This is a genomic window from Kitasatospora sp. CB01950, from assembly GCF_001905465.1.
GTDB lineage: Bacteria > Actinomycetota > Actinomycetes > Streptomycetales > Streptomycetaceae > Kitasatospora.
Genome location: NZ_LISX01000023.1, coordinates 1 through 54,789, shown reverse-complemented (window position 1 = coordinate 54,789; position 54,789 = coordinate 1). Strand labels below are relative to the sequence as shown.

Here is a 54,789-nt window from a genome sequence, read left to right as displayed (position 1 = left end):
GGCGCCCGCCGGGGCGGCACGGTGCGGGTGGACGGCCGCGACCCCGGGAAGGTCTCCGCCGCCGAGGCCCGCCGCCTGGTCGGACTCGTCCCGCAGACCCCGACCGACCTGCTCTACCTGGAGACGGTGGACGCCGAAATCGCCCAGGCCGACCGGGAGTCCGCGACCGGGCTCGCCGCCCGCGGACTGCTGGACGCCCTCGCCCCCGGCATCCCCGGCGGCCTCCACCCCCGCGACCTCTCCGAGGGCCAGCAGCTCGCCCTCGTCCTGGCCGTCCAACTCGCCGCCGCCCCACCGGTCGTCCTCCTCGACGAACCCACCCGCGGCCTCGACTACCCCGCCAAGGACTCCCTGGTCGGCGTCGTCGACCGGCTCGCCGCCGAGGGCCGCACCGTCGTCGTCGCCACCCACGACGTCGAGTTCGCCGCCGCGGCGGCCGACCGGGTCGTCGTCATGGCCGAGGGCGAGATCGTCGCCGACGGTCCCACCCCCGCCGTCATCACCGCCTCCCCCACCTTCGCCCCCCAGACCGCCAAAATCCTCGCCCCCCATCCCTACCTGACCGTCCCCCAGCTCACCCGGGCCCTCCCGAATCCCGCCCCCACCCGGCCGGAGGCCACCCCATGACCCCCGCCGCCCCGACCCCCACCACCCCGGCCCCCGCTGTCCGCGTCCCGCTCCGGGCCCGGGCTGTGATCGCGGCGGCGGCGTTCGCCGGGCTGGTCGCATTCCTGTGGCCGTTCGTCGTCGCGCCCGGGAAGTTCGGCTCCAGCTACGCGCCGCCGCTGATCTTCGGTGCGCTGCTGGTGCTGATCCTGGCCGTCGTCGTCTCCGAGATCGCGTCCGGCGGCATCGACGCCAAGGCCCTCGCGATGCTCGGCGTGCTGTCCGCCGTCAACGCGGGCCTGCGTCCGCTCGGCGCGGGCACCGCCGGCGTCGAGACGGTGTTCTTCCTCCTGGTCCTCGCGGGGCGCGTCTTCGGGCCGGGCTTCGGTTTCACTCTCGGCTGCACCTCGCTGTTCGCGTCCGCGCTGCTCACCGGCGGCGTCGGCCCGTGGATGCCGTACCAGATGTTCGGCTGCGCGTTCGTCGGGCTGATCGCCGGACTGCTGCCGCGCCTCCGGGGCCGGCCCGAGGTGGTGATGCTCGCCGGCTACGGAGCCGCGTCCGGCTACCTGTTCGGGTTCCTCCTCAACCTCTCCTTCTGGCCGTTCGCCACCGACCCGCACAGTTCGATCGCCTACCTGCCGGGTCTGCCGTTCACCGAGCAGTGGCACCGCTACCTGCTGTTCGACCTGGCGACCTCGCTCGGCTGGGACACCGGGCGGGCCGTCACCACCGGCCTGTGCGTGCTGATCGTCGGCCCGGCCGTCCTCGCGGTCTTCCGCCGGGCGGCCCGCCGCGCCGCCTTCGAGGCGCCGACGCGGTTCGTCCCGGCGCCCGCGTCGCCCTCACTCACCTACTCGAAAGAGTGATGGTGCGTCAGCTCTCCTCACACACAAAGCCGTTGCTGCTCTGCACCCGTCCGGAGCGTCTGCGCGTTGCGGGGCGCGCAACACCCTCGCGATCCGGCATGCTGCTGTCCACCCCGGCGCAGTGGCGGCCGGGGTTGGCGCGACCGGACGATGACGTCCGGCGGGTACGGGTGGAGGATTCGGGTGCGGCGTACATGGCGACCCGGCGGACCGATGGACGGCCGTCGGGGGTGCGGAGCGTGAGGGCGGAGCCTGTCCGGGACGGCGGGCTCCAGCCGCTGGACCGTGAACTGAACAGGGAGTGCCGGGAGTTCGCCGAGGCCTTGCGGGGGCTGTTCCTGGAGCTGGGCATCTCGGTGCGGCGGTACGCGACCCGCTGCTACCTCAACCCGGGCACGCTGTCCCGGTACTTGGCGGGGTCGCGGATCGCGCCGTGGCCGTTCGTCGAGGAGATGCTGCACCACCTGGACGAGGACTGCGGCGCCCGGCTGGAGCCGGCGGACCTGGACCGGCTGCGTGCGCAGCACCGGGCGGCGCTGCGCACGGCGGCGTCGATCGGCCGGGCGGTGCAGCAGTTGGAGGGCCAGTTGCAGGCGGCGGACCGGGAGGCCCGCCGGGCGGGGGCGCGGGAGGAGCAGCTCGACCACGCGCTGGACGACACCCGGCAGTCGATCGCCGACCTGGACGCCCGGCTGGTCCGCCTGGAGTCCCGCCCGCCGGTGCCGAAACCACCGGCCCCGGACCCGGCGCCGCCCCCGCAGGGCCGGCCCGCACCGCAGGACCGCTCCGCGCTGCTCGCGGAGCGCGACGCGCTGGCCAACGAGGTGGACCGGCTCGCCGAGGAGCTGGACCGGGCGCGGGACCGGGCGACCTGCGCGGAGACCCGCTGCGACCTGTTCGAGCGTCAACTCGCCCTGGTGGAGCAGCAGCAGGGCCTCTCGGAGACCCCGTTTCCGCCGGCCCGTCCGCTGGAGGAGGGCCCGCCGCCGAAGGTGCTGCTGGTGGATGACCGGCCGGACAACCTGATGGTGCTGGAGGAGGTCCTCGGGCCGCACGGGCACCGGCTGGTGCGGGCCGCGTCGGGTCCGGACGCGTTGCGGGCGCTGCTGGAGCCGGACGAGGTCGCGGTGATCCTGCTGGACGTGCAGATGCCGGGGATGGACGGCTACGAGACGGCCGCGCACATCAAGCGCCGGGCCCGTACCCGGGACATTCCGATCATCTTCGTCACGGCGATCGGCACGGACCCGGACCACTCGATGCGCGGGTACGCGGCGGGCGCGGTCGACTTCATCCCGAAGCCGGTCGACCCGTGGGCGCTGCGCGCGAAGGTCGCCGTCCACGTCGAGCTGCACCGCGAGCGCCGCCGTCACGCCACGCTCCCGGCGCCGGCCCGCCGCACCGTCGCGAACGCCGTCGCGAGCACCCCGGCGAGCACCCCGGTGAGCACCGTCGCCGGCCCGGCCACGAGCCCGGCCGACCACCGGACGGCGGCGGCGGCGAGCGCCCGTCAGTGATCCGCCGGCCCGCCGGGTACCCAGTTGCCGTGCAGGCCGAGCGGTACCCGGACGGGCAGGTGGATGCGGGCGACGGGTTCGCCGGCGAAGTCCTGTGCGGCGAGGATCACCAGGTCGGCCGCGCCGCGTTCGGGGTTGTGGGCGTAGGCCATCAGGTAGCCGTCGTCCTCGGCGGCGGGTGTCTCGGCGGGGACGAACACGGCCTCGCCGATGGCCCCGAACCGGCCGAACTCGTGGGCCTCGACGGTGCCGCGCAGCAGGTCGTGCTTGAGCAGGGCGCTGCTGAACCCCTCGTCGGGGCGCGGGTCGTCGGGGCCGGTGGGTGCGGCGTACAGTTCGGCGGCGGCGGCGTACCCGTAGCGGTGCGGGCGGCCGACCCGGCGGGGGTCGACGCGCGGGAACTCCTGGGTGCGGTCGTCGAGCCGTTCCTCGCGGATCGTCCCGGCCGCCAGGTCGATGCGCCAGCGGTCGAGGGTGGGGCGGCTGCCGCCGAAGTCCCGGATGGCGAAGCCCTCGGGGTGGCGGACCACGTCGACGACCACCTCGTGGCCGTCGTCGTAGGCGTTGAGGGTGTGGCCGACCAGGCACGGCGCGACGTCGAACCAGCGCACCGGCCCGCCGTGGCGCGACATCACGCCGACGCGTGCCTGGTGGGTGTCGTCCCAGGTGAACGGCACGCCGGTGGGCAGGTGGGCGGGGCTGAAGACGACGGGGGCGTCGTACAGCACGACGTGGTGCTCGGTCAGCGCGAAGTCGTGCATGTACGGGTTGCCGGGGGTGTGGATCAGCGTGGTGTGCCGGACGGCGCCGGTGCGGTCCATCACGATGTGCTGGACGTGTTCGGAGCCGTACCGGAACGCGAGCGAGTGCAGTTCCCGGGTGTGCGGGTCGAGGACGGAGTGCGCGTTGGCGCTGTAGCCCTCGGGGGTGGCGCCGAGGTTGCAGGGGCCCAGGGTGTCGAGTTCGTAGGTGAGTTCGTAGGGGCGGATGCCGCCCTCGATCAGCGCGAACGTCCGGCCCGCGAGGCCCGCGACCTGGACGTTGGGGGCGAAGTCCAGCCGCGGGTCGGCGGGGGTGCCGCGGCGCGGCTCGCCGAGGTGGTCGGCGACGGCGGCCGAGCGCACCCAACGGTTGCGGTACCACTCGGCGCGGCCGTCGCGGATGCGGACGCCGTGCACCATGCCGGGGCCGAGGGTCCAGATGTGCGCGGCGGGGTCCTCGATGCCCAGTGCGTTGGGGCCGTTGCGCAGGTAGCGGCCGTTCAGGTGGGCCGGTATGCGGCCGGTGACGGGCAGGTCGTGGGCGGTGACCTCTTCGGCGACGGGGGCGAAGCTGCCGGTCAGGTAGCGGTTGGTCGTCATGCGCGGTGTCCTTGTCCGTGGGTCGGTTCGGCGAGGAACGCCTGTCCGACGGCCGTCATCAGGGCGTCGAAGCGGTCGGCGGCGGTCTGCGGCGGGAAGTGGCCGGCGAGTTCGAGGCTCACCGCGCCGTGGGCGGCGGCCCAGAGCAGCTTGGAGATCTCGTGCGCGTCGCCGGGCGCGAACACGCCCGCGTCGATGCAGGCCCGGACGGCGGTGACGGAGGCGTCGAAGGCGTGGTCGGCGGCGGCCAGCGCCTCCGGTCCGGGCCGGTAGCCGGGCACGGCCTGTTCGAACATCACCCGGTAGTAGGCGGGTTCGGCGAGGGCGTGCGCCCGGTAGGCGGTGCCGAGGTCGTTCAGGGCGGTCAACGGGTCGGCGGCGCGCGGGACTTGCTGCTGGGCGCGGCGCAGCCGGGCGAATCCCTCCCGGTAGAGGGCGTCGGCCAGGCCCTCCTTGCCGCCGAACATGGTGTACAGGACCTTGGTCGAGGCGCCGATGCCGGTGGCGATGCGGCGCATCGTCAGGGCGGCGGGCCCCTCGGTGACCAGGAGGTCGATGGCGTGGTCGAGGATCGCGGTCCGCACGGCGTGCTGGCCGGCGCGTTGCGCGTCCTGGTAGGGCGTGCTGAGCTCGTTCACGGGTAACACCGTAGCCTACCGGTAACAGCGTTACCCACACTTTCCGACAATCCGTTGCCACGTCAGCCTCCCGTTCCCGCACGGAAGTTCGTGGTGGCGATCTGCTCGTGACTTACTGGTAGGAAACTTTCCTTTCAACTAATCTCCGGGGAACCGTCCTGCCCGAAGGGAACCCTCATGACGACCGACACCACACCAGCGGACGTGTTCGAGGCAGCCCTGGAACCCGTCCCCTCACCGGACTTCACGGAGGAGCGTCCGGCGCCCGCGGCCCGCCTGGTGGTCCTGCTGGTGGTCGTGGTCACGCTGCTCGGCTCGGCCGTCGGGTTCGCCCTGCACACCTGCCAACGGGACGGCCCGCACCGGATCGTCCGGGCGGACGCGACGTTCACCCTCGACGAGCCCGGCCTGTACTACCGCGACGCCGCCTCCGGCCGGATCGCCCGCGCCCCGCACCGCGACGGCGGGTCGGCGGTGGCCGGCGGCCCGTCCTGCGAGCGCTTCTACGCGGCGGGCGACCGGGCGCTGTGCCTGCGCACCAAGCCGGGCCGGCCCCCCTGCACCGAGGCGGTGGTCTACGACCGGCACTTCCACCGGCTGCACACCTTCGTCCTGCCGGGCACTCCGAGCCTGGCCCGGGTCTCCCCGTCCGGGCAGGTGCTGTCCTGGACGACCTTCGCGACCGGGCGCTCCTACGCCGCCACCGGGTTCGGGACCCGCACGTCGGTCCTCGACCTGCGCACCGGCTCGCTGGTCCGGTCGATCGAGACCATCCCGCTGACCATCGACGGCGACCGCCCGGGCGACAGCGACCCGCGGAACTTCTGGAGCGTCAGCTTCGCCGCCGACGACAACCGCTTCTACGCCACCGTCTCGGTCGGCGGCCGCACCCACCTCGTCGAGGGCGACCTGCGGGCCTGGTCGGCGCACGCGCTGCGGGAGAACGTCGAGTGCCCGGCGCTGTCGCCCGACGGGACCCGGATCGCCTTCAAGAAGCGGGTCTCCCCCGGGACTGCCGACCCCTGGCGGCTGTACGTCCTCGACCTCGCCGACCTGCACGAACACGCCGTCGCCGAGACCCGCTCCGTCGACGACCAGGCGGCCTGGCTGGACGCCGGGACGCTCGCCTACGCCCTCCCCGCGCAGGACGGCCGTGCCACCGACCTCTGGTCCGTCCCCGCGGACGGCACCGGCCGGCCCCACCTGCTGGCGGCCGGTGCCTCCTCCCCCGCGAACCTCGCCTGACGGTCGGCCAGGACGCCGCCGCTCAGGGCACCGCCGCCGGCCCCGCGAACCTCGCCGACCTCGTCGGACGACTGCTCAGGACGCCGCCGCCTGTCGCCGGCACGCCTCGTCCAGCGCCTTGGTGTCCTCGAACACCTCGTCCGTGGTCATCCGGCCCCAGCGCAGCGTCAGCCACTGCACCGCCTCGTTGCGGTAGGCCGTGCCGTCGGCGAGCGTGGCCTCGACGTCCAGCCGCACCACCACGGTGGTCCGCCAGGGCCAGCCCCGGACCACCACGTCGCGGAGTGTCAGCCGCAGGCCGGGGAAGCGTGCGAACAGCGCCCGGAACCAGTCCTCGAACGCGTCGCGCCCGGTCAGCTCCGCGCTCACCGGCGTGTCGCCGACGAACCGGAACCGCACGTCCGGCGCGGCCGTCTCCACCGCCGCCAGGTAGTCCCCGGCCCCGATCCGCCGCCACAGCGAGCGGACCTTCGCCCGGGTGATCGCGTGATACATCACTGCCTCCGCCGTCCCGCCCGCGCCCCCGCGGCGCGCAGGCGTCTCACCGTACCTCCAGGTTCGCCATCATCCCCATGTCCTCGTGCTCCGCGTTGTGGCAGTGGAACAGGTACCGGCCCCGGTAGCCGTCGAAGCCGGTGATGATCTCGGCGGCCTCACCGGGCCGCAACGAGACGGTGTCCTTCAGTCCGGCGTCGTGCGGCAGCGGCGCGCGGCCGCCCCGGCTCAGGATTCGGAAGCCCACCAGGTGCAGGTGGACGGGGTGGTGGACGTCCGCGATCAGCCGCCACACCTCGACGTCGCCGAGCCGGACGCTCACGTCCTCGCGCGCCGGGTCGAACGGGCGGCCGCCGATCAGCCAGCCGTGGCCCTCGCCCATCTTGCCCGCCCGGAACGCGAACTCCCTTGTCCGCACGGCGTCTTCGCGCCGCCACGGCGGCAGGTCGGTGGCCGGCGCCGACGGCACCCGGGTGTCCTCGCGCTGAGCCCGCACCACCCGGAACGCCATCACCTCCCGGGTCCGCCCGCTGCCCAGGCGGTTGCGCAGCCGGACCGTTCCGCCCACCGGCACCGTCCCGAAGTCGACCAGCAGGTCGTAGCGTTCGGCCGGCGCGAGCGGCAGCCGGCGGTGCGTCACGGGCGCGGCCAGCAGGCCCTGGTCGGCGCCGATCTGCACCAGTTCCAGCGCCCGCCCGTCCTGGTCGACCGCCTCCAGCTCGTAGTGCCGGGCGTTGGACGCGTTCAGCACCCGCAGCCGGTGCCGCACCGCCGCCACCTCGTGCACCGGCCACGGCGCGCCGTTGACCAGGATCACATCGCCCAACACCCCTGCCATGTAAGGCTCCTGGACGCCCGGGCGGTCGCGCAGCCCGGGGTCCAGCGACGGGTAGTCCAGGCTCCCGTCGGCACGGAACGCCCGGTCGGTGATCACCAGCGGCAACTCCCGCTCGCCGTCGGGGAGTTCCAGCTCCTTCTCGCGGTCGTCGCGGATGATGTGCAGCCCGGCCAGGCCGCGCCAGATCGCGGGCGCGGTGAAGTCCATCCGGTGGTCGTGGTACCAGAGCATGGTGGCGCGCTGCTCGTTGGGGAAGGTGTACTCGCGCACCACCCGGCTCTGCACGGCCCGCGGGTCCGCCATCCCGCCGCCGTGGTGGTGGCCGCCCGACTCCGTCCAACTCCCGGGCAGTACAAGGTCGGTGGGGTATCCGTCGGATTCGGCGGGGGTGCGTCCGCCGTGCAGGTGGACGACGGTGGGGACGGGCAGCTCGTTGCGGTGCGTCACCACGGTGGGGCGGCCGCGCCGGGCCTCGATCGTCGGGCCGGGGAAGCTGCCGCCGTACGTCCACACCGGGGTGCGCACGCCGGGCAGGATCTCGGCGACCGCCTCCCGCTGGGTGATCTCGTACCGGTCCACGCCGCCCGCGGTGGACACCGGCGCCAGCACCTGCGGTCGCGGCAGCGGCACCTGGAACGCGGGCGGCAGCGCGATCGCGCTGCGCAGCAGGGCGCCGGTGCCGGCCGGCCGGTGCGCGAGCGCCGCGGCCGAGGCCAGGCCGCCCGCCGTCAGCAGCCCGAACGCGCCGCCGAACGCGAGCACCTGCCGCCTGCTGAAGCCGAGTTGACGCTCACTCACCGCGCGCCTCCCGCACCCGGCCGGGCAGCGGGACGCGCAGCACGGCGATGGTGAGGACGGTGATCCCCACGACGGTCGCCACGCCGAGCGGCAGGTGCAGCCAGAGCACGCCGTCGAGTCCGGCGAAGTACTGCACGGTCTCGGCGACCACCACCAGGGCGGTGCCGATCAGCGGCCAGCTGATCCGGCTGCGGAACCACAGCACCATGACGGCGATCAGCTGGAGGTAACCGAGGCTGGTGACGGCGTTCGCCCCGGCCAGGTGCCAGCCGAGGCCGTCGTAGGACCCGCTCAGGTACACGCCGGCGAACACCGGCTGCCCAAAAACCGCCACCGTGTGCACGGCCGCCAGCACGCGCACCACCTGCCCGGCGGGGCCGGTCCTGGCCCGACGTTCGGGGACGATTGACACAGCCATGCCGGGAACTCCCTCAACTCTTCTACTGCAGACGGAACTTGTCGCCCTCCCGACGTTATGCCCCGACTGCTGTCCCGTCTAAGATCAATATTGCTATGGGGTTATGCCACTGCGGGCATGGCCGGGCGGCACCGGACGGGGAGCAGCGATGGACCTGCACGCACTGACCCAGTTCCTGGTGGTGGCGCGGTTGGAGCACCTGAGCCGGGCCGCCGAGGAACTCCGCGTCGCCCAGCCCTCGTTGAGCCGCACCATCGCCCGGCTGGAGGACGAACTCGGCACCCCGCTGTTCGACCGCGTCGGCCGGCTGCGCCTGAACGAGGCGGGCCGACTCTTCCGCGGCTACGCGGAGCGCTGCCTCGGCGAGTTGGAGGCCGGACGGCGGGCCGTGGCGGAGGCGGCGGGCGACGGCTTCGGGACGGTCCGGCTGGCGTCCGAGACCTTCCTGACGTTCACCGCGCCGCTCGCCGCGTTCAAGCGCGCCCACCCGGCCGCCGAGGTCGAACTGCGGCAGCTCTCGGTCGATCTGATGGTCCGTCAGCTCAGGGCCCAGGAGGTCGACCTGTGCGTCGCCTCGCAGCCGATCCGCACCGACGGCCTGCACAGCGCCCGACTCCTCGACGAGCCGGTCTTCCTGGCCGTCCCCGACGGGCACCCGCTGGCCGACCGCGAATCCGTCGACCTCGCCGACCTCGCCGCGCTCCCGTTCATCACCGCTCGCCCCGGCCACTGGAACCGCCGTCTCCTCGACCACCTCTTCACCGCCCTCGGCCACCCGCCGCGCATCGTCTGCGAGAGCGACGAACTCGCCGCCGTCGCCGACCTGATCGCCGCCGACCTGGGCGTCGGCCTGATCCCCGCCGTCGGCCGCCGCACCGCGGCCCGGCTCCCCCTCGCCCTCCTCCCCGTCACCACCCCCGCCTGCCGCCGCACCCTCACCCTCCACTGGTCCACCACCGCCCGCCTGTCGCCCGCGGCGGCCCTGATGCGCGAGATGCTCGTCAACTGGTCCTGGACACCGCCTTCTTGACCACCGCCCGGCACCAATACCCCTGCCGGGAGAGCCCCTCCACCGCCACCGACCGCCAAGGCTCCGGCCCCGCCACGGTGTTCGGCTCCACCGGCCTTCGGCCGCGCGGACAGCGCGCGCGAGGCCCTGCGCAGGTCATCGACCCGCACCGCATCGCACACCGCACCGACGCCCGCGGAACCGACCGCACCACCCCGCGACCATCCGCCGTCGACCCACGCGCCCCCACCCGCCGCCGGACCGCCATCCGCCCGCGCGACCCGTACCCCCATTCCGCTACACGCGTTGCGCAATCGCCGCCGCCCCCACTAGCCTCATCCCGTTACGAAACACGCGTAGCGGAATCGGGAGGTGGACCCATGGCCAGGCCCCGCGACACCGGCGTCGACGCCAAGGTGCTGGACGCGGCTCGCGGACTGCTGCGCGAACGCGGCTACGCGGGCTTCGCGCTGGACGAGGCCGCCGCCCGGGCCGAGGTGGCCCGGACCACCGTGTACCGGCGCTGGCCGACCAAGGACCATCTGGTGGTGGCCGCCTTCGCCACCATGTTCGAGACCGCGCCGATCCGGGAGACCGGCGACCTCCGGGCCGATCTGGCCGACACTCTCGCCGCGATCGCCACTGGCCTGCGACGGCCCGAAACCCGTTCCCTGGTAGCCGAGTTGGTCGCCGCCGGCACCCGCCACCCGGAACTCGGCGACGCCCTGCACGCCCTGTGGGCGCAGCGTCGCACCGCCGCCGCCGAGCTGCTCGACCGGGCCGCCGCCCGCGGCGACCTCCCGGCGGACGCCGATCCCGCGCTGATCCTCGATCAGTTGGTCGGCCCGCTCTACTACCGGGTGCTGATCACCGGCGACCCGGTCGACGCCCACTACGCCCGCGCCGTGGTCGACGCCACGCTGGCGCGCCACCGTTGAAGATCCGACGATTCACCAGGGGGAGACCGTCATGAGCCTGTTCAGCTGCGAGGTTCGCGCCGAGGCCGAGTTCCGGGGCACCCCGGAGGCCGTCTGGCGGCTGCTGACCGACCACGCCCGCTTTCCGCAGTGGCACCCGGTGGTGGTGCGGGTCGAGGGCGAACTCGCCGTCGGCGCCCGCCAGACCGAGGTGATCCGCACCGCCTCCGGCCGCGAGCTGACCTTCCACCCGGTGCTGACCGTCGTCGCCGCGGGCCGTGAACTCACCCGCGCCGGCCGTCTCCTGCTGCCCGGTCTGCTCGACAACACGCACTCCTACCTGATCGCCGATCTCGGCGACGGCCGCGTCCGGGTCGTCCAGCGCGAACGTTTCACCGGCCTGCTCGCGCTGTTCCTGCATGGCCGAACGGCCCGCGACACCGAGGCCCGCTTCACCACCGCGCTCGCCAACCTCGCAGGCCAGGCCGCTCTCGCGGGGTAACGTGGCCCGGTGAGCGGCACGGAGATCGACGACGACGGCATGGTGCGGGTGCGCGGCGCGCGGGTGCACAACCTGCGGGACGTGGCGGTGGCGGTGCCGCGCGGGGCGGTGGTGGCGTTCACGGGCGTGTCGGGGTCGGGGAAGTCCTCGCTGGCGTTCGGGACGCTGTTCGCGGAGGCGCAGCACCGCTACCTGGAGTCCGTCTCGCCGTACGCGCGGCGGCTGTTGCGGCAGGTCGAGGCGCCGCGGGTGGACGCGGTGACGGGCATGCCTCCGGCGGTGGCGTTGGAGCAGCGCCGTTCGGCGCCGTCCTCGCGTTCCTCGGTGGGCACCATCTCCACCATGTCGAACCTGCTGCGGATGCTGCTGTCGCGGTGCGGCGACTACCCGCCGGGCGCCGCGCGGCTCGATTCGGACGCGTTCTCGCCGAACACCCCGGCCGGTGCCTGCCCGGAGTGCCACGGGCAGGGCGTGCTGCACCGGGCCACCGAACGCTCCCTGGTCCCCGACCCGTCGCTGTCCGTCCGCGAGGGCGCGATCGCGTCCTGGCCGGGCGCGTGGCAGGGCAAGAACCTGCGGGACATCCTCGGCGTGCTCGGCCACGATCTCGACCGGCCGTGGCGGGAGCTGCCCGCCGCCGAGCGCGAGTGGATCCTGTTCACGGACGAACAGCCGGTGGTGACGGTCCACCCGGAGCGCGAGCCGGGCCGGATCCAGCGGCCGTACCAGGGCAAGTACAGCAGTGCGCGCCGGCTGGTGCTGAAGGCGTTCTCCGAGTCCCGCAGCGAGTCGACGCGCGCCAAGGCCGCCGCGTTCCTGGAGCAGTCGCCCTGCCCGCTGTGCCACGGCCACCGGCTGCGCCCCGAGGCGCTGGCGGTGACGTTCGCGGGCCTGCCGATCACCGGTCTGGCCGCTCTGCCGGCCGACCGTCTCGCCGCGCTGCTGCAGCCGTTCACCGCCGACGAGGGCCCGGCCGGCCTGATCACCGCCGACCTGGCGGAGCGCCTGTCCGCGCTGCGCCGCCTCGGCCTCGGTTACCTCTCGCTCGACCGCGCCGCCCCGACCCTGTCCACCGGCGAGTTCCAACGCCTGCGCCTGGCAACGCAGTTGCGCTCGGGCCTGTTCGGCGTGGTGTACGTGCTGGACGAGCCCTCGGCGGGCCTGCACCCGGCGGACACCGAGGCGCTGCGCGAGGTTCTCGCCGAGCTGCGTGCCGCGGGCAACTCGGTGTTCGTGGTGGAGCACGACATGGCGGTCGTCCGCGGCGCGGACTGGCTGGTCGACGTCGGTCCGGGCGCGGGCGCGGGCGGCGGAGAGGTCCTGTACAGCGGGCCGGTGGACGGCCTGCGTTCCGTCTCCTCCTCCGCCACCCGCCGTTTCCTCTTCGCTCCCCCGCCCCCGCCCGCGTCCCGGGGCCGCACCCCGTCGGGCGTGCTGCGCCTGCGCGGCGTCACCCGGCACAACCTCCGGGGTGTCGACGTGGACGTGCCGCTGGGCGTGCTGACGGCGGTGACGGGCGTCTCGGGCGCGGGCAAGTCGACGCTGCTGGGCGCGGCGGCCGAGGCGGCGGCCGCCGACCCGTCCGTCGGCCGGGTGGTGACGGTCGACCAGACGCCGCTGGGCCGTACCCCGCGCTCCAACCTGGCGACGTACACGGGCCTGCTGGACGTCGTCCGCAAGCTGTTCGCGGCCACCGAGGAGGCCCGCCGGCGCGGCTACGACGCGGGGCGGTTCTCGTTCAACGTGGCGTCGGGTCGCTGCCCGACCTGCGAGGGCGCGGGCTCGATCGAGGTCGAACTGCTGTTCCTGCCCACCGCGTGGAACCCGTGCCCGGACTGCCACGGCAGCCGCTACAACCCACAGACGCTGGAGATCGCCTACCGGGGCGCCACCATCGCCGACGTCCTGGCGATGACCGTCGACGACGCCGCCCCGTTCCTCGCCGACGTCCCTGCCGCGGCGCGCATCCTGACCGTCCTCCAGCAGGTCGGCCTCGGCTACCTGCGGCTCGGCCAGCCCGCGCCCGAGCTCTCCGGCGGCGAGGCCCAACGCGTCAAACTGGCAGCCGAGTTGCACGCCGCGCGGCGACAGCACACGCTCTACCTGCTGGACGAGCCCACCACCGGCCTGCACCCGGCCGACAGCGAGGTCCTCGCCGCCCAGCTCCACCGCCTGGTGGACTCCGGCGGCACCGTCCTGCTCGCCGAGCACCACCTCCCCCTCGTCGCCACCGCCGACCACCTCATCGACCTCGGCCCCGCCGGCGGCACCGGTGGCGGCCGCGTCCTCGCCACCGGCGTCCCCGCCTCCCTCACCGCCACCCCGGGCAGCCCGACGGCCCGCTACCTCGCGTCGTACCTCGGCTCGGACTGACCCAACGTGCGGTAGCTTGAGGCGACTTGACGCAACCGCACCACGGTTGTCCGGCCCACGCTCTACGCTCGGCCTCGGGACACTCCGAGCCGTGGGGGACGACTGATGGACCGTGACGACATCGAACTGGCCGACGCGATCGAGGCGATCCGCCTGGGACTGCTGGACGCCTCCGAGCGCGGCCGCGGCCAGGCCATCCAGTTCGAGGTCGGCCCGGTCACTCTCGACTTCACCGTCGAGCTCAAGCGCGACGCCCGCGCCAAGGGCCGCATCAAGGCCTGGGTCGTCTCCGCCGACGCCGAAGCAGGCGTCGCACAGACCCGCACCCAGAAGGTGTCGGTGACGCTGACGCCGAAGGACGCGGCCACCGGCGGCAGCGTCGACATCTCCAACGACGACCTGGGCAGCCGGGACGGATTCTGACCGTGGCTCTCCTCGCCCACCACGTGGCGGCGGTCCGGGGCGAGACCCAGGGCAGCGGCTTCCTGCTCAGCCCGCGGCTGATCCTCACCGCGGCCCATGTCGGCGGGTCGGTGGTGGAGGCCGCTGTCCTCGACGGAGCCGGCTGGACGATCTGCATCGCCCTGTGGCGCTCCGACGATTTCGACGCCACCCTGCTGCTCGCCATCAACGACCTGGTTCCCGCCGCGTCCTTCGAACCGCTCGGCTGGGGCGCGGTCGAGACGCTCGACCCCGTCGAGGGCTGCCACCTGACGGGTTTTCCTCGGGTGGGGCGCGACCGGCACGAGCGCCTCGACACGGTCCAGGTGCCGGCCACCCTCGCTCCGGCCTCCGGTCGCCGGGCCGGGCGCCCGGCCCTGCTCCTCCAGCAGCACCCACCCCGTTCCCCGGCCGACGCCGCCTCGCCGTGGTCGGGCATGTCGGGCGCCGCCGTGGTGTGGCAGGACCGCCTGCTCGGCATCGCCGTCCAGGACCGGCAGCCGGACAGCTGGCAGCACTCGCAGCTCGCCATGGTCCCGATGACGGCGCTGCTCGGCGACCCCGAACTCCGCGCCACCCTCATCAAGCACCTCGGCCGGCTCCCGCACCTGGAAAGCGTTTCCCCCGCCGGTCTCGCCGACCGCACCTTCGAACGCGAGTACGCGCGGGACATCGAGGCGGACTACGGCCGGATCCGGATCTTCGGCCTGCGCCAGTCCGCCGGCCACGACCGCCGCGGCTGGCACCTCACCACCTCCTACCTGAGCCTGGAGATCCGCTCCACCGGCACCGTCACCGGCTCCGGCACCGGCTCCGGTACCGTCACCGTCACCGACCTCGGCCCGCAGCGCGCCGAGCGCGTCCTCGCACACCGCCGCCGGGTCCTGGTCCGAGGCCAGGCCGGCTCCGGCAAGACCACCCTGGTGCAGTGGCTGGCCGTCGGCGCGATGAACGGCACCCTCGGCGAGGACCTGGCCGCGTTCAACCACCGCGTCCCGTTGGTCCTCCAACTCCGCAAGCTGCACCGCAAGGGCGTCATGCAGCCCCGCCCCGAGCAGTTCCTGACCCTCGACGACCGGATGTGCGCCGACCGCCAACCCCCCGGCTGGGCGCACCGCCTGCTCGGCAGCGGCCGCGCGCTGCTGCTGGTGGACGGCCTGGACGAGGTGCCGAACGAGCAGCGCGACGAAGCCCTCGACTGGCTGGAACGCCTCCTCGACCACTACCCCGACACCCTGACGGTGGCCACCGTCCGCCCGTCCGCCGTCCCCCACGACTGGCTCGCCCACCTCGGCTTCGACGAACTGCTGCTCTGCCCGATGAACAGCGAGGACCGCCGCCGACTCATCGCCCGCTGGCACCGCGCCGCCCTGCGCAACCTCCTCGACACCCCGCACGACGACGCGCAGGAACGGCGCTGGCAGCAGGAGATCGAACAGGACCAGGCCGACCTGCTGCGCACCCTGGAGTCCGTCCCTGAGCTGTCCCTGCTCACCGACAGCCCGTTGCTCTGCGCGATGATCTGCGCCCTCAACCGGGAGTCGGACGGCGCACTGCCGCGCAACCGGATGGCGCTGTACCGAGACGCGATGGCGATGATGCTGGTCAAGCGCGACGAGGGCCGCAAGGTGCAGGGCGCGGAGCAGCTCCGGGCGTCCGAGGAGGAGCAGTCGGCGATGCTCCGCCGGATCGCCCACTGGCTGGTGCGCAACAACCAGTCCGAGGGCCACCGTCGCGATGCGGTCGCCCAACTCGCCAAGGCACTGCGCGACTTGCCCGGGGTGGCCCGCCACACCGACGCCGAGCAGGCCTGGGTCCACCTGCTCAACCGCACCGGCCTGATCACCGAAACCGGCCCCGACACCTTCCAGTTCATCCACCGCACCTTCCAGGACTACCTGGCCGCCATGGAGTTCCGTGAGGAACGCGACTTCGGCCTGCTCGCCGGCCACGCCGCCGACGAACAGTGGGGCGACGTCATCCGGATGACCGTCGGCCACTGCGGCCGGCGCGAACGCGCCGAACTCCTCACCGCCGTCCTCGCCGAGGGCGACGCCGCCCCGCCCGAACTCCGGCCCGACATCCACCTGCTGGCCGCGACCTGCCTCCCGAGCGCTCCAGAACTCGACGGCGAGGTCCGCGCGGCGATCCTCGCCCGGCTCCGCGACCATCTCCCCGCGCTTCTCCGACCCCAGGCCTCCGCCCTCCGGTTGGCCGCCGTCGGGGAGGACCTCGTTCCCCTGCTGAGCGAGATCGTGGAGAGTGAGCCGGAACTCGTACGCAAGGCATACCAGTTGGTGCCGAACGTCCTGGGGTTCATCGGCGGCGGCGATGCGCTCGCTCTGCTGGCGACGCTGGCCGAGCAGGACGACCCACTGCCGAGCGTCGTCCGCCAGTGGCCGCACTTCGAGTTCGACGACTTCGCCCGACGGGTGGTCCGCCGCGCCGATCTCTCCGCTATCTCGGTGCGGCTCTGCTCCCTCGCCGAGATCGACGCACTGGCCGACCATCCGACGCTGCGCCACGTCGAACTCAGCGGGCCGGCCATGCCGGTCGACCCGCTCCGATGGAGTCAACTTGCGCCCGCAGTAGAGACGTTGACCATCAATTCCCTCCCCGGATTGCGGGACCTCTCCTTCCTCCTCGGATGGAAGCACCTCAGCAGCCTCGGCCTCCACCAGTGCCCGAACCTGGACGACCTGACCGCACTGATCCACCTGCCGCTCGGCTCCCTCTCCATCCGATCCGTCCTGACCGGGCAGCAGTTCCACGAGCTGTGGGCCATCCTGGGGAGCATGCCGAAACTACAGGCCCTCACACTGCCGGCACCGAGTGCCGCAGTGTGGCCGGCCCTGGCGCCGATGACCGGCATTCAGGACCTGGGCCTGGTCGACGTTCCTCCCCACTACCCGCTGGCCCACGTCCACCCGACGTTTCCCGGCCTCAAGAGCCTGGCCCTACGGCTCGCCCACGACTGCACCTCGCTCGACCTGACGCAGCTTCCCGACCACCTTCGACTGGCCCTGGACATTCCGGAGTCGATCTCGGTTTCTCACCTGATCGGCCGGGAACGCTTTCCGGCGGATCGCCTGACCATCTTTCGACTCGGCGGTTCCGCTCCGCCACGCTGAATGGAGTGCCCGCCCTACCGCTCCGCCCCGCCACGCCCGCCGACCTGCCCCTGCTGCCCGGGCTCCAACTCGCCGCCGGCGCAGCCTTCCGCGCCATCGGCATGCCGGAGATCGCCGACCACCCGCCGCCCTCCGCCGCGGACTTCGCGCCGCACCAACAGCTCGGCCACCTCTGGGTCGGCGCGGACCCCGCCGACCGACCGCAGGGCTTCCTGCTGGCCCGTCCCCTCGACGGCTGCGCGCACATCGAGCAGGTCAGTGTCCACCCGTCCGCCGCCGGGCGGGGGTTGGGACGGGAGCTGATCGACCACGTCGAGGGCTGGGCGGCCGGGCGCGGGCTCGCCGCGCTGACGCTGTCGACGTTCCGCAGCGTCCCGTGGAACGCGCCCTACTACCGTCGGCTCGGCTTCCGCGAGCTCGCGGACGACCGACTCACCGCCGCGCTGCGGCAGGTGCTCGCCGAGGAGGCCGCCTTCGGACTCGACCTCGCCGACCGGGTCTGCATGCGGCGCCCGGTCACGCTCCCCCGTCCGTCCGCAGCAGCGAGTAGATCACCTGGTCGTGCCACCGCCCGTCCCGCCACTGGGCCGACCGCAGCACGCCCTCGCGCGTGAAACCCGCCTTCTCCAGGGCGCGTTGCTCCGCGACGTTCGCGCAGTCCGTCCAGGCCTGGAGGCGTTCGGCGCGGGTGTGGGCGAACAGGTAGTCGGCGAGGAGGCGTTGGGCGCGGGTGCCGGTGCCGCGGCCCTGCGCGGTGGGGATCAGGCCTATGGCGAGGGTCCAGCAGGCGGAGGTCTCGGGGCGGCCCCAGCTGCCGGGGAACCACTCGACACGGCCGACGGTGCGGCCGGACTCGGCGACGGCGAGGACGCCGCCGTCCGCGCCGAGCAGCCCGTTCTCGGCGAATCGGCGGCGCACGCCGTCCGTCGAGCGGTAGCCGAACCACTGGTAGGGGCCGACGCCGTCCGGGCCGCCGAACTCGCGCTCGAAGAGGTCGAGGTCGTCGGCGGTGACGGGTCGCAGCGTGATCTCGGCCGGCATGGCGGGCAGCTCCTTGATCGTCTCGGGTTCGGCCCCACCCTACGACGTCGCGTCAAGCAGAGTCTCCACAGCGGAAGTTCATGAGTTCTTCTGCTCGCCGCAGCCGAACAGAAGCCCAACCACGGGGCGCGCGAAAACGGTTCCGCAAATCGCGGCGAGCACGGCGTGGAACGGCCCCGACGGGGTAGCCGCGCCGGGACCAGCCAGCACACGCCGCCGCACGCCGTCGATCAGGTGAGGTTCCGCCGCATGCCCGTCGCCACGTCCCGGTCCACCGCCGTCACCCTCCCCGAGGGGCCGTTCCCCCACGTCGCGCTGAGTGCGCAGCTGCGCTTCGAGGCCTCGCTGCCGTACGGGGTGTGCCTCGCGTTCCCCTCGCGCGGGCCGCAGGGCGAAACCCTCGAGTGGTACTTCGGACGGGATCTGCTGGCCGAGGGACGCCTCGCGTCGGCCGGCGACGGCGACGTCCGGGTCGAGCCAGGTCCGGACGGCCGGGTGCTGGTCACGCTGAACCCGCACGACGCCGGGCGGACCGTGGTGAGCGTTCCGGCGAAGGCGGTCGCGGCGTTCCTCAACGACGCGTTCACCCTGGTTCCGCCCGGCACCGAGTCCGAACACCTCGACCTGGACGCCGTCCTGGCCCAGCTCTTCCCCTGAACCGCGACAACGCGCGACTCGGCCCGGCCACCGGGCGCACAGAGCGCGGTAGTGGCCGGGCCGACGCGACATGCTCAGCGTCCGGGTGCGGCCACCGCTCGCTCGACGGGGTCGGCGCGGACGAGCCGGCCGGGCGGCGGCAGCGCGGGGTAGACCTTGTCGACGGGCCGGAGCACGGCCTGCGGCGCCGCCTCGTCGGGGTGCCCCGGCACGCCGCCGGTGGCGGGAGTGCCGCCGGGCGTCGCCGAGTCGGCGGGCAGCGGGACGCCGCCCGGCGTGGCGATGTCCTCGGTCAGCGGAACGCCGCCGGGCGTGGCGATGTCGCCGATCCCGAACGGATCACCGGGCGCGACAACCGTCGTGTCGGCCGTGGGGTCGGCCGGAGCGACAACCGAGGTGTCGGCCGTCGTGTCGGCTGTCGTGTCGGCCGGAGCGACGACCGCCGTGTCGGCGGGCGCGGGTTCGGAGGGCCGGACCGGCGCGCCGAGGGCGGCGGCGGAGGGGGCCAGGAGCAGGGTGAGCGCGGCAGCCGCGAGTAGCGCGGCGCCTCGGGGGTGCGGTGCCATGGGGGTTCCTCGTGATCCCGGCCGGGCGGCACGCACGCTCTGCGGCGGCAGGCCCAGCTGCGGTCGGAAGGGGTGATGGGACTGCCCGATACGTAACCGCTCGTCACAGCATTCGCGCGGCACCGACCCGCATTCCATTCCGACGGTCCATCCGCCGGGGCCGCCCTCCCCCGTTCGGCCCACCACCGCTTGCGCCACCACCGCTTGCGCCGCCACCACTCAGCGACTGCGGTCCGCCTCCTCCTTCAACTCCCTTGCCAATTCACACACTTGCTCGTCGCTGTGCAGGTACGGACCGTCCGGCCCGGTCCGCAGGTCGATGCCGTACAGCAGGTTCAGCGCCCGCCAGGGCACCTCGTCCCACTCCAGCGCATCGTCCGTCACCCACCGCCGGGCCCACCGGTCGGCCGTGTCCCGGTCCACCCGGCCCTCGGCGACGGCGCTCAGCCACCCCGCGATCTCCGCCGCCCCCGGCTGCTCCCCGCTCACCCCGCGCCCTCCACCGCGCCGCCCAAAGCGCCTTCCGCCGCGCCGTCCACCCCGCCGTCCGCCGCCTCCTGCGCGGCCAGGACCTCGTCACCGTGCTCGAACGCCCAAGCCCCGAAGGCGTCGATCGGACCCAGCAGGGTGCGGCCGAGATCAGTCAACTCGTACTCCACGACCCGGCGTTGAGGGTGGCGATCGATCAGGCCGTGGTACTGGAGGCGGCGCAGCGTCTCCGTCAGCACCTTGGAGCTGATGCCGCCGATCCGCTCACGCAGCTCGACGGGGCGGTGCGGGCCGTCGCGCAGCGCCCAGAGCACCACGGCGTTCCAGGTGTTGGAGAGCAGGTCGAAGGCGAGACGGGCCCGGCAGTCGGCGAGGAAGGCGTCGGTGGTCACGTACCGAATGGTGCCCGACCGGTTCCCTACTGTCGAAGGAGATCGACCGAATCCCGTACGGAGTGGAGCAGTTGTGGAGCAGTTGACGACCGGTGAAGCGATGGCGATCGGTGTCCTCGGGACGGGCCGGATGGCCGACGCGCTCGCCACCCGGTGGGCCCGCGCGGGGCACCGGGTGACCGTCGGCGGCCGGGACGCGGCCAAGGCCCGCGCGCTCGCCGAACGGATCGGGCACGGGGCTCGCCCGGCCGGACTGTGCGAGGCTGCGGGGGCCGGCGAGGTGGTGCTCGCCGCGCTGCCGTACGGTGCGGGAGCGGAGGTGGTGCGCGAGTTGCGCGACGTGCTGGCGGGCCGTGTCCTGATCGACTGCGCCAACCCGATCGGCCCGGGCTTCGACCTGCTCACCGGCCACGGCCCTTCCGCCGCCCAGCAGTTGGCGATGGCTGCGCCGGAGGCCCGGGTGGTGAAGGCGTTCAACCTGTGCCACGAGGACGTCTGGCGGCTGCGGCCCCCGGTCTTCGACGGCCGCCCCCTCGCCGTCCCGCTCTGCGGCGACCACCCGGACGCCCTCGCGCGCACTGCCGCACTGGTCCGCGACCTCGGCTGCACGCCCGTCCAGGCCGGCCCGTTGACCCGCGCCCATCTGCTGGAGGCCACCGCCGCGCTCTTCATCGGCCTCTGGCTCGGCGAGAATGCCGACGCCCAGGCCGTAGCCCCGCCCCTCGCCCACGCCGCCGGGTGACCCGCCCGGCGCGGTCACGTCCCGATCTTGCGGAGGAGTGCTCGATCGCCACGTCGTCGCCCCCGGCGTACGCGCACGCGGTGCACCCCACGAGCACAAGCCCCGCCAGCACCGCGCTGCGCCACCCCCGCCGACCGGCCTGCCGCGCCGACTCCATGCCCCTCGCCCCCTTGCCCGGCCGATCTCGAAGTGCAGCGCATCGGTACGCGCCTGATCGACCCGGAGGTAGCTTGGCAGAAAGTTTGAACACGTTCAATCACGGCCGCAGGCCTCGCGCCGGCCTACGCGTAGCGCTCGAACAGGGCGTGCAGGTACTCCTCGAGTCGGCTGCTCAGCAGGGCGGGGGTCAGATCCGCGCGGCCGACCTCCCGCCAGGGGACGGCCACCTTCTCCGCGTCCGGAGCGAACGCCAGGGCGTCGAGGACCCGCCAGTACAGGTGCGCCGCAGGCTGCTCGGCGAGGCTCCCGCCCGCGGCGAGGTATCGGTCGGCGAAGGTCATCCCCAGGGGGACGCCGTGCAGCAGGGACAGCGCCGTCGAGCAGTGCGCCACGTCGAGGTCGGCCGGCCCCCACGAGGTCTCCACCCAGTCGACCACTCCACTGATCCGGGCCTCGTCCCCCTCGCCCTCGAAGAGCACGTTGCCCGGGTGGAAGTCCCGGTGCAGGAAGCAGGGCCGCAGAGCGGGCGGCTCCTGCCGGATGACGTCGACGGCCCGCTGCCAGAGCTCGGGCCGCGCCGTGTGCGGCGGGAGCGTCACCCGCTCCGGCGACGTCCACGCCTGCCAGGCCCGCGGCCGCTCCGCACGGGACACCTCGACCTGGTGGATGCGCACCAACTGCTCGGCCAGCAGCTCGACCCGGCGCTCGGCGTCCCGGTCGTCCAGGCGGACGCCTCCGGGCAGCAAGGACATCAGCAGGGACGGGTGGTCGCAGTGCATCGCGGTGGCGTCCACGTCCAGGAGCGTGGCCGCGGGCACGTCCGTCGCCCCGAGCAGGCGCAGGATCGCGGCTTCGCGGGACAGCAGGCCGTCCGCGTGCTCGACGAAGAACGGCTTCACGAACGACCGCAGCACCAAGTCCCGTCGGCCGCCCGGCCCTTCGACACGGAGCCTGCGCATCTCCGACGTCCAGCCGCCGCGCAGCCGCTCGGCGTCGGCGATCCGCTCCCCGTCCGCGAGACCCTTCTCCACCCATGCCCGCGTGGCGTCCCAGCCGTGCACTTCGGGATCGCCGTCGAGCCGTTCTCCGCCCCCAGTTGCGTTCATGAAGGAAGGCTATCGACACCCGGCCAACCCCGGGACCGGGCCACCTCGATCGCCCGCCCGGATCGCCGCCGCGCTCGCCACCAACCCTCCGAACACACCGACGTGCAAGACGAGTTGGCCCGGAGCGCCGCCCGCCGATCGGCGGAGGCCGATCGCAGAGCCGTCCCTGACCCCGCTCCGACCGCACCCCGCCCCGCCCGCGCGGTCGACCGGCACCGCAGACCCGATGCCCCGGAGCTCGTCGACGGCCGTGCAGTCGTGCCGCGCACTCGGCCGGCGGAGGGTGATCTCGCCCAGCGAGTCCAGCCGTCTGGCGTCGAACAGCGCGATCAGCCGGCTGCCGCCGGTGGTCTCGTCGCGGATGGGCCGGTACCGGTTGCCGGCCGGGTCCCGGACGGTGATCGCGCCCCAGCCTCCACCGCCTGGGCCGCCCACCGGGCATCGGTCCTGAAACAGCTGCCCTCTCACCGGAGTTGGACGGTGACGCGATACTCCTGCAGCAGCTCGACAATCGCGTCGAAGTAGGACTCGCCGCGGTGGTGCAGCACGTCTCCGGCGAGCGCACCGCGGGCGATCTCTGCGTCGTGCCAGACCAGGGTGAACGGCGGGACGACCTCGGGGCCGCCGCACAGGTAGTCCTGTACCGAGTCCAGGCAGCGCCCGTAGTTGGCCCCCGGCCCGAGCAGTGCCTCACCGAGTGCCAGCAGCACGCCCTTCCGATCGGTGGCGTGCCGCCCGTCGAGGTGGTACGTCCCGCCGCTGCGACCGGCCTGCGGGTCGTAGCGGCCGACATGCGTGAGGTCCAGCCACTCGGACCGGCCCTCGGCGTCAAACCCCGCCCACTGGTTGGGCGTTGAGGGGACGCCCTCGAACCAGACCTCCCGAACGGCGCGGGCGGCCCTGGGCGGCCGGTCGTACGGGTCCAGGCCACCCGTCACGATGACGTCGATCAGCGTGCCGCCGAACACGGACGGTCGGGCCGTGACGGTGCTCAGGTCGAGACGGCGGCCGGTCATCGTCCGGCCGTTGCGGTCCAGTGCACTCAGCCAGATCTCGCCGGCATCCCCGCCCGGGCCGCCGCGCAGCCGGTCCAGCAGCGGTTCCGCCGCTTCGCAGCCGAGCAACTGCACTGGCTCGTCGGGCAGTTCACGCCGCTCGCCGAACAGCCCGTCGATCGCCCGGCACTCCGCCACCGGCCCGAGAGGGTCCAGGGACTCCGCCCACACCTCGATCTCCACCGGCCCGGACGACGGCTTCCGGCCGTAGCATTCGCGATCCTCCCGCACGCCGGCGCCCAGCACGATGTCCACCCGCCCGGGTTCCCCGGGGGTGGGGCGGTGGGCCAGGACGGCCGTCTCCTCCAAGTCCCAGAACTGGACCGGCCCCCAGACCGCCGAATCCCCGGGCCTGATCGTCAGCCCCACTACGCCAAGCAACCGCACCGGTTCACCGTCGACCCCCGTCACGGCCCGCGCCAACGCGCTGTCGGCAGCACACCCGCGAAGCGTCAGCACCTCCCGCGGCAGCGGCGGCCGGTCCACGAACAGCCCCTCGACGTCCGCACACCGGGCCCACAACTCCTCGGGATCGCCGTCCTCGTCCTCCCGCACCACCAGGTACCGCACCGGGAACTCCCGCCCCCACGCCGCCACTTCCTCGCTCCGCACGCCTCTCCTCGCTGCTTCTCCAGGCCGACACCGATCGACCGCCCCCGAACAGTACCTACTCGCTCCCGACTCCCCCTCGCTCCCTGCCGAACGGCACAGGTACGGCCTGGCGAAGGTGCCGATCGGCAGCTGTCCCACCCGCCGGTCGCCCGGCCATGCTTGATCCATCAGCCGGAAGCGCTCCCCCAACGGGACCGCACCACACAGGAGTTACGACATGATCAGCAGTTCGGCGGGACGTTCCCGCATACTCGCCGCCGCGCTCGCCGCAACCACCCTGGGCGCGCTGGGCACGTTCGCCGCAGAACACGCCAACGCGGCTTCCCCCGGAACGGCGACCGTGAGCGGCTCCGTGCGGGTCTTCTACGTCTACTCCGCCCAGGACGAGATCCGCTTCACCTTCGACGCGCAGGCCGCCCCGTTCTCCCGCCCGCTGCCCGGCCGGCCGCAGGGCCTGCCGACCGATGCCCGAGGCACCGTCCGGATCTCCCACCGGGTGCCGTCGCAGAACCTCACCGTCACGGCGGACGCCGCGGTGGACTGTCTGGTCACCGGCGGCCGCAGCGCAACCCTGACCGCCGTCGTCACCAGGGCCGACCCGGAAGTCGCCGACTGGGTCGGCCGGCGCTACGGCTTCAGCGTCCTCGACGGCGGCCGGGGCGGCAACCACGACCGCGTCGGCTTCTCCTGGGGCGTCGGCGACCTCACCTTCGACGACCACGGCACCCCCATCCAGGCCCCGGTCGGCACCTGCATGGCCCCCGCCCCCTTCGCCCCGGTCACCGAGGGCGCACTCACCGTCCACCCCGCCGAACTCCCGCCCCAGTAAAGGACGTTCACTCCAACGACCGACACATCAGCCCTCCCCGAACCGACCCGACCACTCCCCACCCAACCGCCACACCGACCCCACCACAGCCCGCGCCGCCGACGGCGAAGCCGCCACCAGCCCCCGGACTCCGCAGCACCCTGCGGTCCTCACCCCACAGGCGCCCGCACCCGCGGTGCCAGTCGTTCCCCCGGCCCCAACTCCTCGCGCCAGTAACGGAATACCGCCCCCCGGACGATGCTCGGCCGGCCCGCCGCGATCAGCCCCTCGGCCGGGGCGGGGCCGCCCGCGTCGGCGGTGAAGGCGACCAGGACGGGCGGCACCGCACCGAGTTGGGCGCGGACGCGGTCCGTCTCGGCGGCCGTCGGGTCGCGGGTCGCGGAAGACCGGGTCCTGGAAGACGGCCGGACAGGAAGCCAACTCCGGTTCGTCGAAGCGCAGTTCGAGCAGGTGGTGGTAGCTCAGGTCATACCCCGCGCCCAGCACCAGGCACGACGGGTCCCAGGAGACCACGTCCCAGTCCCATCAGGAGCCCTCCGGAAGCCCGATCGCCACCCCTGCCGCGCCCGCTCAGCGGTCGAGCAGCGCGGTCAGGTACCGGTCGGCGTCCGCCGCCAGCTCCGCGCGGCGCGGCGGGTTCGCGTGGCCGGCGCCCGCCGTGCCGTTGAACAGCACGCCCTCGCACCAGCGCATCAGCCGCCGCGCGTCCGCGACCGGCTCCGCCGATCCGCACGCGCGCAGCAGCTGCACCGCCACCTCCTGGAAGCCCGCGCCCAACCGATCGTAGACGGAACGGAGTTCGGGCCTCCGGGCGGCCTCCAGCGCGAGCTCGATCCGGGCCACCGTCAGCGACCGGCCCGCCGTCAGGGCGTGATCCAGCCCGTTCGCGATCACGTCCACCAGCAGGCGCCGGGGCGTCCCGCTCTCCTCGCTCGGCCGGGTCAGCGCGTCGCCGACCAGGCTCGCCGACTCCACCTCGGCGATCCGCACCAACGCGACCTCCAACAGTGCGGAACGCGTCCGCGCCAGGTTCGACGTCGATCCCATCGGGAGCCCGGCCGCCTCGTCCACCGCCCGGTGCGTCAGGCCGCGCAGGCCGCGCTCCGCGATCACGGCGATGGCCGCATCGGCAATCCGGGTCGGTCGTGCCACAGTCATGCCCCCGATCATCGCGCGCCCCGGCCGCAACCCCCAAACCACGGCCCGCACACGCCCCGCCCCACGTCAGCAGCCCGCTGCCGCCGGCGGCCCGCTACCGTCAGCAGCGCGCTACCGTCGGCGGCATGAACGACGTCCGCCCGAGGCGCGCCCGGCCCCTGCCGCCAGGACCACCAGTCCCCTGCGCCGAGGTGTGGTACGCAGCGTACGGATCGAACATGCAGGCCCGCCGCCTCGCCCACTACATCGCCGGCGGCCGCCCGGCGGGCGCCAGCCGCACGTACCCGGGCTGCCGCGACCGCACGCTGCCCGGGCGAACGCTGCCCATCTTCCTTCCGGGCCTCCTCTACTTCGCCTTCGAATCCGCGACCTGGACGGGCGGCTCCGCGTTCTACGACCCCACCCGCGACGGCGACATGCCGGCCCGCGCGTACCTCCTCACCGCCCAGCAGTTCGCCGACATCGCCGCGCAGGAGATGTACCGCGACCCGGGCGCCGACCTCGACCTCACCCGCGTCCTGACCACCGGCCGCGACCGGTTCGGCCCGGGCCGCTACGAGACCCTGATCTGCCTCGGAACCATCGACGCCGTCCCCGTCCTCACCTTCACCGCCCCCTGGCCCCTCACCCACGCCGACCTCAACCCGCCCTCCCCCGCCTACCTCACCACCCTCGCCACCGGCCTCACCGAGTCCCACCACTGGTCCCCCACCCAATCCGCCACCTACCTCGCCACCCGCCCGGGCGCCACCCCCCACTGGACCCCCGAGACCGCCCTCCGAGCCATCCGCGAGGCCACCGGAACCTAGGCACCCCTCTCCGATCAGCCGAGGATCCCGGGCGTCGAATATGCGTTGACCGCTAAAGCCGCAGGCCGGAAGACTCAATCGCCGTGAACATGGGAATCTCCGGTTTCGAGCCGTCCTTCCTGGTCGGGATCGAGGCCGTTCGGCAGGCGCACGGATCACGTCTGGCCTCGCTCGCCGGCGGGCGGCTGACGGGATTCGCACTGGTGCGCTTCGTCGAGGACGGAGACTGGTTCGCCGACTGCCCGGTGGTACTGGACATCGACGGCCGCCAAGTGGAGATCTGCCACTCACAGTTGGACGCACTCTCGATCGGCTGGAACACGATCGACACCTCGGCTGCCATCACCGGGTGGGAGTGGTTCGAGCTCACGCCGCAGTGGTCTCACAGCGACGAACGCCTGGAGCCGTTCGTCGGCCAGGAACTGCGCGAGGTCGCGCTGCTCGAGTGGCGGCCGGCACGCCATGACCTGGCAACCGGAACGGTGGCGGTGGAGTTCGCCTTCGCCGAGGGCTGTCTGCGGATCGTCAACGGCCTCGACGAGAACCGCATCGAGATCGGCGCGGCCCCGCCGGGCTACGTCCGACACCGTCCGGTCCGCTGACTGCGGCCACGCACCGCTCCACGCAGCCAGCGAGACCGTCGTCACCACCCACCCACGCCCCACCCTTACTACATCCGTAGTACGCTCGGCCTCAGCACGTGGAACTACAGCTGTAGTCCAACTGGCCGATGGGAGTCCCACCATGTCTTCCTCCTCGCACTCCACCCCTGCCGCGCGCCCCGCGATCGTTCTCGGGGGCGGAATCGGCGGCCTCGCCGCCGCTCTCGCCCTGCACCGTCGCGGCTTCCCCGTCACCGTCCACGAGCGCGCCGCGAGCCTCGAACCGGTCGGAGCGGGGCTGGCGTTGGCGCCGAATGCGCTGCGGGCGCTGGACGTTCTCGGCGTCGGTGCGCGCCTGCGCGCCCTCGCGGTGCGGCACCCGGCTGTCGGCCTGCGGAAGCCGTCCGGGCGTTCGCTGGCGCGGACGGACTCCGACGCCGTGCAGCGGCACTTCGGCGAACCGGTGCTGGCGGTGGCGCGCGCCGAGCTGATCGCCGCGCTGCTGGAGGCCCTCCCGCCCGGCACCGTCCGCACCGGCTCGTCGGCGACGCTGCTCGACGCCGGGAACACGCTCGCACCGGCCCTGGTGGAGACCCCGGACGGCCGCCACGAGGCACGTCTCGTCGTCGCGGCCGACGGCATCCGCTCCGCCACCCGCACGCACCTGTTCCCGCACCACCCGGGGCCCCGCTACTCGGGGTTCACCACCTGGCGGACCGTCATCGACCACCCCGAGCACCCGCCCGCCGCCGTCGGCGAGATCTGGGGACGCGGCGCGCTCGCCGGCATCGTGCCGCTCGCCGCCGGGCGGGTGTACGTGTACGCGGCCGCCCTCGCCCCGGCGGGACAGCACGCGGACGACGGCGACGAGCACGCCGAAATGCTGCGCCGGTACGGCAGTTGGTGCTCCCCGCTGCCGGAACTGTTGCGGTGCGGCGAGCCCTCCCGAGTGCTGCGGAACGACGTGTGGGCGCTCACCGACCCGCTGCCCGCGTTCCACTGCGGCCGGGTCGCGCTGCTCGGCGACGCCGCGCACGCCATGTCGCCGTTCCAGGGCCAGGGCGCCTGCCAGGCCATCGAGGACGCGGTGGTCCTCGCCGCCGCCCTCCCCGACCCGGTCACCCCGTCCGCGGCCTCAAACCCTTCCGACCGGTCCGACCGGTCCGATCCGATCGAAGCCCTCTCCCGGTACTCCGCCGCCCGCCTCCCCCGCACCTCCCGGATCGTCGCCGGCTCGCACACCGTGGGCCGCCTGATCGCCGTCCGCTCCCGCCCGGGCGCCCTCCTCCGCGACAGCGCGCTCGCATTCGCCGGACGCCTGCCCGCCCGCATCCTGCTCGACCGCTCCGCCCCCACCTACACCTGGCAACCGCCCACCCTCCGTGAACCAACCGCCCGTTGACGACTCGTCGGCACACGTGCGATCTTGCCCTCCGGCCGGGGCGACCCGGCCAACCACCGAGGGGGACTCAGCATGTTCACGAACCGGAACACCAACCGCACCGAGCCGGCAGCGGAAACGGCGACGGCAACGAAGGAACAGGCGCACACGGGAGACACCGTCCGCCGCCGCGCCCTGCTGACCGGCGCGGTCGCGAGCGTCGCCGGGGCCGCCGTCGTCGCCTCCGCCTCCGATGCCGCCGCGGCCACCACCGGCGGGCCCGGCGACTGGTACAACGTCAAGGACTACGGCGCGACGGGCAACGGCACCACCGACGACACGGCGGCGGTGCAGAGCGCCCTCGACGCGGCCAAGCCGACCGGCGGCACGGTGTACTTCCCGGCCGGGAAGTACCGGGTGCTGCCGACCGCCACCGCTCCCGCGCTCACCGTCCCCGGCAACAACATCCGGCTGGTCGGCGCGGGCAACAAGGCGTCGACGCTGGTCAAGGACGGCGACGGCATCCTGCTGCGGATCTCCGGCGCCGGCTCGGACCCCACCGGCGCGACCCACCGGCGGTACTGCACCGTGGAGAGCCTCGGCTTCAACGGCAACGGCCGCACCGGCCTGGTGCTCGAGCTGTACTACAACGACAACACCGTCGTCCGGGACGTCTACATCACCAGCAACCTGGACACCTGCATCGACGGCGTCGAGCTCTGGGACTCGCGGTTCGTCAACCTGACGGTGGAGTCCAGCACCGGCACCGCCGCCGCCGCACGCCCCAACATGTGGCTGCGCAACGCCTCCGCGGCCTCCGGCTGGGGCTCCAGCACCGACAACACCAACCAGGTGCACCTGACGGGCTGCCGGTTCGAGGCGTTCGGCACCGGCGCGGTCTGGATTACCGCCGGCGCGATCACCACCAACAACCCCAACGGCATCCACCTGACCGACTGCAAGTTCGAGACCTCGCAGATGATCACCGGCCCGCATCTGAAGGTGGACACCTCCTCAAAGCACGTGCACGCCCGCGACATCTACTGCTACGCGGGCAACTTCGGCAGCGGCGGCTCGATCCAGAACATCATCACCTGGGCCGGTACCGCCTCCAGCCTGGAGAACGTGCTGATCGCCAACGGCTCGGTGGCGACGATCAATTCGGCCGTCACGGTGTACGCGGGCAAGGGCTCCACCGCCGTGCTGCGCAACGTGATCGGCCTGTACGGGACCGCCCCCGCCGGTGCGCACGTGTACTTCGAACCCAACGCCGACCCCGGCGACTACCGGATCGAGAACACCTACTCCAACAACGGCGCCCAGTTCAGCGGCACCGTGCCCGGCAGCAACGCCCCGAACCCGCCGCTGCGCATGGTCAACGGCCCGGTCTCCGACGCCTCGTTCAAGCGCACCCCGGCCGACGGCACCCTCGCCGTCGACACCGCCAACCGCCGCCTGTACGTCCGCATCGGCGGCACCTGGCAGTGGACCGCACTCAACTCCTGACCCGCCGACTCCTGACCGCCGACTCCTGACCCGCCAACTCGTGCCGCCACCAAGCGAGTTCACCAACTCGCCACCTCACCAGCACAGTTGATCAACTCCCGTCGACCACAACGCCGTTCGGCCCGCCCCCACCGAACACCTCCACGGCCGTCCGCACCAGCCCGGCCAGCGGGCGGGAGCGGGCGGCCGGGTCCCAGGCCAGCACGGTGGTGACGGGCGGGGCGTCGAGCACGGGGACGACGGCGACGCCGGGACGCAGTTGGCTGCGGGCCGACTCGGGCAGCACGGCGTGCATCCGGCCCAGCGCGACCAACTGACTGAGCTGGGTGGTGTCGCGGATCTCGGGGCCGGGCCCGTCGGGGTAGCTGCCGTCGCGGCGCGGGAAGCGCGGCGCGGGCAGATGGGGCAGCGCGGCGAGTTCGGCGAGTCGCAGCGCGGGGCGGGCGGCCAGCGGGTGACCGGCGGGAAGCAGTGCGACCCGGCCCTCGGTGTGCAGTTCCTCGCTGTCCAGGCCCTCGGTGGTGTCGAACGGCAGGTGCAGCAGCGCCGCGTCCACCGCGCCCTCGCGCAGCAGGCGCGACTGTTCGCCGAATCGGCACAGCCGCAGGTCCACCGGCACCGGGTCCGGCCGGGCGGCGTACGCGTCGAGCAGGGCGGCCAGCAGTTCGGTGGACGCGCCGGCCTTCGCGGCCAGCACCAGCCCGGGCGGCTGCCCGGCCCGCCGGGTGCGGGCCTCGGCCGCGGCAACAGCCGCCAGCACGGTGCGGCCCTCGCGCAGCAGCACGTGCCCCGAACCGGTGAGCGCGACGCCCCGACTGTCGCGTTCCAGCAGCACGGTGCCGAGCCGCCGTTCCAGCTGGGCGATCGCCCGCGACAGCGGCGGCTGCGCGATCCCGAGCCGCCGGGCCGCCCGCCCGAAGTGCAACTCCTCGGCCACGGCCACGAAGTAGCGCAGTTCCCTGGTCTCCACCGGCCCAGCCTAGACCGATACCCGCCGGGTATCGCCCCCGCACCCGATCGGTCTTTGCCGCCGCACCGGGCCGGGCCCGAGCATGGCGGCATGAACGAGAACACGAACGGACGGACCGTCGCGCTGGTGACCGGCGCGAACAAGGGCATCGGGTACGAAATCGCCGCCGGTCTGGGCGAGTTGGGCTGGCAGGTCGGCGTCGGCGCCCGCGACGCACAGCGTCGCGAGGACGCGGTGCGAACGCTGCGCGCCTGCGGCGTGGACGCCTTCGGAGTGCCGCTGGACGTCGCCGACGACGCCTCCGCGACGGCCGCCGCGAAGCTGCTGGAGGAGCGCTTCGGGCGGCTCGACGTGCTGGTCAACAATGCGGCGGTGGCAGGCAGTTGGAATCAGGAGCCGACCACCGTCGACCTGGAGCTGGTACGGCAGGTGGTGGACACCAACGTACTGGGGGTGATGCGGGTGACCAACGCCGTCCTGCCGCTGCTGCGCCGCTCGGCCGCGCCGCGGATCGTCAACATGTCCAGCGGCGTGGGCTCGTTGGCGTTGCAGTCCGACCGGGACGAGTTCGCGGGGCTGGTCTCGGCGGCGTACGCGCCGTCGAAGACCTTCCTGAACGCGGTGACGGTGCAGTACGCGAAGGCGTTGAGCGGCGACGGCATCCTGGTCAACCTGGCCTGTCCGGGCTTCTGCGACACCGACCTCAACGGCCACCGCGGCACCCGAACTCCCGCCCAGGGCGCGGTCATCGCGGTGCGGCTGGCCACCCTGCCCGCCGACGGTCCGACCGGCCGGTTCTTCAACGAGGACGGCCCGCTGCCCTGGTGACCCCGGCGACCCCGGTGACCCTGCCGACGCTGCCGACGCTGCCGACACTGCCGACCGAACGGCTCAAAGCTCCTCGGCCCACGGCGGGTTGGCCCCGGCCACCGCGACCGTCCGGGCCGCGACCCGCGCCGCGAACGCGCCGGCCTGCTCAAGGCCGGACATCGTCAGGGCGTCCAACCGCCCGCCCAGGAAGCCCTGTTCGGCGAGCGCGTGGAGCAGTCCGGCAGTGAACGAGTCGCCCGCGCCGACGGTGTCCACCACGGTGGTCGGCGGCGCGGGCACCCGGATCCGCCGGCCGTCCAGGGAGGCGAGCGCGCCGTGTTCGGCCAGGGTGATCACCACCAGCCGGGCGCCGGCCTCGTGCCAGTGGTCGCAGGCCTGTTCGGGCGTGGTGTCGGGCAGCAGCAGCGCGAGGTCGTCGGCGCTGAGGCGCAGGATGTCGGCGAGTGCGCACCAGCGGGCCAGCCGCCGCCGGTAGGCCGACGGATCGACCAGCAGGGGGCGGACGTTGGGGTCGATCGAGACGGTGGCGGTGGCCCGGACGTCGGCCAGCAGGTCCTCGATCCGGGGGCCGCCGGGTTCGCGCACCAGCGCCAGTGAGCCGGTGTGCACGCACACCGCGCCGTCGGCCCGGGCCGCCGCCAACTCGCCCTCCGTCCACTGCCAGTCGGCAGTGCGCTCGGCGTGGAACGAGTAGGAGGCGTGGCCGTCGCCGTCGAGCGCGGCGAGCGCCAGGGTGCTGGGCTCGGCGGCCCGGACGGCGCCCGTCAGGTCCACGCCGGAGTCGGCCAGGTGGGCGCGGAACAGGTCGCCGAACGGGTCGGTGGAGATCCGTCCGAGGAACCGTGTCGGCGTGCCCAGCCGGGCGAGCGCCACGGCGGTGTTCGCCGGGCCTCCGCCGGGCAGCACCCGCAGCGCCAACTCGCCGGGGCGCGCAGCGCCGCGCTCGACGAACGCGTCGGCGACGCACTCCCCGACCACGGTGATCGACCGACCTGCCATCGAAACCAGCCTCCCATCAGGGCGAACGCACCCCGAACGCACTCCGTACGCACCCGGGACGCACCCGGGGCGCACACCGGACGCACGCCGGACCGCCTCGGACTCCATCACCGCGCCCCGCCCCGCGTCAATGCGCACCGCCCCCGAACGATGTACCTTTCAGCCCGCCGCCCGGGGTCTCCGCACCTCAAGTGGGAGCGCTCCCAAGGCTATTGACACCGCCCGAGCGCATCTGGCGTGATGTCCCGCACCCCCAAGGGCCCTGTCGGACGCCCCCACCCGCGCTCACAGAGGAACGAGACCATGCGACTCCTCCTGCCCCGCCGCACCCGCCTCCCACGCCGCCTGGCGGGCCCCGCCGCCACCGCGCTGGCCGCCCTGCTCGCGCTCACCTTCGCCGCCGCCCCGGCAGCCCCAGCGGCCCCCGCCACCCCCGCCGTCCCTGCCGCGTCCGCCGCCACCGCATCCGCCGTTCCGGGAGCGGCAGCCACGGCCGGTGCCGGTTTCTGGCACACCAGCGGCCGCCAGATCCTGGACGAGGCCGGCACCCCGGTCCGGATCGCCGGCATCAACTGGTTCGGCTTCGAGACCTCCAACTACGTGCCGCACGGCCTGTGGAGCCGCGACTACAAATCGATGATCGACCAGATGAAGTCGCTGGGCTACAACACCATCCGACTGCCGTACAGCGACGACATCTTCAAGGGCACCACGCCCACCAGCATCAACACCTCCGGCGGCATGAACGCCGACCTGGTCGGCCTGAACTCGCTCGGCGTGATGGACAAGCTGGTCACCTACGCGGGCGCCGTGGGCATGAAGGTGATCCTCGACCGCCACCGCCCGGACTCCGGCGGGCAGTCGGCGCTCTGGTACACCTCCTCGGTGCCGGAGTCGACCTGGCTGGCGAACCTGAAGACGATCGCCGCCCGGTACGCGGGCAACTCGGCGGTGGTCGGCATCGACCTGCACAACGAGCCGCACGACCCGGCCTGTTGGGGCTGCGGCGACCAGTCCACCGACTGGCGGTTGGCGGCGCAGCGCGGCGGCGAGGCAGTGCTGTCGGCCAACTCGAAGCTGCTGATCTTCGTGGAGGGCGTGCAGTCCTTCAACGGCTCCTCGTACTGGTGGGGCGGCAACCTGCAGGGCGCGGGACAGTACCCGGTCCAACTGAGCGTCGCCAACCGGGTGGTGTACTCGGCGCACGACTACGCGACCAGCGTGGCGCAGCAGCCCTGGTTCACCGACCCGAGTTTCCCGTCGAACATGCCGGGCGTCTGGGACAAGAACTGGGGCTACCTGTTCAACCAGAGCATCGCCCCGGTGTGGGTCGGCGAGTTCGGCACCACGCTGCAATCCGCCACCGACCAGACGTGGTTGAAGGCGCTGGTGCAGTATCTGCGGCCGACGGCGACGGCGGGCGCGGACTCCTTCCAGTGGACGTTCTGGTCGTGGAACCCGAACTCGGGTGACACCGGCGGCATCCTGAACGACGACTGGACGACCGTGAACACGGTGAAGGACGGCTACCTGGCGTCGGTCAAGTCCCCCAATTTCTCCGGCGGTTCGGGCGGCGGCACAGGTGACACGCAAGCACCCACGGTGCCGGGCGGGTTGGCGGTGACGGGGACGACGGCGAGCAGCGTGTCGCTGTCCTGGACGGCGTCGACCGACAACACCGGCGTGACGGGGTACGACGTGTACCGGGGCGGTTCGAAGGTCGCCTCGGTGACCGGAACCTCCTACACCGACAGCGGGTTGAGCGCGGCGACGGCGTACACGTACACGGTCCGGGCGAAGGACGCGGCGGGCAACGTGTCGGCGGCGTCGTCGGCGGTGACGGCGACCACCTCGTCGGGCGGCGGGGGAAGCGCCGGGTGTTCGGCGGCGATCAGCCTGAACGACTGGGGCAGCGGCCTGACCGCGACGGTGACGGTCACCAACACCGGCGCGGCCGCCACCAAGAGCTGGCGGGTGGTCTGGACGTGGCCCACCGGGCTTCAGATCAGCGGGAGTTGGAGCGCCGACGTCACCCGCAGCGGGCAGACGGTGACGGCGAACAGCCAGGCCTACAACGGTGCGCTGGCCCCGGCGGCGTCCACCACGTTCGGCGTTCAGGCGACCCGGACGGACTCCTCGGCGGTGGCCACGGCGACGCCGGTCTGCACCGCGACCTTCTGACCCGATCCCGGTGCGGCACCCGCCCGTTCGCCTGCTCGAAGGCGGACGGGCGGGTGCCGCAGGCGCGTGGGGGCTCAGGCCCGGACGGCCTCCAGGAAGCCGTTGACGACGGTGCCGGTGGCGGGCGGCAGAACCCGGCCGTGGGCGTTGGCGATGTCGTCGAGCGAGGTGAAGCGGGTGGTCCAGCCGTGGGCGTCGAGCCAGTCGGCGGTGCCGGGCCCGAGGCCGCCGCGCCACAGCGAGGTCATTTCGGTGAGGCCCTCCTCGACGGGGGTGCGGCTGACGTCGCGTCCCTGTTCGACCAGCAGTCGGCTGCCGGGGGCGGACAACTCGCCGACGGTGGTGAGCAGTTGAGCGGCCTGGTCGGCTTCGAGGTAGACCAGCAGCCCTTCGGCGAGCCAGGCGGTGGGCTGCGCGGGATCGAAGCCGGCGGCCCGGAGCTGCTCGGGCCAGCGGGGGTCGGTGAGGTCGGCGGGCAGCGCGGTGCGCTCGCACCGCGGCCGGGCGTCCTGGGCGGTGAGGACCTGCTCCTTGAAGGCGAGGACGGGCGGCAGGTCGATCTCGTACAGGCGGGTGCCGTCCGGCCAGGGCAGCCGGTAGGCACGGGTGTCGAGTCCGGCAGCGAGCACCACGACCTGGCGGGCGTCGGCGGCGAGCAGCCCGTCGTCGTAGTGGCGGGTTCGCAGGATGCCGTGCATGAGCAGGCGGCGCGCGAGCGGCCCGAGCACGGTGTCGGCGGGGCGCGGCGGGGCGCCGGCGGCGGTGACGAAGGCGAGCGCGTAGGGGTCGGTGAACAGCGGCTCGGGCTGGGCGCTCTCGTAGGCGCGGCCCCGGGCCACGGCGAGGGCGGTGCGGGACACGGGGCTCAGCTGCTCGGCGGCGGAAGCGGCAGCCGGCAGTCCGGCGGCGGAAGCGGCACCGGGCAGGCCGGCGGCGGAAGCGGCACCGGGCAGGCCGGCGGTGGCAGTGGGCAGGCCGGCGCTGACCGGCTCGTGGTTCGTCATGCCGGAAAACTACATCGGCACCGATGCATCTGTGAAGATGTATTCTGCCGCGCATGGACGGCGTACGACTTCTGCGGCTCGGCAAGCGACTGACCGAGCTCGGCCGGGAGATGGTCACCGATCACGCCTCGGCGACCCTCTCCCCCGGCGAGATCGCGGTGATCTCCGACGTGTACCGGCACCCGAACACCTCGGTGCAGGACATCCGGGTCCGTACCGGCTTCGCCCAGAGCCACGTCTCCACCTCGGTCGCCCGCCTGCGCGAACGCGGCCTGCTGGACGCCGTCCCCGACCCTGCGGACGGTCGGCGCACCCTGCTGAGCGCCTCCGAGCCGGCCCGCCACTACATCCGGGCCCGGGTCGCCCGTCCCGCCGAGCCCGTCATCGCCCGGGCCGTCCCCGATCCGGAGCAGGCCCGCCGGGTCGCCGAGCTGCTCGACGAACTGGCCGGCCTGCTGCTCCCGCCGGGCCCGGCGGCGCGGACGGGCGAGCCCGACCGGCTTCGCTGACCATGGACAGGTCGGGAGTCCGCGCAGCCGTGGGCCCGGCCATCCATCGGACCGACCGAAGCAGCAACGGAGGCCGTCAATGATCGAGATCGCCGACATCCGCGAGTGGCGCGGTCACGACGTGGTCGACCAGGACAGCAAGAAGATCGGCGCCCTGGAGAACATCTACGTCGACACCGCCACCGACCTGCCGTCCTTCGCCACCGTCACGGTGGGCATGTTCGGCCGCCAGAAGCGCCTGGTGTTCGTACCCGTCGCGGACGCCGTGGTCGGGCCCGGCTACGTGCGGGTCCCGTTCGGCCGCGACGACGTGAAGGACGCCCCGTCCATCGACGTGGACGGCGTGCTGGCCGCCGAGCAGGAGCCGGAGGTGTTCGCGCACTACAACCTGGACTACGCCACCGGCGCGGGCGGCGAACGGCGGCTCGCCCGCCGCTGAGCCCCGGAACGCCGAAGGCCTGAGCACCTCCAAAGACCTCGCCGAAAGGCCTGGAGGCGGCGCTCAGGCGGCCAGGCCCGGGCCGCCCCGTTCGACGTCCGCCTTGAACGCCGCGAGTTCGTCGATGACGTGCCGGTCGGTGAAGCCGAGCCCCTCCACCAGGTGGTCCCACAGCCCGTGCGGCTCGGTGTCCAGCTGCAGCATCACCCGGGTGCTGTCCTCACCGTCGGCCCCGGCGCGGTGGAAGGTCACCACCCCTGAGTGCCCGGGCCGCTCCTCGCCGCCGCTCCACGCGATCCGGTCCAGCGGCGCCACCTCGACGGCGGCGACGCCGCGCTCCGCACCGCCGCGCATGCAGGCGGGCAGCGACGCGCGCTCGGTCCACGCACGGTAGACCGCCTCGATCGGCGCGTCGATCTCCACGGATTCCTCGATCCGGCCCATGGTTTTCCTCCTCACCGGGTGCGGCCGCCCGACTGCGGTCCGCGTCCGTGCTCCGCCTGCCCCGTCGCCCGAAGGTCATGCACAGCACCTCGGAACGCGCGCCACCGAAACCGTGCCCACGAAACCTCCACACGTCTGCCGGGCATGACCTGCGGACGATCGGGTACCCGGGGACGGACCGGCCGGAGACGAGGAAAGGAAAGGCATGCCTGTGCCCACTGATGAACTTCTCCTGTCCGCACCCGCCGGGGCGACCTCCGAGCCGCTCGGAACGCCCTCGGTCAGCGGGTCCGACATCACGGGGAGCCTGCCGGGCTCCGGGTCCGTCGCGAACGCCCTCGCGGACGCCCTCGCGGACCCCGCCCACGCCGCCCCCGCCGACGCCCGCGAGCTGAGCCGCGTCCTGCTGCGCCGCCTGGCGGGCCTGGAGGAGGGCACCCGCGAGTACTCGTACGTCCGCAGCACGCTCGTCGAGCTCAACCTGACCCTGGTCAGGTTCGCGATCCGCCGGTTCGGCCGCACCAAGGAGCCATACGAGGACCTGCTGCAGGTCGGCTCGGTCGGTCTGATCAAGGCCATCGACCGGTTCGACCCGACCCTCGGGGTGGAGTTCACCACCTACGCGGTGCCCACCATCGTCGGCGAGATACGCCGCCATTTCCGCGACACCACCTGGTCCGTGCACGTGCCGCGCCGGCTCCAGGAGCTTCGCCTCGACCTGGCCAAGGCGGCGGACGCGCTGGCCCAGACCCTGGACCGCGAGCCGACCGTCGCCGACCTCGCCCAGTACCTCTCGCTGCCCGAGGAGGAGGTGATCGAGGGCCTGGCCGCCGCCAACGCGCACACCGCCGGCTCGCTCGACCTGACCGCCCCGGGCGACGGCGACGGGCAGCAGCCCGCCGACCGCCTCGGCCGGGTGGACGGCGGCTACGGCCTGGTGGAGAACCTGGTCGCGCTGAAGCCGCTGATCGCGGAACTCCCCGAGCGGGAACGGCTGATCCTCTCGATGCGGTTCACCGAGGACCTCACCCAGTCGCAGATCGGCGCCCGCCTCGGCCTGTCCCAGATGCACGTCTCCCGACTGCTGTCGCGCACCCTCGCCAAGCTCCGCACCGGTCTGGCCTCCGACGAGATCTGACGGTTCGTCAACTCGGGGGGCCCGGTGGGCGGATGCCGTCCCACCGGACCCCCCGTCTCGACCGTCGCGCCGCTCGTGCGTATGGTCGAGCCAGACCGGTCGAGGGAACAGGACGAGGATGCCAGCCGAGAACATACCCGTGGCCCCCCTGGCGGTGGAAGTGCGGCACACGCCGTCGAACGCGGCGGTGTGCACGCTGTCGGGCGATCTGGACATCGAGACCCTGGAGCCGGCCCGCGCGACACTGCACCGGCTGCTGGCCCAGCGCCCCCGGACGCTCGTGGTCGATCTCGGCCAGGTCGAGTTCTGCGACTCGTCCGGGCTGAACCTGCTGCTGCAGACCAGGATGGCCGCCGCCGACTCCGAACTCCCGTTCCGGCTGGCGGCGCTCTCCGGGACGGTCCGCCACCTGCTCGAACTGACCGGCGCGAAAGCCGTGTTCACCATCCACGACACGGTGGAAGCGGCCCTCGATGCGGACCGGTGAGACCCTCCGTCCGCGTACCGTCCGCCCCACCGGGCATAATCCCGCCACGGCCGGGAAACCGACTCGTGAGCCTGCCGTCAAGACCGAAGGGAACCCGCCCGTGACGCCCAGTCGGGGAACCCTGGACGGCGACCGCCCGGACGCCCGCGCGGGCATGCCCCCCGGCGGCCAGCGCCGCCGCCTGCGGCTGGCGGGCGTCGCCCGGCCGGTGGCCCGGGCCCGCGCGTTCACCGCCGAGGCGCTCGCCGACTGGTCGTGGTCCACCCCGCCCGATGCCGATCTCGCCGAGGACGTCGTGCTGCTGGTCGCCGAACTCGTCGGCAACGCGACGCTGCACGCCGGCGGCCCGCTCGAACTCGTCCTGGACGCCACCCCCGCCCGCCTGCGGATCGAAGTCTCCGACACGTCGTCCGTGCTGCCCGCGCTGCGCACCCCGCACCGCCCCGGCCTCCCCGGCGGTCACGGCCTGTACATCGTGCAGCACACCGCCGACCGCTGGGGCGCCGACCTGCACCAGCGGGGCAAGTCCATCTGGGCGGAGATCGACGCCTCCCGGCTGCTCGCACAGCCCCCGCGCCCGTAGCCTCCGCGCCCGCAACCTCCGTTCCCGCAACCTCCGTTCCCGCAGCCTCCGTTCCCGCAGCCTCCGCACGGACGACGAAGCCGCGTAGCAGCGAAGGCGGCCCCGTGGCGTACGGGGGCCGCCTTCGTCGCTGCGCCGCTCACCTGCCGCGGTTGCGCCGCCGGCGGCGCAGCATGTGCTGCCGCTCCTCCTCGGTGCGGCCGCCCCACACGCCGTAGCGTTCCCGGGCGGCGAGCGCGTGGCGCAGGCAGCGTTCGCGGACGGGGCAGCGGGCGCAGACCGCCTTGGCGGCCCGGTCGCGGTCGTCGTGGGCCTGGCCGCGCTCGCCGGACGGGTGGAAGAACAGGCGGGAGTCGGCGGCCCGGCAGGCGCCCTGCAGCTGCCAGTCCCACTCCTCCTCGACGGCTCCGGGCAGGCGGGAGATCACGGTCATCGACTGCTCCTTGTGGTCGGACAGGCGGATCAACGGACGAACGGGTGTGCCGTCCGTGTAACCGCGATCCGCCGCCCGAACCGCCTCCACGCCTCCGCCGTGCCGTCTGGTGCCTCCGCCGCACCGCCTCCGTCCGGGCCGGGCCGCCTCCGCGCCTCCGCCGCACTGCTTTCGCGCGTCCGCCGTGGTCTCCGCCGTGTCGTCTACTCGCCGTCCTCGGGCTCCGGCGGCGAGGAGACGGGGACGGCGAACTCGGGGCCGTCCGCCGCGGTCTTCTCGCTCTCGTCCGGCGGCGGCGAGCCCTCCGCCGTCATCCGGGCCTCCGGGGTCTCGGTGGGCGGCCACTCGTCGGCCGGTGCGTCGTGGGTTCCGTGCGTGTGGTGCGACATCTCGCCTCCCGCGGCTTGGTGTGCCCCCTCCCTCCATGGTGCGTCTCTGGCGTCGGCTGGCACCATCGCGGCGACGGGCGCACCGTGGACGGGGGGCCGTTGTCCACTGTCGCGAGAGGAGAGTGTGGCCATGTCGTCGAAGCGACGCCGCAAGAAGAAGGCCCGCGCCAGGCACAAGGCGAACCACGGCCGTCGGCCCCAGTACTGAGGGCCCGGCCCGTCGCTCGCAGTGCCGAGCACCGCACACGGACGATCCCGAAGCGGCCGCAACGCCCGGACCCCAGCCCCGGGCGGCGGCCGCTTCCCGCTGCTCCCGCTGCCGCTACCGCGTCTCCGCCACCGCGTCCGCCGCCGTTCCCCTGGTCAGCCGCCCGCCCGGACGCCGGCGCGGGCCCGGGCGTGGGCCGCCGCGCGGATCGGCGACAGGCCGCACGCCCACACCATCACCGCGCCGAGCAGCCGCGCCACCGGCCGGTCCCAGAGGCGTCGCACCGCCCAACCGCGTCGGATGCCGAGTTCCGTGCGCGCCCAGTCGGGCAGGATGCCGATCGCCGCGTTCGTCAGCACCCGCACCGCGAGCCGCTCGCGCCCGCTGCGCCCGAAGCCGCGCAGCAGTGCGACCACCTCCAACGACTCGGGCCCGGCGTGCAGTTGGCCCCGCACCCGGGTCAGGTAGTCGGCCACCGCGGCACGCGAGTCGGGCACGCCGTCCGCGCCGAGCAGTTCGCCGATCAGCGCCACCTCCGCCAGGTACGCGTCGCACCCGGCTCCGCTCAACTTCCGCTTCCCGGCGAACACTTGGTGCCCCTGAAGGAAGCAGGACACCTCCGCGGTGTGCACCCAGCAGAGCAGTTCGGGGTCGTCGGCCCGGTACGGCCGGCCGGTCGCGTCGAAGCCGCGCACGTAGCGGTGGATGTTCCGCACGCCGGCGATCGCGGCCTCCGCGGCGGCGGAGGAGCCGAGCGTGGTGGTGGAGACGAAGCGCGCGGTGCGGTGCAGCCGCCCGGTGGGGTCGGTGCGGTAGTCGGAGTGTTCGGCGACGGCGCGCATCGCCACCGGGTGCAGTGACTGGAGCATCAGCGCGGCGAACCCGCCGACCAGCATCCCGGCGGGGTGCTCGTGCACCCGCCACACCACACTGGCCGCACCGAACAGGCCCGGGTCGCCGGGCGGCCGGTCGTAGCGCTCCAGGTGCAGTTCCGCGCCGTGCACCGTGGAGTTGATCTCCCGCAGCAGCCTCCGCCGCAGCGCTTGAATCGGCCGCCGCCACCCGCCTGTCACGCCGTGCTCCTCCCGCCCCGATCCCCCGTCTCTGCTCTCCCGTCCAGCCTACGCCGCACGGCCCCGCCGCCGAACGGGGCTGACAGCACGTCGGGGACCCGCTACGATCACCGGCGATGACTACTCACGGATTGGAGGTCCCGTCCTTCCGAAGTGCGTGCTGATGCATACCACTTCGCCGATGGACGAGGACACTCGCACCTGTTTCTGGCCCCGCGTACGGCAGTTCGCCGTCCCCCCGGCCATGATCGAGACCGCCACCGCCCGCCGCGAGCTGGGCGACTGGGGCGGTGCCTGCGCTGCTGCCCGGTTCGACGTGGAGCTGGACGTTCGGGCGGTCGCCCGCGCGTTCGGTTCCGACCTCGCCGGTCAACTCCGCACCGACCTACGCCACTTGGCACCCGACCTGCTGCGCTGGCACCTGCCTCGCACGGCCCCGGACGGCCTGCTGCGGCCGGGGCTGAGCGCCACCCTGGCGCGCTACCCGCGGGACGGGCCGGCCGCGTTCCACCTGGTGGTCCGCACCGCTCCCCGCTGGGCGGCCGCGGACCAGCGGGTGAGCCTGGCCCTGTGGCACACCGCCGGCCCCGGAGCGGTCCCCCGCCCGCAGCCACGTTTCCGCCTCGACCTGCACCGACACCTGTGGGACGCCCGAAGCGCCCCTGAACTCGCCGATCGCACCGCTCACTTGACTGTTCATCAATCACCCAACATCGTTTGGGCGTTCGAGGCGGATCTACTGCGCGCGGCGGACGGGCTGTCGCCGGACACGCCGGTCACGGTGCGGCTGGGCGCGCGCCGCTTCCTGCTGCTCGACCCCGCCACCGGCGCGGTCGGACAGCACGAGTTGCGCGACCCGGGCGGCCTGCCCGTGCTCCCGGACGCCGCCACCTGGGCGCCGCCCGACCTGCGGCTGCTGCGCACGGGGGCGGTGGACGCCGACCGCCTGCACCCGCTGGTGGCGGCGGCCCTCGTGCCGGACCACCGTCCGGTGCGCGCGGCGCCGCCGACGGCGGCCGATCCGCTGCTGGTGGACTGCCGGGGCGAGCGGCACCGGGTGGCGCTGGTCGCGGGCCGGCTCACGCCGCTCGACCACCCGCCCGAGCAACTGCGCCGGGAGGAACTGCTGTTGGCGTTCGGCGGCCCGCCGCTGCCCTGCCTGCAGACCATCGACCGTGCGCACCGGCAGCCCGACAACCTGGACGCCATCGTGCAGCGCCTGCTGCACGGCGACCGGTCCGGCGCGCTCACCGCCGTCCGCCAACTCCTCGGCGACGACACCCCGTTGCCCGACGGCCCGCTCGCCGAACGGCTGGCCGAGGACGAGGAGCAGCGCGTCGTCGCCGCACTGCACCGGTCCGGGCTCGCCCCGAGCCGGCTGCGCCACGCCCACCAACACCCCTGCACGCCGGTGCCGCTGGACGGCGGCCACCCGCACCGTCCCCGCATGCCGCGCCGACTCATCTGCTCGCGCTGCGCCCGAATGCACCGGTCCTGACCTTCGCCCGGCGCCCGCCGCGCCGGGACCCCGACTCTCCCCTCCCCAGGTGATCACCCATGCCTTCCACCGCTCAACTCGCCGTCTCCGACCGCCTGTTGGCCCTCCTCGCCGAGTCCGCCACCGAACCCCGCCAGGACCTCCGGATCGAGGCCCTGACCCTCGCCGTCGCCGCCAACTCTCCTGTTTTGCTGTGGGGTGAGCCCGGCATCGGCAAGACCTCCGCGCTCAACCAGCTCGCCGCCGAACTCGACCTGCCGCTCACCACCGTGATCGCCAGCGTGCACGAGCCGTCCGACTTCTCCGGCCTGCCGGTGATCGGCGCGGATCCGGCCACCGAGGGCGTCCCGCTCGCGCCGCCGGACTGGGCGGTGCGCCTGGTCCGGCAGGGCCGCGGGCTGCTGTTCCTCGACGAGCTGTCCACCGCCCCGCCCGCCGTGCAGGCGGCGCTGCTGCGCCTGGTGCTGGAGCGCCGCATCGGGGCGCTCCAACTCCCGCCGGGCGTCCGGATCGTGGCAGCGGCCAACCCGCGCGGCTCGGCGGCCGACGGCTGGGAGCTGAGCGCGCCGCTGGCCAACCGCTTCGTCCACCTGGACTGGGTGCACGACCCGGAGGTCGTGGTGCGCGGGCTCGGCGGAGTGTGGCCGCGCGCCGAACTGCCCCGGCTGGATGCCGAACGCCTGCCCGCCGCCGTCAAGTTCGCCCGCCGCGCGGTGTGCGACCTGCTGACGGTGCGGCCCGAGCTGACCCACCGGCTGCCCACCGCCGAGACCCGGCGCGGCAAGGCCTGGCCGTCGCCTCGCAGTTGGGAGATGACGGTGCGGCTGCTGGCGTTCGGCTCGGCCGCCGGCTCCTCCCGCGAGGTGCTGTCGATGCTGGTGCGCGGCACGGTCGGCGACGGGCCGGGTCTCGAACTGATGGCCACCGTCGACCGGATGGACCTGCCCGCACCCGAGGACCTGCTAGCCGACCCGGACGGCGCCGCCCTGCCCGAACGCGGCGACCTCCGGCAGACCGCGCTGGACGCCGTGGTCGCCGCCGTCCGCTCCCGCCCGACCCGCCAACGCTGGGACGCCGCCTGGACGTTGATGGCCCGGGCGCTACGAACCGGCAGCCCGGACGTCCTGCTGGTGCCCGTCACCACGCTCGCATCGCTGCGTCAACACGACTGGGAGGTACCGGAGTTGATCGAGCGGTTCGCCGGAGCGCTGGAGCTGTCCCGGCGTGCCGACCGCGCCGCCGCCCGGGTCCCCGCCGCTGCCGCGGGCCGCCGATGAACACCCCGCAGAGCACACCCCGCCCGGCACACCGCCCGGCACCTCGCCCGCGGCCCGTCCCGCCTCTCCGGGGGCCCGCCCCCGCGCGGCCGGGCCCGTCCCGCCCGGCCGGCCCGCCGCTGGACCTGGAGAAGCTCTACGCGGCCCGCCTGCTGGCGGTGCGCGCCCGGCCGTTCCTGGCCACCGCGCTGTTCGCGATGCACGTCGTCGAGTCGCAGCGGGTGCCGACCATGGCCGTGGACCGGTACTGGCGCTGCTACGTCTCGCCCGCGTTCGTGGCCGCCCGCCCGGAGGAGGAACTCGCCTCGATCTGGGTCCACGAGGTCTCCCACCTGCTGCGCGACCACGCCCGGCGCGGCGACCGGGCGATGCGCAAGCACAACCTCGACGGGCCGCAGGACCGGCTGCGGATCAACCTCGCGGCGGACTGCGAGATCAACGACGACGTGTACGGCGACGGCCTGGTCAAGCCGGCGGACGCGGTCTACCCGGAGAGCCTCGGCCTGCCTCCGAACCTGCTGATGGAGGACTACCTGCCGCGGTTCACGCTCGGCGTGCACAGCGACGCGGTCGGCTGGCTGGAGTGCGGCAGCGGCGCGGACGGCCTGGACCGCGAGTGGGACCTCGGCCCGGCGGAAGCGCGGACGCTCCGGGAGCACGAGCGCGACCTGGTTCGGTTCCGGGTCGCCGAGAGCATCCTCGGCCGGCCGGGCAGCACCCCCGAGGGGTGGCGGCGCTGGGCCCGCGAGGCGTTCCATCCGCCGCAGCCCTGGCGTGAGTTGCTCGGCGCGGCGGTCCGCTCCGCGGTGGCCGGCGCGGGCGCGGGCTCCGACTACACCTACGGCCGCCCCGCGCGCCGCGCCACCGCGCTGCCGGGCATCGTGCTGCCCGCGCTGCGCCGCCAACTCCCGCGCGTGGCCGTGGTGGTGGACACCTCGGGCTCGGTCAGCGACCGGGAGCTGGGCACCGCGCTGCTGGAGATCGCCGCGATCGCCCGCACCCTCGACGGACGGCGCGAGCTGCTGTCGGTGGTCTCCTGCGACGCCGCCGCCCAGCAGATCCAACGCATCGGCGGTGTCGGCGAGTTGGCGCTGGTCGGCGGTGGCGGCACCGACCTCCGGGAGGGCTTCGCGGCGGCGATGCGGCTGTGCCCGTCCCCGGACGTGGTGGTCGCGCTGACGGACGGCCAGACCGCGTGGCCCTCCCGCCGGCCGCCGTGCCGGACGGTGATCGGCCTGTTCCGCCGGACCACCGTCGTCGACGAGGACGATCCGCACTACTACCGGCCGGACCCGCCGCCGGACTGGGCGCGGGTGGTCCAACTGGGTTGAGGCCGCCGGGGATTCACGCGAGGCGGAAGTGCAGCGTGTCTCCGGACCGGGCCTGGGCGGCGGCCCCGAGGTCGGCGCGGCGGACCACCGCGATGACGGGGTACCCGCCGGTGACGGGGTGGTCGGCCAGGAACAGGATCGGCCGCCCGGACGGCGGCACCTGCAGCGCCCCGCCGACCATGCCCTCGGAGGGCAGTTCGCCGCCGCGGGCCCGCTCCAGCGCGGGCCCGTCCAGGCGCATGCCCACGCGGTCGCTGTCGGGGGTGACGGTGTACGGCTCGGTGAGCAGGGTGCGCAGCGCGTCGGCGGTGAACCAGTCGTCGCGCGGGCCGGGCAGGACGTGCAGCACGGTGCGGTCGGCGGGGGCGGGCCGCGGGGCGTGGTCGGCGGTGGGCCAGCCGGTGGCGGCGTCGCCGACCGGCAGCAGTTGGCCGACCGTCAGCCGGTCGGGGCCGATCCCGGCGAGGGTGTCGGTGGCGCGGGAGCCGAGCACGGCGGGGACGTCGAGGCCGCCGCGGACGGCGAGGTAGACCCGCAGGCCCCGGGTGGGGGTGCCGAGGCGCAGCCGGGCGCCGGCGGGGACGCGCAGCGGGGTGCGGCCGGCGGCGGGGCGGTCGTCGATCCAGGCCGGGCAGTCGGCGCCGGTGAGGGCGCAGGTGGTGGTGTGCGGGAAGGCCAGTTCGATGCCGCCCATGGGGGCTTCGAGGCCGGCGGCGTCCTCGGGGTTGCCGACCAGGCGGTTGGCGAGGCGCAGTGCGTCGCGGTCGGCGGCCCCGGCCCGGCCGACGCCGAGTGCGGCCAGTCCCGGGCGTCCGAGGTCCTGCACGGTGGCGCCGAACCCGGCGCGCACGACCAGCAGTTCGCCCCGGGTCATGACGCGCCGCCGTCGGTGTCCGGCGCATCGTCCGGGGCTCCGCCCCGGGCTTCCCCCGACGCTCCGTCCGGTGCTCCGTCCGGGGCTTCGACGAAGCGGACGGCGGTGCCGGGGCCGAGCCGGGTGGGCGGGTCGGCGGCGGGGTCCCACAGGGTGAGGGCGGTGGTGCCGAGCAGGTGCCAGCCGCCGGGTGAGGGGCTGGGGTAGACGCCGGTGTACTCGTCGGCGACGGCGACGGCCCCGGCCGGTACCCGGGTGCGGGGTTCGGTGCGGCGGGGCAGGCGCAGGCGCGGGTCGAGTCCGGTGAGGTAGGCGAAGCCGGGTGCGAAGCCGCAGAACGCGACGCGGTACTGGGCGGCGGTGTGGCGTTCGACCACCTGGCGTTCGGTCAGTCCGGTGCGGGCGGCGACCTCGGCGAGGTCGGGTCCGTCGTAGCGCACGGGGATCCGCACGGCCGCGCCTGCTCCGGCCGCGCCCGCTCCGGCGGAGGCCGCGACAGCGGTCCGGGGCAGGGTGCGGAGGGCGGTGCGCAGGCGCTGCGGGTCGGTGGCCCGGGGGTCGTAGCGGATCAGCACGGTGCGGGCGGCGGGGACGAGTTCGGTGATGCCGGCGGGTGGTGCGCTGCGCAGTGCACCGTGCAGGTGCTGGACCTCTTCGGCGGTGTCGACCTCGACCAGGACGGCGTCGCTCCCGCAGGGCAGTACTCGCACCGGACCGTCCTGTTCCGTTCGCGCGGCCGCCGCCGGGCCGTCCTCGGCCCAAGCTACCAAGCGGACGGCAACTGCGGTGCGTACGCCGTACACCGGGGTGCCGTCCGTGCCACGGCCACCGGGCAGCCTGGCCCTCGACCCCCGGACAGCCCGAGCACCGCCCGCGGCCCCCGACCGCTCGGTGTACGGGGGCCGCGGACGGTGTGCACGGCGCAGGCCACGCTCCTGCGCCGTGGGCCGCCCCGGTCTCAGGCCGGGGTCGCTTCGCGTTCGGCGTGGCGGCGCGCCTTGCGCTTGCTCAGGGGTTGGTCGGGGAGCCAGCCGAAGGCCAAAGTGCTGCCGACCAGGCCGAGCAGCAAGCCGATGAAGAACCCGCCGATGTTGGAGGTGATCCAGCTGCCGAGGGTGGCGAGGACGGCAACCAGGGAGTAGAAGACCCGCTGAACGGGGTGGAAGATGAGCAGGAGTCCGCAGAGCACCATCAGCATCGGGACGATGTAGCCGCCCAGACCGAGGAGGCCGATGCGAATGACCATGTGCATCGGGGCTTTCTCGGTGAACAGGATTTCGGCGCCGGCGAGGGTGACCAGCAGGCCGCCCCAGAAGGGCCGGCGGTCGCGCCAGCCGGCGAATCCGGTGCGGGTGACGGGGGCCGGAGGGGCGTCCGCGACGGGGTGCTCGGGACCGGCAGGCCGGGCGGCCGCGGTGTGCTCAGCCGCCCGGTCCGGTGCCGAGTCGAACTCAGCAGCCATCGGTGCTGAAGCTGAGGTGCATGTTGGGCAGCTTGAAGAGCCCGGCGGTGGTGGCGTAGTTCCGCTGGCGGAAGTTGTCGACGGTCACCTCGTCGCCCTGCTGGCCGAACATTCCGGGGGGGCCCTGGACCGGGCCCTTGTCGAAGGTGCTGGCGTCGCGGCCGACCTCCAGGCCCGTGAACACGGCCTCGCCGCTCATCAGGTCGGAGTCGGTGGTGAGGTTCTCGGCGTGGACGGGGCTGCCCTTGTCGCCGGCCGTGATCAGCAGGTTGATGCCGCCCAGGTTGACGCTCTGACAGAGCTTGGTCAGGTCGGCCGACTTCACGGCGGTCTGGATCAGGAACAGCTGGCCGCCGGTGTCGCCGGCGTTCGGGCTGTTCTCGATCATGTTGTCCAGGACGCCGAACTGCTCGACCCCCGTGCCGTGCATGCGGTCGGCGGTGACCTCGAAGGCCATGCCGGAGATCGCGAACTGGTTGGCGAGGACGTTCTGCGCGGTCAGGGTCACCAGGACGCCGGCGGTCACGCAGGCGGGTATCGCCATCAGTGCGGCGCGGCGCAGCCGGACCCGGCCGCGCCCGGCAGGGGTGGCGGCGGGTAGTTCTGCGGGGTGGGGCATGTGCAGCTCCAGAGGGTTCGAGTGGGGGATGCGCAACTCGCCGGTGCACTGGTCCTGGCGTGGACGAAAGCGTCAACGATCGTTCTCAGTACCGAAGTTGACGATCTTTCTCACACCTTCGAGCTGTCTGGAAGTTACCCCGGGGTACATGGCGGGTCAATACTTCGCGCACCGCCCCCACACATCTGAACACCAGTCAACTACTGTGACTGGATTGACTATTGGGGCGTGGCAGCACTCGAACTCCACTCACCGGGCTGCCAACTTCCGCACATCTTCTTGACGTTGCCGTCCGGCCCCCATAGAAACTTGGCGATGTACCCGGCGGTAACCCCCGCGCCGTCACGGCGCAGCCCCGGGTTCCTTTCCGCTCTCTCTGTCGGCGCCCCCGCGACCTCGGGCGGCCCGGTGGCAATCGTGCGCCTTCGGGCCGGCCGCTCGTGGCGTCGAGCGAACCGCCCGCTCGCCGAACTCCCGCACCCCGCACCGCCGTCGGCGCGTCCAGCACGGACTCGCCACCCCCGTCCCCCCTGCCGTGAGGAGTCCCCCCACCATGCGCCGTACCCAGCCGGACCACTCCGCCAGCAGCTCCGAGAGCCCGGCCGCCCGCCGCGGCTCCCGGCGACTGCTCGGCCGCCTCGCCGTTCCGGCCGCGCTGGCCAGCGCCGCGCTGCTGGCCGGCACCGTTCCGGCCTCCGCCGCGACGCCGGGCGCGCCCTACACCGGCATGGGCAACTGCCCGCTCAGCGCGCCCGCCATGACGAATTCGGCGAACCTCCAGGTCGGCTGTCTGGTGTCGATCACCAACGGCGGGAAGTTCACCCTGGGCAGCACGGTGGTGCCCTTCAACTCGCCGATCAAGCTCCAGTTCGGCTTCTACTGGGACAAGTCCGCGCCCTCGGTGACCTTCCCGGACGGCACCACCGCCAACCAGTACAACGTGGTGCCGCCGACCAACGCGCCGCTGATGAGCGCGCCGATGGTGGAGATCACCATCCCGGGCATCCAGAACTTCCTGCCGGGCATCACCAGTGTCTTCGCGCAGGTCGAACAGGCGGGCCCGGTCGCCAAGTTCACCCCGATGGCGACCGGCGAGCCGTACCCGGTCTTCCAACTGCCGATCAAGCTGCACCTGTTCAACGCGCTGTTCGGCCCGGACTGCTACGTCGGCTCGAACTCCGCGCCGCTGGTGCTCAAGCCCACCACCGGCACCACCGCCCCGCCCGCGCCGACCGCCCCGATGACCGGCGACCCGGGCGCCATCGACTTCACGATGGACCCCAACGGCCACAACTCGCTGGTGATTTCGGAGAACAACGCGAACCTGGTCGACAACACCTTCGCGGTGCCCGGCGCCAACGGCTGCGGCCTGCTCGGCTCGCTCAACCAGATCATCAACTGGACCATGAACCTGCCCGCCACGCCCGGCAAGAACTCGGTGAGCTTCGCGCAGACCAACGCCAGCTTCGTGCTGGACGAGAGCATCTCCGACCTGACGGCCGCGATGGCCGCCAGCGCCGCGCACTGACCCGGCCTGCACTGACCCGGTCCGCGCCGACCGTCGCACCCGCACCGACTCGGCCCGCACTGGCCGCGCCCACGCCGAGTCGGCCCGCGCCGGCCCGGCCCGCACGGACCGTGCCCGCACCGACTCGGCCTGCACGGTCTCCGTCCGCACCGACTCGGCCGTTCCCCCACCGACCCGTGCCCGCCCCGCCGCGGGCGGGCACGCGCTCCGCACCGCCGGAGCCGCGCCCCGGCCACCGCGCCGGGGCCGACCCCACCCACCGGATGCCCCACCCCCCGGAAGGAACCCTCATGCGCAACCGCCTCTTCGCCGGCGCCGCTGCCCTGGCCGCCACCGCCGCCCTGGTCGCCCTCCAGACCGGCACCGCCAACGCCACCGTCGCCGGGCCCGTCCTCTACACCAACATCGGTGTCGCCGTGAACGTCGGCGACGCGCTCTCCGCGGACCTGGTCACCGGCACCCTGGCCACCATGTACAACCCGGGCACCACCACCGGCGTCAAGTGCACCGTCTCCCACATCAGCGGCAGCGTCGGCGTCAACCCGACCGTCACCCCCACCACCACCGACACCGCCTCCGGCCCGGTCACCGGCCTGACCTTCAGCGGCTGCACCTCCAACGTGGTCGGCGTCACCGGCGTGAACAGCCTGACGATGGACACCCTGCCCTACACCCTGAGCATCTCCGACGCCCCCGGCTACCCGGTCTCGCTCTCCCCGATCGCCTCGGGCACCCAGATCCAGGCCACCGCCGTCCTCAAGACCCTGGCCGGCACCGCCACTTGCGTCTTCCGCGCCACCTCGGCCAGCCTGCAGGGCAACGCCACCAACGTCCCGCCGCAGATCAACCTGGTCAACCAGCCCCTGACCAAGTTCACCGGCCCGAGCATCTGCTTCCCGAGCATCAACTTCTCGGCGTCCTACGGCCCGGTCATCGACTCCGCCCCCGGCAACGGCGGCACCGTCCTGGTCAACTGACGCTCCGCCTCCGGCACTTCGGCGCCGCGCCCTCCCCGGGGCGCGGCGCTCCACTCTGACGGACCGTCACTCCTCATGGTCCGCACGGCGGTTGGCGGTCCGCGCCCGCACGTGCACCCGCTCACCCTGCGGGCCGAACAGGCTCAGGAACTCCACCGGCGTCGAGCCGGCGTTGGTGAACACGTGCGGCGTCCGGGTGTCGAACTCGGCCGCCTCGCCCGCCTTCAGCACCACGTCGTGCTCGCCGAGCCGCAGCCGCAGCTGCCCCGACAGCACGTACAGCCACTCGTACCCCTCGTGGGTGCGCTGTTCGGCGTCCTCCCGCGCCCCCGGCGGGACGATCATCTTGTACGCCTGCATCCCGCCGAGGTTGCGGGCCAACGGCAAGTACGTCCAGCCGTGCCGGACGAACGGGCGCAGCCGCACCCGGGGATCGCCCGTCGCCGGGGCGTCCACCAGCTCGTCCAACGCCACCCCGTGCGCCCGGGCCAGCGGCAGCAGCAGCTCCAGGGTGGGCCGACGGCCGCCCGACTCCAGGCGCGAGAGCGTGCTCACCGAAATGCCGGTCTCCTCGCTGAGCTGCGCGAGCGTGGTGCCGCGCTGCTGGCGGATCGCCCGCAGCCGCGGGCCGACCGCGGTCAGCACCACCTCGAAGTCCTCGTCCTCCGCGCCCACCGTGCCACTCCTCCCGCTCGACTTCCGACGACTTCCCTCGCCGGCCCTCGCCGGCCCTCGCCGGCCCTCGCCGGCTCTCAACAACCCTCGACGGCCGTCGACAGCCCTGCGTGCCCGATCGGGCCCTTTCCATTTGCCACCTCAGCAACATTGTTTGTCAATCCGGCGAGGGGCTGCGCACCATCGAGCCATGACCGCCACACACCGTGATTCGCACCCGCACCCCGCCCGGCACCACGACGTCCTGGTCGTCGGCGGCGGCGCCGCCGGACTGAGCGGCGCCCTGGTCCTGGCCCGGGCCCGCCGCTCGGTCCTGGTCGTCGACGCCGGCCGGCCGCGCAACGCGCCCGCCGAGGGCATCCACGGCCTGCTCGGCCTCGAAGGCCTGCCGCCCGCCAAGCTCGTCACCCAGGGCCGGTCCGAAGTCGCCTCGTACGGCGGCGAGTTCCACGACGCCGAGGTGCGCGGCATCACTCGCGAACCGGACGGCGCGTTCCGTGCCGAACTGTCCGACGGCAGCGTCGTGCACGCCCGCCGGGTGCTGCTGGCCACCGGCACCGTCGACGTGCTGCCCGAGCTCCCCGGCCTCGCCGAACGCTGGGGCCACCAGGTGCTGCACTGCCCGTACTGCCACGGTTGGGAGGTCCGCGACCGCCGGATCGCGGTGCTCGCCACCGACCCCGCCGTCGCCCTCCACCAGGCGCTGCTGTGGCGCCAGTGGACCTCCGACGTCACCCTGCTCGCCCACACCGCCGGCCCGTTCGACGAGCAGCAGCGCCGCGAACTCGCCGCCCGCGGCATCGCCGTCCGCACCGGCGAGGTCGCGGCCGTGCTCGGGAAAGACGGCGGCGACCTCACCGGAGTCCGGCTCGCCGACGACACCGTGGTCGACTGCGACGCGCTCTCCGTGGCCGGCGCGCCGACCGTGCGGGCCCCGTTCCTGGACGGCCTCGGGCTGGCCGTCACCGACCTGGTCCGCGGCGGCGTGCGGGTGGGCGAACACCTCGCCACCACCGGCCCGGCGGGTGCCACCGAAACCCCGGGCGTGTGGGCGGTCGGCAACCTCACCGACCCGATGGCGCAGGTCGCCGTCGCCGCCGCCGACGGCCTGCGGGCCGCCATCGCGATCAACGCCGACCTGATCGCCGAGGAGACCCGACTCGCCGTCGAGGCCGTCGAGTTCTGGGAGAACCGGTACGGCGAGAGCGAGCAGATCTGGAGCGGCCGGCCCAACGCCTCGCTGACCCGCGAGGTCGCCGACCTCGCCCCCGGCCACGCCCTCGACCTCGGCTGCGGCGAGGGCGGCGACGCCATCTGGCTGGCCCAGCAGGGCTGGCAGGTCACCGCCGTCGACATCTCGCAGGTCGCCCTCGACCGCGCCGCCGCCCGCGCCGCGGTGGAAGGCGTCGCCGACCGGATCAGCTGGCAGCGCACGGACCTGGCCCACGCGTTCCCGACCGGCTCCTACGACCTGGTCTCCGCCCAGTTCCTGCACTCCCCCGCCGAGTTCCCGCGCGAACGGGTGCTCCGCAGCGCCGCCGCCGCGGTCGCCCCCGGCGGCACCCTGCTGATCGTCAGCCACGCCGTCGCCCCCGCCCGCCCCAAGGACCGCCCCGAACAGGACCACCAGCACGACCACGACCACGGCCACCAGCACGGCCACCAGCACGGACACCAGCACGGACACGGGCACGGGGAGAACCACGAGCACCACCACCCCGAGATGAAGTTCCCCACCCCCGCCGAGGTGCTCGACTCCCTGCACCTGGCCCCGGGCGCCTGGACGATCGAGCGCGCCGAGGAGCACCCGCGCCACGACCACCCCGGCCACCCCGTCACCGACCCCGACGCCCGCCCGCACCGCGACTCCACGGTCCGCCTGCTCCGCAAGCCCTGACCCACCGGCCCCCCGAGGCCCCCATTTCCTGTTCGGCCGCCCGCGCGCGCACGCGTACGCGGGCGGCCGCAATTTGTCCACCGGCCTGACGAACCGCCAGCCCTATGATCACGGCGTGCTCGCAATCCGCAAGGCCCTGGCCAACCACGAGGACGCCGTGCTGCGCCGGCTGCCGATCGTGCTCCGGGTCGCCGCCGTGCTGCTGCTGCCGTGGATCGTCGACCTGGCGCTGAACGTCCGGGGCCACTTCGGCGCCCGCAACCTCTCCAACTCCTGGGTCTGGCTCGACCTGATCGAGTTCGCCGCGCTGCTCGCCCTGGCTTCGCTGGTCCGCCGCCGCCACCGCGCCACCAGCCCGATCGCCTCCGCGACCGCCGTCCTGCTGGCCATGGACGCCTTCTTCGACCTCTGGTCCGCCCACCGGGGAAGCGCTTTCCGCACCGCCGAGATATTCGCCTACGTCGCCGAGCTCCCCAGCGCCGCCCTGCTCGCCGCCCTCTCCTGGTACTCCCTGCACTGGGCCTCCACCCTCCACCCCACCCCGGCCGCCTGACACTCAGTTCCCTCCGAGGGGACACTGAGTCCCCTCTCACTTCACCGAAGAGTGGATCTGTGGCACGGAGTGTGGTCTAGTGGGGGTACTGAGTTCCCTCCGGCGTGAGGCGTGAAAGGACTAGGTGGCCGTGAGCTTGAGGATCGTT

General features: G+C 73.7%; 56 protein-coding genes (1 of these 56 only partly in view). 32 read left to right on the top strand and 24 right to left on the bottom strand.

Features of this window, described 5'->3' with window-relative positions; translation table 11 throughout:
- From AMK19_RS33020 to AMK19_RS33010, 3 genes are all read left to right on the top strand, one after another.
- Positions 1-627, top strand: the 3' end of a protein-coding gene (locus AMK19_RS33020; RefSeq protein WP_073819072.1) for an ABC transporter ATP-binding protein. It extends 1,008 nt beyond the left edge of the window; only the last 627 of its 1,635 coding nucleotides appear in the window; the start codon falls outside the window, past its left edge; the stop codon is at positions 625-627.
- The gene (locus AMK19_RS33015; protein ID WP_073819069.1) at positions 624-1,475 is read left to right on the top strand and encodes an ECF transporter S component; all 852 of its coding nucleotides are present in this window, start codon (positions 624-626) and stop codon (positions 1,473-1,475) included. The genes AMK19_RS33020 and AMK19_RS33015 overlap by 4 nt, the downstream gene beginning before the upstream one ends.
- Before the next feature lie 239 nt (positions 1,476-1,714).
- The gene (locus AMK19_RS33010) at positions 1,715-2,992 is read left to right on the top strand and encodes a response regulator (RefSeq protein ID WP_073819067.1); all 1,278 of its coding nucleotides are present in this window, start codon (positions 1,715-1,717) and stop codon (positions 2,990-2,992) included.
- On the opposite strand, the gene AMK19_RS33005 is transcribed toward AMK19_RS33010, so the two are convergent.
- Positions 2,986-4,353, bottom strand: coding sequence for a carotenoid oxygenase family protein (locus AMK19_RS33005; RefSeq protein WP_073819065.1), 1,368 nt, complete (start codon positions 4,351-4,353; stop codon positions 2,986-2,988). The genes AMK19_RS33010 and AMK19_RS33005 overlap by 7 nt on opposite strands.
- Complete coding sequence (locus tag AMK19_RS33000) at positions 4,350-4,991, bottom strand: TetR/AcrR family transcriptional regulator (protein ID WP_073819063.1); 642 nt, start codon at positions 4,989-4,991, stop codon at positions 4,350-4,352. Before AMK19_RS33000 ends, AMK19_RS33005 begins: the two co-directional genes overlap by 4 nt.
- A gap of 177 nt (positions 4,992-5,168) precedes the next feature.
- Between AMK19_RS33000 and AMK19_RS32995 the strand changes: the two genes are divergently transcribed.
- Positions 5,169-6,236, top strand: a complete 1,068-nt coding sequence (locus AMK19_RS32995; protein ID WP_083647563.1) for a hypothetical protein — start codon at positions 5,169-5,171, stop codon at positions 6,234-6,236.
- Between the two features lie 75 nt (positions 6,237-6,311).
- Here AMK19_RS32995 and AMK19_RS32990 read toward each other — a convergent pair whose 3' ends face one another.
- From AMK19_RS32990 to AMK19_RS32980, 3 genes are read right to left on the bottom strand one after another with little or no spacing between them, the layout of a single operon-like run.
- Complete coding sequence (locus tag AMK19_RS32990) at positions 6,312-6,731, bottom strand: nuclear transport factor 2 family protein (RefSeq protein WP_073819061.1); 420 nt, start codon at positions 6,729-6,731, stop codon at positions 6,312-6,314.
- 46 nt (positions 6,732-6,777) lie between these two features.
- Positions 6,778-8,367, bottom strand: coding sequence for a multicopper oxidase family protein (locus tag AMK19_RS32985; RefSeq protein WP_083647562.1), 1,590 nt, complete (start codon positions 8,365-8,367; stop codon positions 6,778-6,780).
- Positions 8,360-8,785, bottom strand: coding sequence for a hypothetical protein (locus AMK19_RS32980; RefSeq protein WP_073819059.1), 426 nt, complete (start codon positions 8,783-8,785; stop codon positions 8,360-8,362). Before AMK19_RS32980 ends, AMK19_RS32985 begins: the two co-directional genes overlap by 8 nt.
- 148 nt (positions 8,786-8,933) lie before the next feature.
- Here AMK19_RS32980 and AMK19_RS32975 point away from each other — a divergent pair, with 148 nt between their 5' ends.
- The 7 genes from AMK19_RS32975 to AMK19_RS32945 all read left to right on the top strand — a co-directional run bounded on the left by AMK19_RS32975 (position 8,934) and on the right by AMK19_RS32945 (position 17,772).
- Positions 8,934-9,815 (top strand): LysR family transcriptional regulator, encoded by an 882-nt coding sequence (locus AMK19_RS32975; protein WP_073819057.1) that lies wholly within the window; start codon positions 8,934-8,936, stop codon positions 9,813-9,815.
- A 359-nt stretch (positions 9,816-10,174) separates the two neighbouring features.
- Positions 10,175-10,732 (top strand): TetR-like C-terminal domain-containing protein, encoded by a 558-nt coding sequence (locus AMK19_RS32970; protein WP_073819055.1) that lies wholly within the window; start codon positions 10,175-10,177, stop codon positions 10,730-10,732.
- Between the two features lie 31 nt (positions 10,733-10,763).
- A complete protein-coding gene (locus tag AMK19_RS32965; protein ID WP_073819053.1) occupies positions 10,764-11,213 on the top strand; it encodes an SRPBCC domain-containing protein in 450 nt (149 codons plus the stop codon).
- 39 nt (positions 11,214-11,252) lie between these two features.
- Positions 11,253-13,586, top strand: coding sequence for an ATP-binding cassette domain-containing protein (locus tag AMK19_RS32960; RefSeq protein ID WP_073819111.1), 2,334 nt, complete (start codon positions 11,253-11,255; stop codon positions 13,584-13,586).
- A gap of 105 nt (positions 13,587-13,691) precedes the next feature.
- Positions 13,692-14,009, top strand: a complete 318-nt coding sequence (locus AMK19_RS32955) for a trypco2 family protein (protein ID WP_073819051.1) — start codon at positions 13,692-13,694, stop codon at positions 14,007-14,009.
- 2 nt (positions 14,010-14,011) lie between these two features.
- Positions 14,012-17,158, top strand: coding sequence for an NACHT domain-containing protein (locus AMK19_RS32950; protein ID WP_073819049.1), 3,147 nt, complete (start codon positions 14,012-14,014; stop codon positions 17,156-17,158).
- A 5-nt stretch (positions 17,159-17,163) separates the two neighbouring features.
- On the top strand, positions 17,164-17,772 hold the full coding sequence (locus tag AMK19_RS32945) for a GNAT family N-acetyltransferase (protein WP_073819048.1): 609 nt from the start codon (positions 17,164-17,166) through the stop codon (positions 17,770-17,772).
- On the opposite strand, the gene AMK19_RS32940 is transcribed toward AMK19_RS32945, so the two are convergent.
- Positions 17,675-18,199, bottom strand: a complete 525-nt coding sequence (locus AMK19_RS32940) for a GNAT family N-acetyltransferase (protein WP_073819045.1) — start codon at positions 18,197-18,199, stop codon at positions 17,675-17,677. The two genes, AMK19_RS32945 and AMK19_RS32940, sit on opposite strands and share 98 nt — an antisense overlap.
- Positions 18,200-18,448: 249 nt before the next feature.
- Here AMK19_RS32940 and AMK19_RS32935 point away from each other — a divergent pair, with 249 nt between their 5' ends.
- Complete coding sequence (locus tag AMK19_RS32935; RefSeq protein WP_073819044.1) at positions 18,449-18,856, top strand: SsgA family sporulation/cell division regulator; 408 nt, start codon at positions 18,449-18,451, stop codon at positions 18,854-18,856.
- 74 nt (positions 18,857-18,930) lie between these two features.
- Here the strand turns inward: AMK19_RS32935 and AMK19_RS32930 are convergent, their stop codons facing one another.
- The 3 genes from AMK19_RS32930 to AMK19_RS32920 form a co-directional block, all read right to left on the bottom strand.
- The gene (locus AMK19_RS32930; protein WP_073819042.1) at positions 18,931-19,422 is read right to left on the bottom strand and encodes a hypothetical protein; all 492 of its coding nucleotides are present in this window, start codon (positions 19,420-19,422) and stop codon (positions 18,931-18,933) included.
- 219 nt (positions 19,423-19,641) lie between these two features.
- Entirely contained in the window at positions 19,642-19,911 is a 270-nt protein-coding gene (locus tag AMK19_RS32925; protein WP_073819040.1) for a hypothetical protein, read from the bottom strand.
- Positions 19,908-20,303 (bottom strand): winged helix-turn-helix transcriptional regulator, encoded by a 396-nt coding sequence (locus AMK19_RS32920; RefSeq protein WP_073819038.1) that lies wholly within the window; start codon positions 20,301-20,303, stop codon positions 19,908-19,910. The genes AMK19_RS32925 and AMK19_RS32920 overlap by 4 nt, the downstream gene beginning before the upstream one ends.
- 100 nt (positions 20,304-20,403) lie before the next feature.
- Between AMK19_RS32920 and AMK19_RS32915 the strand changes: the two genes are divergently transcribed.
- Complete coding sequence (locus AMK19_RS32915) at positions 20,404-21,045, top strand: NADPH-dependent F420 reductase (protein WP_073819109.1); 642 nt, start codon at positions 20,404-20,406, stop codon at positions 21,043-21,045.
- Between the two features lie 281 nt (positions 21,046-21,326).
- Here AMK19_RS32915 and AMK19_RS32910 read toward each other — a convergent pair whose 3' ends face one another.
- Both AMK19_RS32910 and AMK19_RS35700 read right to left on the bottom strand, forming a co-directional pair.
- The gene (locus AMK19_RS32910) at positions 21,327-22,310 is read right to left on the bottom strand and encodes a phosphotransferase family protein (protein ID WP_073819036.1); all 984 of its coding nucleotides are present in this window, start codon (positions 22,308-22,310) and stop codon (positions 21,327-21,329) included.
- A 464-nt stretch (positions 22,311-22,774) separates the two neighbouring features.
- Positions 22,775-23,977 (bottom strand): barstar family protein, encoded by a 1,203-nt coding sequence (locus AMK19_RS35700; protein ID WP_158071974.1) that lies wholly within the window; start codon positions 23,975-23,977, stop codon positions 22,775-22,777.
- 217 nt (positions 23,978-24,194) lie between these two features.
- On the opposite strand from AMK19_RS35700, the gene AMK19_RS32895 reads away from it, so the two are divergent.
- Complete coding sequence (locus tag AMK19_RS32895; protein WP_143200531.1) at positions 24,195-24,806, top strand: hypothetical protein; 612 nt, start codon at positions 24,195-24,197, stop codon at positions 24,804-24,806.
- Between the two features lie 570 nt (positions 24,807-25,376).
- Here the strand turns inward: AMK19_RS32895 and AMK19_RS32890 are convergent.
- Positions 25,377-25,964, bottom strand: coding sequence for a TetR/AcrR family transcriptional regulator (locus tag AMK19_RS32890; RefSeq protein ID WP_073819032.1), 588 nt, complete (start codon positions 25,962-25,964; stop codon positions 25,377-25,379).
- 218 nt (positions 25,965-26,182) lie between these two features.
- Here AMK19_RS32890 and AMK19_RS32885 point away from each other — a divergent pair, with 218 nt between their 5' ends.
- The 4 genes from AMK19_RS32885 (at position 26,183) to AMK19_RS32870 (ending at position 30,262) form a co-directional block, all read left to right on the top strand.
- Positions 26,183-26,773 (top strand): histone deacetylase, encoded by a 591-nt coding sequence (locus tag AMK19_RS32885; RefSeq protein WP_241844713.1) that lies wholly within the window; start codon positions 26,183-26,185, stop codon positions 26,771-26,773.
- A gap of 89 nt (positions 26,774-26,862) precedes the next feature.
- Positions 26,863-27,375, top strand: coding sequence for a hypothetical protein (locus AMK19_RS32880; RefSeq protein WP_073819030.1), 513 nt, complete (start codon positions 26,863-26,865; stop codon positions 27,373-27,375).
- Between the two features lie 142 nt (positions 27,376-27,517).
- Complete coding sequence (locus tag AMK19_RS32875; RefSeq protein ID WP_073819028.1) at positions 27,518-28,777, top strand: FAD-dependent monooxygenase; 1,260 nt, start codon at positions 27,518-27,520, stop codon at positions 28,775-28,777.
- 72 nt (positions 28,778-28,849) lie between these two features.
- Positions 28,850-30,262: a glycosyl hydrolase family 28-related protein gene (locus AMK19_RS32870; RefSeq protein WP_073819025.1), complete on the top strand. Its 1,413-nt coding sequence runs from the start codon at positions 28,850-28,852 to the stop codon at positions 30,260-30,262.
- Between the two features lie 91 nt (positions 30,263-30,353).
- Here the strand turns inward: AMK19_RS32870 and AMK19_RS32865 are convergent, their stop codons facing one another.
- Positions 30,354-31,232, bottom strand: coding sequence for a LysR family transcriptional regulator (locus AMK19_RS32865; protein ID WP_073819022.1), 879 nt, complete (start codon positions 31,230-31,232; stop codon positions 30,354-30,356).
- A 90-nt stretch (positions 31,233-31,322) separates the two neighbouring features.
- Here AMK19_RS32865 and AMK19_RS32860 point away from each other — a divergent pair, with 90 nt between their 5' ends.
- Positions 31,323-32,060 carry an SDR family NAD(P)-dependent oxidoreductase gene (locus AMK19_RS32860; protein ID WP_073819020.1) on the top strand — a complete coding sequence of 246 codons (738 nt, stop codon included), beginning with the start codon at positions 31,323-31,325 and terminating at the stop codon, positions 32,058-32,060.
- A 63-nt stretch (positions 32,061-32,123) separates the two neighbouring features.
- Here the strand turns inward: AMK19_RS32860 and AMK19_RS32855 are convergent, their stop codons facing one another.
- The gene (locus AMK19_RS32855; RefSeq protein WP_073819018.1) at positions 32,124-33,062 is read right to left on the bottom strand and encodes a carbohydrate kinase family protein; all 939 of its coding nucleotides are present in this window, start codon (positions 33,060-33,062) and stop codon (positions 32,124-32,126) included.
- A 303-nt stretch (positions 33,063-33,365) separates the two neighbouring features.
- Here AMK19_RS32855 and AMK19_RS32850 point away from each other — a divergent pair, with 303 nt between their 5' ends.
- Positions 33,366-35,243 carry a cellulase family glycosylhydrolase gene (locus AMK19_RS32850; protein ID WP_073819016.1) on the top strand — a complete coding sequence of 626 codons (1,878 nt, stop codon included), beginning with the start codon at positions 33,366-33,368 and terminating at the stop codon, positions 35,241-35,243.
- A 74-nt stretch (positions 35,244-35,317) separates the two neighbouring features.
- On the opposite strand, the gene AMK19_RS32845 is transcribed toward AMK19_RS32850, so the two are convergent.
- Complete coding sequence (locus AMK19_RS32845; protein ID WP_083647557.1) at positions 35,318-36,247, bottom strand: SAM-dependent methyltransferase; 930 nt, start codon at positions 36,245-36,247, stop codon at positions 35,318-35,320.
- A gap of 53 nt (positions 36,248-36,300) precedes the next feature.
- On the opposite strand from AMK19_RS32845, the gene AMK19_RS32840 reads away from it, so the two are divergent.
- Both AMK19_RS32840 and AMK19_RS32835 read left to right on the top strand, forming a co-directional pair.
- Positions 36,301-36,756, top strand: a complete 456-nt coding sequence (locus AMK19_RS32840; protein ID WP_073819013.1) for a MarR family winged helix-turn-helix transcriptional regulator — start codon at positions 36,301-36,303, stop codon at positions 36,754-36,756.
- A gap of 79 nt (positions 36,757-36,835) precedes the next feature.
- On the top strand, positions 36,836-37,195 hold the full coding sequence (locus tag AMK19_RS32835) for a PRC-barrel domain-containing protein (RefSeq protein WP_073819011.1): 360 nt from the start codon (positions 36,836-36,838) through the stop codon (positions 37,193-37,195).
- 63 nt (positions 37,196-37,258) lie between these two features.
- On the opposite strand, the gene AMK19_RS32830 is transcribed toward AMK19_RS32835, so the two are convergent.
- Entirely contained in the window at positions 37,259-37,639 is a 381-nt protein-coding gene (locus tag AMK19_RS32830) for a hypothetical protein (RefSeq protein WP_073819009.1), read from the bottom strand.
- A 205-nt stretch (positions 37,640-37,844) separates the two neighbouring features.
- On the opposite strand from AMK19_RS32830, the gene AMK19_RS32825 reads away from it, so the two are divergent.
- From AMK19_RS32825 to AMK19_RS32815, 3 genes are all read left to right on the top strand, one after another.
- A complete protein-coding gene (locus tag AMK19_RS32825; RefSeq protein WP_073819008.1) occupies positions 37,845-38,777 on the top strand; it encodes a SigB/SigF/SigG family RNA polymerase sigma factor in 933 nt (310 codons plus the stop codon).
- A gap of 118 nt (positions 38,778-38,895) precedes the next feature.
- Positions 38,896-39,264, top strand: a complete 369-nt coding sequence (locus tag AMK19_RS32820; RefSeq protein ID WP_073819006.1) for an STAS domain-containing protein — start codon at positions 38,896-38,898, stop codon at positions 39,262-39,264.
- 100 nt (positions 39,265-39,364) lie between these two features.
- Positions 39,365-39,847: an ATP-binding protein gene (locus AMK19_RS32815; protein ID WP_083647556.1), complete on the top strand. Its 483-nt coding sequence runs from the start codon at positions 39,365-39,367 to the stop codon at positions 39,845-39,847.
- 139 nt (positions 39,848-39,986) lie between these two features.
- Here AMK19_RS32815 and AMK19_RS32810 read toward each other — a convergent pair whose 3' ends face one another.
- The 3 genes from AMK19_RS32810 to AMK19_RS32800 form a co-directional block, all read right to left on the bottom strand.
- On the bottom strand, positions 39,987-40,280 hold the full coding sequence (locus AMK19_RS32810) for a WhiB family transcriptional regulator (protein WP_073819094.1): 294 nt from the start codon (positions 40,278-40,280) through the stop codon (positions 39,987-39,989).
- Positions 40,281-40,483: 203 nt separating this feature from the next.
- Entirely contained in the window at positions 40,484-40,669 is a 186-nt protein-coding gene (locus AMK19_RS32805) for a hypothetical protein (protein WP_073819004.1), read from the bottom strand.
- A gap of 363 nt (positions 40,670-41,032) precedes the next feature.
- Positions 41,033-41,950 (bottom strand): oxygenase MpaB family protein, encoded by a 918-nt coding sequence (locus tag AMK19_RS32800; RefSeq protein WP_241844712.1) that lies wholly within the window; start codon positions 41,948-41,950, stop codon positions 41,033-41,035.
- Positions 41,951-42,131: 181 nt separating this feature from the next.
- On the opposite strand from AMK19_RS32800, the gene AMK19_RS32795 reads away from it, so the two are divergent.
- From AMK19_RS32795 to AMK19_RS32785, 3 genes are read left to right on the top strand one after another with little or no spacing between them, the layout of a single operon-like run.
- Positions 42,132-43,448, top strand: a complete 1,317-nt coding sequence (locus AMK19_RS32795) for a hypothetical protein (RefSeq protein WP_073819002.1) — start codon at positions 42,132-42,134, stop codon at positions 43,446-43,448.
- Between the two features lie 59 nt (positions 43,449-43,507).
- Positions 43,508-44,725 (top strand): AAA family ATPase, encoded by a 1,218-nt coding sequence (locus tag AMK19_RS32790; RefSeq protein WP_073819000.1) that lies wholly within the window; start codon positions 43,508-43,510, stop codon positions 44,723-44,725.
- Positions 44,722-46,056, top strand: a complete 1,335-nt coding sequence (locus AMK19_RS32785; RefSeq protein ID WP_083647555.1) for a vWA domain-containing protein — start codon at positions 44,722-44,724, stop codon at positions 46,054-46,056. The genes AMK19_RS32790 and AMK19_RS32785 overlap by 4 nt, the downstream gene beginning before the upstream one ends.
- Before the next feature lie 13 nt (positions 46,057-46,069).
- Here the strand turns inward: AMK19_RS32785 and AMK19_RS32780 are convergent, their stop codons facing one another.
- From AMK19_RS32780 to AMK19_RS32765, 4 genes are all read right to left on the bottom strand, one after another.
- Positions 46,070-46,930 carry a biotin-dependent carboxyltransferase family protein gene (locus tag AMK19_RS32780; protein ID WP_073818999.1) on the bottom strand — a complete coding sequence of 287 codons (861 nt, stop codon included), beginning with the start codon at positions 46,928-46,930 and terminating at the stop codon, positions 46,070-46,072.
- Positions 46,927-47,640 (bottom strand): 5-oxoprolinase subunit B family protein, encoded by a 714-nt coding sequence (locus tag AMK19_RS32775; protein WP_073818997.1) that lies wholly within the window; start codon positions 47,638-47,640, stop codon positions 46,927-46,929. Before AMK19_RS32775 ends, AMK19_RS32780 begins: the two co-directional genes overlap by 4 nt.
- Before the next feature lie 248 nt (positions 47,641-47,888).
- Positions 47,889-48,392 carry a DUF6114 domain-containing protein gene (locus AMK19_RS32770; protein ID WP_073818995.1) on the bottom strand — a complete coding sequence of 168 codons (504 nt, stop codon included), beginning with the start codon at positions 48,390-48,392 and terminating at the stop codon, positions 47,889-47,891.
- A complete protein-coding gene (locus AMK19_RS32765) occupies positions 48,382-49,011 on the bottom strand; it encodes a DUF6230 family protein (RefSeq protein ID WP_073818993.1) in 630 nt (209 codons plus the stop codon). Before AMK19_RS32765 ends, AMK19_RS32770 begins: the two co-directional genes overlap by 11 nt.
- 553 nt (positions 49,012-49,564) lie before the next feature.
- On the opposite strand from AMK19_RS32765, the gene AMK19_RS32760 reads away from it, so the two are divergent.
- Both AMK19_RS32760 and AMK19_RS32755 read left to right on the top strand, forming a co-directional pair.
- On the top strand, positions 49,565-50,539 hold the full coding sequence (locus AMK19_RS32760) for a hypothetical protein (protein WP_073818991.1): 975 nt from the start codon (positions 49,565-49,567) through the stop codon (positions 50,537-50,539).
- A gap of 290 nt (positions 50,540-50,829) precedes the next feature.
- Positions 50,830-51,516, top strand: coding sequence for a hypothetical protein (locus AMK19_RS32755; RefSeq protein WP_073818989.1), 687 nt, complete (start codon positions 50,830-50,832; stop codon positions 51,514-51,516).
- A gap of 66 nt (positions 51,517-51,582) precedes the next feature.
- Here AMK19_RS32755 and AMK19_RS32750 read toward each other — a convergent pair whose 3' ends face one another.
- Positions 51,583-52,191 (bottom strand): helix-turn-helix domain-containing protein, encoded by a 609-nt coding sequence (locus tag AMK19_RS32750; protein ID WP_073818987.1) that lies wholly within the window; start codon positions 52,189-52,191, stop codon positions 51,583-51,585.
- A gap of 190 nt (positions 52,192-52,381) precedes the next feature.
- Here AMK19_RS32750 and AMK19_RS32745 point away from each other — a divergent pair, with 190 nt between their 5' ends.
- Both AMK19_RS32745 and AMK19_RS32740 read left to right on the top strand, forming a co-directional pair.
- A complete protein-coding gene (locus AMK19_RS32745) occupies positions 52,382-54,088 on the top strand; it encodes an FAD-dependent oxidoreductase (RefSeq protein WP_073818986.1) in 1,707 nt (568 codons plus the stop codon).
- Between the two features lie 115 nt (positions 54,089-54,203).
- Positions 54,204-54,641: a hypothetical protein gene (locus tag AMK19_RS32740; RefSeq protein WP_073818984.1), complete on the top strand. Its 438-nt coding sequence runs from the start codon at positions 54,204-54,206 to the stop codon at positions 54,639-54,641.
- Positions 54,642-54,789: the final 148 nt, after the last annotated feature.

Excerpts from the sequence above, each read along its gene's own strand:
- AMK19_RS33015 (WP_073819069.1), top strand. The coding sequence starts at position 624 with ATGACCCCCGCCGCCCCGACCCCCACCACCCCGGCCCCCGCTGTCCGC.
- AMK19_RS33005 (WP_073819065.1), bottom strand. The coding sequence starts at position 4,353 with ATGACGACCAACCGCTACCTGACCGGCAGCTTCGCCCCCGTCGCCGAA.
- AMK19_RS32995 (WP_083647563.1), top strand. The coding sequence starts at position 5,169 with ATGACGACCGACACCACACCAGCGGACGTGTTCGAGGCAGCCCTGGAA.
- AMK19_RS32990 (WP_073819061.1), bottom strand. The coding sequence starts at position 6,731 with ATGTATCACGCGATCACCCGGGCGAAGGTCCGCTCGCTGTGGCGGCGG.
- AMK19_RS32980 (WP_073819059.1), bottom strand. The coding sequence starts at position 8,785 with ATGGCTGTGTCAATCGTCCCCGAACGTCGGGCCAGGACCGGCCCCGCC.
- AMK19_RS32975 (WP_073819057.1), top strand. The coding sequence starts at position 8,934 with ATGGACCTGCACGCACTGACCCAGTTCCTGGTGGTGGCGCGGTTGGAG.
- AMK19_RS32970 (WP_073819055.1), top strand. The coding sequence starts at position 10,175 with ATGGCCAGGCCCCGCGACACCGGCGTCGACGCCAAGGTGCTGGACGCG.
- AMK19_RS32965 (WP_073819053.1), top strand. The coding sequence starts at position 10,764 with ATGAGCCTGTTCAGCTGCGAGGTTCGCGCCGAGGCCGAGTTCCGGGGC.
- AMK19_RS32960 (WP_073819111.1), top strand. The coding sequence starts at position 11,253 with ATGGTGCGGGTGCGCGGCGCGCGGGTGCACAACCTGCGGGACGTGGCG.
- AMK19_RS32955 (WP_073819051.1), top strand. The coding sequence starts at position 13,692 with ATGGACCGTGACGACATCGAACTGGCCGACGCGATCGAGGCGATCCGC.
- AMK19_RS32940 (WP_073819045.1), bottom strand. The coding sequence starts at position 18,199 with ATGCCGGCCGAGATCACGCTGCGACCCGTCACCGCCGACGACCTCGAC.
- AMK19_RS32935 (WP_073819044.1), top strand. The coding sequence starts at position 18,449 with ATGCCCGTCGCCACGTCCCGGTCCACCGCCGTCACCCTCCCCGAGGGG.
- AMK19_RS32930 (WP_073819042.1), bottom strand. The coding sequence starts at position 19,422 with ATGGCACCGCACCCCCGAGGCGCCGCGCTACTCGCGGCTGCCGCGCTC.
- AMK19_RS32915 (WP_073819109.1), top strand. The coding sequence starts at position 20,404 with ATGGCGATCGGTGTCCTCGGGACGGGCCGGATGGCCGACGCGCTCGCC.
- AMK19_RS32910 (WP_073819036.1), bottom strand. The coding sequence starts at position 22,310 with ATGAACGCAACTGGGGGCGGAGAACGGCTCGACGGCGATCCCGAAGTG.
- AMK19_RS32895 (WP_143200531.1), top strand. The coding sequence starts at position 24,195 with ATGATCAGCAGTTCGGCGGGACGTTCCCGCATACTCGCCGCCGCGCTC.
- AMK19_RS32890 (WP_073819032.1), bottom strand. The coding sequence starts at position 25,964 with ATGACTGTGGCACGACCGACCCGGATTGCCGATGCGGCCATCGCCGTG.
- AMK19_RS32885 (WP_241844713.1), top strand. The coding sequence starts at position 26,183 with ATGCAGGCCCGCCGCCTCGCCCACTACATCGCCGGCGGCCGCCCGGCG.
- AMK19_RS32880 (WP_073819030.1), top strand. The coding sequence starts at position 26,863 with ATGGGAATCTCCGGTTTCGAGCCGTCCTTCCTGGTCGGGATCGAGGCC.
- AMK19_RS32875 (WP_073819028.1), top strand. The coding sequence starts at position 27,518 with ATGTCTTCCTCCTCGCACTCCACCCCTGCCGCGCGCCCCGCGATCGTT.
- AMK19_RS32870 (WP_073819025.1), top strand. The coding sequence starts at position 28,850 with ATGTTCACGAACCGGAACACCAACCGCACCGAGCCGGCAGCGGAAACG.
- AMK19_RS32860 (WP_073819020.1), top strand. The coding sequence starts at position 31,323 with ATGAACGAGAACACGAACGGACGGACCGTCGCGCTGGTGACCGGCGCG.
- AMK19_RS32855 (WP_073819018.1), bottom strand. The coding sequence starts at position 33,062 with ATGGCAGGTCGGTCGATCACCGTGGTCGGGGAGTGCGTCGCCGACGCG.
- AMK19_RS32850 (WP_073819016.1), top strand. The coding sequence starts at position 33,366 with ATGCGACTCCTCCTGCCCCGCCGCACCCGCCTCCCACGCCGCCTGGCG.
- AMK19_RS32845 (WP_083647557.1), bottom strand. The coding sequence starts at position 36,247 with ATGACGAACCACGAGCCGGTCAGCGCCGGCCTGCCCACTGCCACCGCC.
- AMK19_RS32840 (WP_073819013.1), top strand. The coding sequence starts at position 36,301 with ATGGACGGCGTACGACTTCTGCGGCTCGGCAAGCGACTGACCGAGCTC.
- AMK19_RS32835 (WP_073819011.1), top strand. The coding sequence starts at position 36,836 with ATGATCGAGATCGCCGACATCCGCGAGTGGCGCGGTCACGACGTGGTC.
- AMK19_RS32830 (WP_073819009.1), bottom strand. The coding sequence starts at position 37,639 with ATGGGCCGGATCGAGGAATCCGTGGAGATCGACGCGCCGATCGAGGCG.
- AMK19_RS32825 (WP_073819008.1), top strand. The coding sequence starts at position 37,845 with ATGCCTGTGCCCACTGATGAACTTCTCCTGTCCGCACCCGCCGGGGCG.
- AMK19_RS32820 (WP_073819006.1), top strand. The coding sequence starts at position 38,896 with ATGCCAGCCGAGAACATACCCGTGGCCCCCCTGGCGGTGGAAGTGCGG.
- AMK19_RS32810 (WP_073819094.1), bottom strand. The coding sequence starts at position 40,280 with ATGACCGTGATCTCCCGCCTGCCCGGAGCCGTCGAGGAGGAGTGGGAC.
- AMK19_RS32805 (WP_073819004.1), bottom strand. The coding sequence starts at position 40,669 with ATGTCGCACCACACGCACGGAACCCACGACGCACCGGCCGACGAGTGG.
- AMK19_RS32795 (WP_073819002.1), top strand. The coding sequence starts at position 42,132 with ATGGACGAGGACACTCGCACCTGTTTCTGGCCCCGCGTACGGCAGTTC.
- AMK19_RS32790 (WP_073819000.1), top strand. The coding sequence starts at position 43,508 with ATGCCTTCCACCGCTCAACTCGCCGTCTCCGACCGCCTGTTGGCCCTC.
- AMK19_RS32785 (WP_083647555.1), top strand. The coding sequence starts at position 44,722 with ATGAACACCCCGCAGAGCACACCCCGCCCGGCACACCGCCCGGCACCT.
- AMK19_RS32780 (WP_073818999.1), bottom strand. The coding sequence starts at position 46,930 with ATGACCCGGGGCGAACTGCTGGTCGTGCGCGCCGGGTTCGGCGCCACC.
- AMK19_RS32770 (WP_073818995.1), bottom strand. The coding sequence starts at position 48,392 with ATGGCTGCTGAGTTCGACTCGGCACCGGACCGGGCGGCTGAGCACACC.
- AMK19_RS32765 (WP_073818993.1), bottom strand. The coding sequence starts at position 49,011 with ATGCCCCACCCCGCAGAACTACCCGCCGCCACCCCTGCCGGGCGCGGC.
- AMK19_RS32760 (WP_073818991.1), top strand. The coding sequence starts at position 49,565 with ATGCGCCGTACCCAGCCGGACCACTCCGCCAGCAGCTCCGAGAGCCCG.
- AMK19_RS32755 (WP_073818989.1), top strand. The coding sequence starts at position 50,830 with ATGCGCAACCGCCTCTTCGCCGGCGCCGCTGCCCTGGCCGCCACCGCC.
- AMK19_RS32745 (WP_073818986.1), top strand. The coding sequence starts at position 52,382 with ATGACCGCCACACACCGTGATTCGCACCCGCACCCCGCCCGGCACCAC.